The sequence below is a fragment of the Paenibacillus macerans genome (assembly GCF_050565405.1).
GTDB classification, from domain to species: Bacteria; Bacillota; Bacilli; order Paenibacillales; family Paenibacillaceae; genus Fontibacillus; species Fontibacillus macerans_B.
The window spans coordinates 57,672-106,731 of the sequence record NZ_JBNYYG010000015.1; the positions used below are offsets into that span (position 1 = coordinate 57,672).

General features: G+C 56.0%; 37 protein-coding genes, 1 tRNA gene and 1 pseudogene (1 of these 39 running past the window's edge). 27 read left to right on the top strand and 12 right to left on the bottom strand.

Annotation, left to right across the window (positions count from 1 at the left end):
• From ACQ4N8_RS11765 to ACQ4N8_RS11795, 7 genes are all read left to right on the top strand, one after another.
• Window positions 1–188, top strand: partial view of a carbohydrate ABC transporter permease gene (locus ACQ4N8_RS11765; protein WP_430704549.1) — the 3' portion only. The gene continues 637 nt to the left of window position 1, outside the view; the window shows 188 of its 825 coding nt (coding positions 638–825); the start codon falls outside the window, past its left edge; the stop codon is at window positions 186–188.
• Between the two features lie 148 nt (window positions 189–336).
• Window positions 337–421 (top strand) — tRNA-Leu (locus ACQ4N8_RS11770).
• A gap of 238 nt (window positions 422–659) precedes the next feature.
• A complete protein-coding gene (gene rpmG, locus ACQ4N8_RS11775; RefSeq protein WP_082672940.1) occupies window positions 660–809 on the top strand; it encodes a 50S ribosomal protein L33 in 150 nt (49 codons plus the stop codon).
• Window positions 810–1,005: 196 nt separating this feature from the next.
• Window positions 1,006–1,713 carry a metal ABC transporter ATP-binding protein gene (locus ACQ4N8_RS11780; protein ID WP_430704550.1) on the top strand — a complete coding sequence of 236 codons (708 nt, stop codon included), beginning with the start codon at window positions 1,006–1,008 and terminating at the stop codon, window positions 1,711–1,713.
• A complete protein-coding gene (locus ACQ4N8_RS11785) occupies window positions 1,659–2,531 on the top strand; it encodes a metal ABC transporter permease (protein WP_430704551.1) in 873 nt (290 codons plus the stop codon). Before ACQ4N8_RS11780 ends, ACQ4N8_RS11785 begins: the two co-directional genes overlap by 55 nt.
• Window positions 2,512–3,645: a metal ABC transporter substrate-binding protein gene (locus ACQ4N8_RS11790; protein WP_430704552.1), complete on the top strand. Its 1,134-nt coding sequence runs from the start codon at window positions 2,512–2,514 to the stop codon at window positions 3,643–3,645. The genes ACQ4N8_RS11785 and ACQ4N8_RS11790 overlap by 20 nt, the downstream gene beginning before the upstream one ends.
• Before the next feature lie 51 nt (window positions 3,646–3,696).
• The gene (locus ACQ4N8_RS11795; protein WP_430704553.1) at window positions 3,697–4,017 is read left to right on the top strand and encodes a Fur family transcriptional regulator; all 321 of its coding nucleotides are present in this window, start codon (window positions 3,697–3,699) and stop codon (window positions 4,015–4,017) included.
• A 78-nt stretch (window positions 4,018–4,095) separates the two neighbouring features.
• On the opposite strand, the gene ACQ4N8_RS11800 is transcribed toward ACQ4N8_RS11795, so the two are convergent.
• From ACQ4N8_RS11800 to ACQ4N8_RS11810, 3 genes are all read right to left on the bottom strand, one after another.
• A complete protein-coding gene (locus ACQ4N8_RS11800) occupies window positions 4,096–4,179 on the bottom strand; it encodes a GTP-binding protein (protein WP_430704586.1) in 84 nt (27 codons plus the stop codon).
• Window positions 4,180–4,380: 201 nt separating this feature from the next.
• The gene (locus tag ACQ4N8_RS11805; RefSeq protein WP_430704554.1) at window positions 4,381–5,631 is read right to left on the bottom strand and encodes an anaerobic sulfatase maturase; all 1,251 of its coding nucleotides are present in this window, start codon (window positions 5,629–5,631) and stop codon (window positions 4,381–4,383) included.
• Between the two features lie 263 nt (window positions 5,632–5,894).
• Window positions 5,895–7,085: an ROK family protein gene (locus ACQ4N8_RS11810; protein WP_430704555.1), complete on the bottom strand. Its 1,191-nt coding sequence runs from the start codon at window positions 7,083–7,085 to the stop codon at window positions 5,895–5,897.
• Window positions 7,086–7,352: 267 nt separating this feature from the next.
• Between ACQ4N8_RS11810 and ACQ4N8_RS11815 the strand changes: the two genes are divergently transcribed.
• Window positions 7,353–7,988: a chromate transporter gene (locus tag ACQ4N8_RS11815; RefSeq protein ID WP_430704556.1), complete on the top strand. Its 636-nt coding sequence runs from the start codon at window positions 7,353–7,355 to the stop codon at window positions 7,986–7,988.
• A gap of 13 nt (window positions 7,989–8,001) precedes the next feature.
• Window positions 8,002–8,535, top strand: coding sequence for a chromate transporter (locus ACQ4N8_RS11820; protein WP_430704557.1), 534 nt, complete (start codon window positions 8,002–8,004; stop codon window positions 8,533–8,535).
• Window positions 8,536–8,916: 381 nt separating this feature from the next.
• Here the strand turns inward: ACQ4N8_RS11820 and ACQ4N8_RS11825 are convergent, their stop codons facing one another.
• Window positions 8,917–10,455: a sulfatase family protein gene (locus ACQ4N8_RS11825; RefSeq protein ID WP_430704558.1), complete on the bottom strand. Its 1,539-nt coding sequence runs from the start codon at window positions 10,453–10,455 to the stop codon at window positions 8,917–8,919.
• 135 nt (window positions 10,456–10,590) lie between these two features.
• Here ACQ4N8_RS11825 and ACQ4N8_RS11830 point away from each other — a divergent pair, with 135 nt between their 5' ends.
• The 8 genes from ACQ4N8_RS11830 (at window position 10,591) to ACQ4N8_RS11865 (ending at window position 22,888) form a co-directional block, all read left to right on the top strand.
• Window positions 10,591–11,448: an AraC family transcriptional regulator gene (locus ACQ4N8_RS11830; protein WP_430704587.1), complete on the top strand. Its 858-nt coding sequence runs from the start codon at window positions 10,591–10,593 to the stop codon at window positions 11,446–11,448.
• Between the two features lie 83 nt (window positions 11,449–11,531).
• A complete protein-coding gene (locus ACQ4N8_RS11835; RefSeq protein ID WP_430704559.1) occupies window positions 11,532–13,301 on the top strand; it encodes a sensor histidine kinase in 1,770 nt (589 codons plus the stop codon).
• 289 nt (window positions 13,302–13,590) lie between these two features.
• Complete coding sequence (locus tag ACQ4N8_RS11840) at window positions 13,591–15,180, top strand: helix-turn-helix domain-containing protein (protein ID WP_430704560.1); 1,590 nt, start codon at window positions 13,591–13,593, stop codon at window positions 15,178–15,180.
• A 121-nt stretch (window positions 15,181–15,301) separates the two neighbouring features.
• A complete protein-coding gene (locus ACQ4N8_RS11845) occupies window positions 15,302–16,882 on the top strand; it encodes an extracellular solute-binding protein (protein WP_430704561.1) in 1,581 nt (526 codons plus the stop codon).
• Between the two features lie 33 nt (window positions 16,883–16,915).
• On the top strand, window positions 16,916–17,875 hold the full coding sequence (locus tag ACQ4N8_RS11850; protein ID WP_430704562.1) for an ABC transporter permease: 960 nt from the start codon (window positions 16,916–16,918) through the stop codon (window positions 17,873–17,875).
• Window positions 17,876–17,890: 15 nt separating this feature from the next.
• On the top strand, window positions 17,891–18,796 hold the full coding sequence (locus ACQ4N8_RS11855) for a carbohydrate ABC transporter permease (RefSeq protein ID WP_430704563.1): 906 nt from the start codon (window positions 17,891–17,893) through the stop codon (window positions 18,794–18,796).
• Between the two features lie 19 nt (window positions 18,797–18,815).
• Window positions 18,816–20,834: an alpha-L-arabinofuranosidase C-terminal domain-containing protein gene (locus ACQ4N8_RS11860; protein ID WP_430704564.1), complete on the top strand. Its 2,019-nt coding sequence runs from the start codon at window positions 18,816–18,818 to the stop codon at window positions 20,832–20,834.
• A gap of 290 nt (window positions 20,835–21,124) precedes the next feature.
• The gene (locus ACQ4N8_RS11865) at window positions 21,125–22,888 is read left to right on the top strand and encodes a glycoside hydrolase family 2 protein (protein WP_430704565.1); all 1,764 of its coding nucleotides are present in this window, start codon (window positions 21,125–21,127) and stop codon (window positions 22,886–22,888) included.
• A 156-nt stretch (window positions 22,889–23,044) separates the two neighbouring features.
• On the opposite strand, the gene ACQ4N8_RS11870 is transcribed toward ACQ4N8_RS11865, so the two are convergent.
• Window positions 23,045–23,938: a helix-turn-helix domain-containing protein gene (locus tag ACQ4N8_RS11870; RefSeq protein ID WP_430704566.1), complete on the bottom strand. Its 894-nt coding sequence runs from the start codon at window positions 23,936–23,938 to the stop codon at window positions 23,045–23,047.
• A gap of 188 nt (window positions 23,939–24,126) precedes the next feature.
• On the opposite strand from ACQ4N8_RS11870, the gene ACQ4N8_RS11875 reads away from it, so the two are divergent.
• The gene (locus ACQ4N8_RS11875) at window positions 24,127–26,793 is read left to right on the top strand and encodes a family 78 glycoside hydrolase catalytic domain (RefSeq protein ID WP_430704567.1); all 2,667 of its coding nucleotides are present in this window, start codon (window positions 24,127–24,129) and stop codon (window positions 26,791–26,793) included.
• Window positions 26,794–26,876: 83 nt separating this feature from the next.
• Here ACQ4N8_RS11875 and ACQ4N8_RS11880 read toward each other — a convergent pair whose 3' ends face one another.
• Together ACQ4N8_RS11880 and ACQ4N8_RS11885 are read right to left on the bottom strand one after the other, a co-directional pair.
• Window positions 26,877–27,809 carry a VOC family protein gene (locus tag ACQ4N8_RS11880; RefSeq protein ID WP_430704568.1) on the bottom strand — a complete coding sequence of 311 codons (933 nt, stop codon included), beginning with the start codon at window positions 27,807–27,809 and terminating at the stop codon, window positions 26,877–26,879.
• A 262-nt stretch (window positions 27,810–28,071) separates the two neighbouring features.
• The gene (locus ACQ4N8_RS11885) at window positions 28,072–30,261 is read right to left on the bottom strand and encodes a discoidin domain-containing protein (protein ID WP_430704569.1); all 2,190 of its coding nucleotides are present in this window, start codon (window positions 30,259–30,261) and stop codon (window positions 28,072–28,074) included.
• A 293-nt stretch (window positions 30,262–30,554) separates the two neighbouring features.
• Here ACQ4N8_RS11885 and ACQ4N8_RS11890 point away from each other — a divergent pair, with 293 nt between their 5' ends.
• The 3 genes from ACQ4N8_RS11890 to ACQ4N8_RS11900 all read left to right on the top strand — a co-directional run bounded on the left by ACQ4N8_RS11890 (window position 30,555) and on the right by ACQ4N8_RS11900 (window position 38,776).
• Window positions 30,555–32,114, top strand: coding sequence for a histidine kinase N-terminal 7TM domain-containing protein (locus ACQ4N8_RS11890; protein WP_430704570.1), 1,560 nt, complete (start codon window positions 30,555–30,557; stop codon window positions 32,112–32,114).
• 219 nt (window positions 32,115–32,333) lie between these two features.
• A complete protein-coding gene (locus ACQ4N8_RS11895) occupies window positions 32,334–36,302 on the top strand; it encodes a hypothetical protein (RefSeq protein ID WP_430704571.1) in 3,969 nt (1,322 codons plus the stop codon).
• A 2-nt stretch (window positions 36,303–36,304) separates the two neighbouring features.
• Window positions 36,305–38,776, top strand: a complete 2,472-nt coding sequence (locus tag ACQ4N8_RS11900; protein ID WP_430704572.1) for a hypothetical protein — start codon at window positions 36,305–36,307, stop codon at window positions 38,774–38,776.
• A 64-nt stretch (window positions 38,777–38,840) separates the two neighbouring features.
• Here ACQ4N8_RS11900 and ACQ4N8_RS11905 read toward each other — a convergent pair whose 3' ends face one another.
• Both ACQ4N8_RS11905 and ACQ4N8_RS11910 read right to left on the bottom strand, forming a co-directional pair.
• On the bottom strand, window positions 38,841–39,740 hold the full coding sequence (locus ACQ4N8_RS11905; protein ID WP_430704573.1) for an NAD(P)-dependent oxidoreductase: 900 nt from the start codon (window positions 39,738–39,740) through the stop codon (window positions 38,841–38,843).
• A 207-nt stretch (window positions 39,741–39,947) separates the two neighbouring features.
• Window positions 39,948–40,541, bottom strand: coding sequence for a hypothetical protein (locus ACQ4N8_RS11910; protein ID WP_430704574.1), 594 nt, complete (start codon window positions 40,539–40,541; stop codon window positions 39,948–39,950).
• Window positions 40,542–40,701: 160 nt separating this feature from the next.
• Here ACQ4N8_RS11910 and ACQ4N8_RS11915 point away from each other — a divergent pair, with 160 nt between their 5' ends.
• A complete protein-coding gene (locus tag ACQ4N8_RS11915; RefSeq protein WP_430704575.1) occupies window positions 40,702–41,661 on the top strand; it encodes a LacI family DNA-binding transcriptional regulator in 960 nt (319 codons plus the stop codon).
• A 19-nt stretch (window positions 41,662–41,680) separates the two neighbouring features.
• On the opposite strand, the gene ACQ4N8_RS11920 is transcribed toward ACQ4N8_RS11915, so the two are convergent.
• The gene (locus ACQ4N8_RS11920) at window positions 41,681–42,319 is read right to left on the bottom strand and encodes an HD domain-containing protein (protein WP_430704576.1); all 639 of its coding nucleotides are present in this window, start codon (window positions 42,317–42,319) and stop codon (window positions 41,681–41,683) included.
• Between the two features lie 132 nt (window positions 42,320–42,451).
• On the opposite strand from ACQ4N8_RS11920, the gene ACQ4N8_RS11925 reads away from it, so the two are divergent.
• The 3 genes from ACQ4N8_RS11925 to ACQ4N8_RS11935 all read left to right on the top strand — a co-directional run bounded on the left by ACQ4N8_RS11925 (window position 42,452) and on the right by ACQ4N8_RS11935 (window position 44,955).
• A complete protein-coding gene (locus tag ACQ4N8_RS11925) occupies window positions 42,452–43,342 on the top strand; it encodes a LysR family transcriptional regulator (RefSeq protein WP_430704577.1) in 891 nt (296 codons plus the stop codon).
• Window positions 43,343–43,505: 163 nt separating this feature from the next.
• Window positions 43,506–44,024, top strand: a complete 519-nt coding sequence (locus ACQ4N8_RS11930) for a putative ABC transporter permease (RefSeq protein WP_430704578.1) — start codon at window positions 43,506–43,508, stop codon at window positions 44,022–44,024.
• A gap of 25 nt (window positions 44,025–44,049) precedes the next feature.
• Window positions 44,050–44,955, top strand: a complete 906-nt coding sequence (locus ACQ4N8_RS11935) for a divergent polysaccharide deacetylase family protein (RefSeq protein WP_430704579.1) — start codon at window positions 44,050–44,052, stop codon at window positions 44,953–44,955.
• Here the strand turns inward: ACQ4N8_RS11935 and ACQ4N8_RS11940 are convergent.
• The gene (locus ACQ4N8_RS11940; protein WP_430704580.1) at window positions 44,942–45,643 is read right to left on the bottom strand and encodes an N-acetylmuramoyl-L-alanine amidase family protein; all 702 of its coding nucleotides are present in this window, start codon (window positions 45,641–45,643) and stop codon (window positions 44,942–44,944) included. The genes ACQ4N8_RS11935 and ACQ4N8_RS11940 overlap by 14 nt on opposite strands.
• Window positions 45,644–45,807: 164 nt before the next feature.
• Between ACQ4N8_RS11940 and ACQ4N8_RS11945 the strand changes: the two genes are divergently transcribed.
• Window positions 45,808–46,035, top strand: a complete 228-nt coding sequence (locus tag ACQ4N8_RS11945; protein WP_430704581.1) for a YqzE family protein — start codon at window positions 45,808–45,810, stop codon at window positions 46,033–46,035.
• A gap of 81 nt (window positions 46,036–46,116) precedes the next feature.
• On the opposite strand, the pseudogene ACQ4N8_RS11950 reads toward ACQ4N8_RS11945, so the two are convergent.
• Window positions 46,117–47,606: pseudogene (locus ACQ4N8_RS11950) on the bottom strand (PLP-dependent aminotransferase family protein).
• A gap of 140 nt (window positions 47,607–47,746) precedes the next feature.
• On the opposite strand from ACQ4N8_RS11950, the gene ACQ4N8_RS11955 reads away from it, so the two are divergent.
• Complete coding sequence (locus ACQ4N8_RS11955; protein ID WP_430704583.1) at window positions 47,747–48,712, top strand: DMT family transporter; 966 nt, start codon at window positions 47,747–47,749, stop codon at window positions 48,710–48,712.
• Window positions 48,713–49,060 lie beyond the last annotated feature (348 nt).

Below are 49,060 nucleotides of genomic sequence, written 5' to 3' on the forward strand. Positions count from 1 at the left end.
CGTTGATCGTGCTGCAGACGCCGCAGAAGCAAACGGTACCGCTGCTGATTTCGACGCTCGGCTCCAGCTATTCGCCGGATTACGGATTGATCATGCTGGCGATCGTCATCTCGACGATTCCGACGGCGATCGTGTTTTTCGTGATGCAAAAGCATTTCGTGGCCGGGATGGTCGGCTCGGTCAAATAACGGGCAGGGGAGTGGACACCTCCCTAACTGCCGCAATCAGCGGCTGGTAGGGGGGGGCCTCCCCACCCCAATATTTGGTGTTGACTTGCTTGGAAGTACGTGATATTATAAATTTCGTTGCTGCAAAACATTGCATCGACACTCAAACGCGGTCGTGGCGGAATTGGCAGACGCGCACGGTTCAGGTCCGTGTGGGCTAACCCCCCGTGGAGGTTCGAGTCCTCTCGACCGCATTTTCATAACGATCAATAAAGCTCTTGAATTTCCTTCGATGGAGATTCAGGAGCTTTTTGCATATTTACATAGCGAATATGCATGTGGAAATGGCTCCGGCAAAAGCTTGCTCACACACTCCGTGTTGTGAAAGGAAATGCGATCTGCAGCTCGAATGCGTAGGAATTGACATGCGGGAGAAGAGCAAGTAAAATGATTAAATCGTAATTATTACGAATAAAAAGGAGATGTTTTGAAATGAGAGTTGTGATTACCTTGGCGTGCACCGAAACGGGAGACCGCAATTACACGACCACCAAAAATAAGAAGACACACCCCGAACGCATGGAGTTGCGCAAATATTGTCCGCGGCTAAGAAAATATACGTTGCACCGCGAGACGCGTTAATGAATGGGAGGCAGCGAACCCGAAGTACAGGAACGCCGGTATAAGACCTGGGGGATCGAATGACCGAACTGGTCTTCATCGGGATGGATATGAATTTAAATGATATTGAGACAACCGGGGTTTACATATCGTAATATTTACGATATTATGTTTTCCGTAATGCGTAATGATTACGATTTAGAAAAGAGAGATGGATATGATTTTATCGTCCATGCGCGAGGTTGTGTTTGGGTATGGGAATGAGCCGGTCATCGAAAACTTGTCCCTGGACATCCATGCCGGACAATTTATCGGGATTGCCGGACCGAACGGCGCGGCCAAAACCACTTTGCTAAAGCTCATGTTGGGACTTATAAAACCTTGGAGCGGTACGATCCGGTTTAATCGCGTCCGGGAAGACGGTTCAAAGGTGGCAGTGGGGTATGTGCCGCAGCAGGTGTCTTCTTTCAATTCCGGCTTTCCCAGCAAGGTTATTGAACTGGTCCGTTCGGGGTGTTATTCCCGTTTGGGATTATTCGGCCGGTTCAAGGAGGAACAGCGGCAGGTTGTAGAACGAAGCTTGAAACAGGTTGGTATGTGGGAGTTCCGCGATCGAAAAGTCGGAGAGTTGTCGGGTGGTCAGAAGCAACGTGTTTGCATCGCTAGGGCGCTGGCCCAGGAACCCCAAGTGCTCGTATTGGATGAGCCCGCTACGGGAATCGATGCGGCAAGCCGGACACGGCTTTACGAGTTGTTGAGGGATATCGTAACGCAGCAAGGCCGAACGGTCATTATGGTCACTCACGGTCTTGAGGAAACGGCGCTGTATCTCGATACATTGATTCAACTGGAGCGGAAGGAGGAAGAGGGATGGCGATGTTCGGTTACGAATTCATGCAGCGCGCCTTTTGGGCAGGGGGCTTAATAGGCATTATCGCGCCATTGCTCGGCGTTTACCTCATGCTTCGCCGTCAGGCGCTAATGGCGGATACGTTGTCCCATGTGTCCCTGGCCGGGGTAGCTTTGGGCTCGGTGATGCATCTAAATCCTTCCCTCAGCGGTTTTGCGGTGGCCGTTGCCGGAGGCATTGTAATCGAGCAGCTTCGCCGTTCCTATCGTACATACAGCGAACTGCCGGTAGCGATCATTATGACTTCGGGGCTGGCGCTTGCTGTCGTGCTGATGAGCCTAAAGCAAAATTGGAGCAAAAGCTTCAGTTCCTATCTATTCGGTTCCATTGTGGCGGTGAGCGATACCCAGTTGCTGCTGATCGCTGCCGTGGCGCTGGCTGGTTTGCTTTATTTTATCATCTTGCGGCGTCCCCTCTACAATCTGACCTTCGATGAGGAAAATGCCGCGGTATCCGGCGTCCGGGTAAAACTGTTGTCGTTTTCCTTTGCCGTGCTGACCGGGATGACCGTCGCCGCCGCCATACCCGTCGTGGGGGTACTTCTAGTTTCGGCATTGATCGTGCTGCCGGCTTCGCTGGCTTTGCGCGTCGCTTCCGGTTTTTCGGCGGCGATTCTGATTTCCGTCGGTACCGGATTGGCCGGCGTTTTTTCCGGCCTGGGTCTGTCTTATTATATCGATACGCCTCCGGGAGGGACGATTTCACTGATTCTGCTGGCTTTCCTGCTGACGACGCTGCTGCTGCAAAAGCTGCTGCGGCTTCGCGGGCGGCGCAGCGTGAAGAGACAATATAAAAAGAAGGAGTTTGTGAAACATGAAATTTTGGAAACATAGTTTAACCGTTTTATCCTTATCGGTGATGCTCGTTGCGGTCGGTTGCGGCTCCAACGCCAATACGGCGGGGAATGCCGCGGGAAACAACGGCTCGTCCGCAGCGCCTGAAGCATCCGCAAATACGCATGAAGCGGAAAAGTTGGAAATCAAGACGAGTTTTTATCCAATGTATGAATTTACACGCCATGTGGCGGGGGATTTGGCGAATGTGGAGAATCTGGTCCCCGCCGGGATGGAACCGCATGATTGGGAACCGACGGCGCAGGATATGGCCGCCATTTCCGAGGCCGATGTGATCGTGTACAACGGAGCGGGCATGGAAGGCTGGGTGGTACAGGTGCTGGACAGCGCCATGGGCAACGGGCTTAAGGCGATTGAAGCAAGCCACGGAATCGAGATGATGGAAGGCTCCGAAGATCATGAGCATGAACATGAACATGGCGAAGAGGCACATGACGAGGGCGAACACGCTCATGAAGAAGGTGAGCACGCTCATGAAGAAGGCGAGCATGCTCATGAAGAAGGCGAGCATGCTCATGAAGAAGGCGAACAGGGGCATGAAGAAAGCGGGCACGACCACGATCACGGGGGCCTGGATCCGCATGTATGGCTGTCGCCGGCACTGGCGATTCAGGAAGTTCGCAACATTGAAAAAGGCTTGTCCGAAGCGGCACCGCAATACGCAGACCATTTTAAGGCCAACGCCGATGCTTATGTAGCCGAGCTGGAAGCACTCGACAAGGAATTTACCGAATCCTTGAAAGACAGCAAGCGCAAGGATTTCATTACGCAACATGCGGCTTTTGGTTATCTGGCCAAACAATATGGTCTGACTCAAGTACCGATCGCCGGGCTCTCGCCCGAGCAGGAGCCATCGGCTTCCCAAATGACGGACATCGTCAAGTTTGCGAAGGAGCATAACGTGAAGACGATCTTTTTTGAGACACTGGTGTCTTCCAAGGTATCCGATACGATAGCTGGTGAAATCGGAGCCCAATCGGCGGTTCTGAACCCAATTGAAGGCCTGACGGAAGAAGAGATGGCCGGTGGCCTCGACTATATTGCGGTGATGAGGCAAAATCTGGAGGCGCTGAAGGCGGCGTTGAACGAATAACGCCATACCCATAGATGGAATGAAGTGATATGAAAACCGGGGGGATGAAAGATGGAGAACAAGCCGAATCGGATGATTCAAGCTATGGAGTCCAAAGGTTTGCGTATTACCTCGCAGCGCAGATGGATCGCGGAGCTGTTCTCCGTTTCCACCGGATTCGTGTTGCCGCGCCAGGTTCACGCTTATATATCGGAGTTTCTTCCGGGGGTCAGTTACGACACGGTGTACCGCAATCTGCGATTGCTGACGGAAATCAATCTGATTGAACAGTTCGATTTTCCGGAGGGCATCCGCTTCAAGCTGAGATGCGGCCCGGACCGCCATCATCACCATCTGATCTGCATCAAGTGCCAGAAAAAGGCCAGCTGGTAATCCGGACTGGTGGTGCCGACCCATTCGGGCCGCTCATGGCTTCGCTCACCCCGATCGAGATCCTGGCGATGATGACGGTCATTTCAACAGCGTCGTTTTTCCTGCGCCGAGAAACCCGGTCAAGACAGTAACGGGAATGCGGGGATCTTGTAAAGATGTCATCTAAATTCACTCCTTCACATAGGGTAGGTTGTTTAATCGTAATTATTACTATTAAATTATAAAAGTTGATGAATGGATTATCAAATTCTATAACCTAACAATGAACAAGCTCCTAAATTTGCTCTTGCGGCAATTTTAGGAGCTTTGTTCTGCAAAATATGAGGATGAGGTCCGGCATTCATGTTTCTTTCCGGTCGAAGGTTACACGGCGGCGCAGCAGAATTTATGCTTCTTGCCGCTGCCGCAAGGGCAAGGTTCGTTGCGGCCCGGAGCTTTCCCGTCGAAATAGCGCTGCAAATTGCTGGAATAAAGCTCCTGACGCATCCGCCCACCCAATTCCTGCATCCGTTCATGGGCATAAGCGTAAATCTGCATGTAGCTTTGACAGAAGAAATCCGGATCGGCCTGGTTTTCTTCCGGATTCCATTTACGGTTCCGCGGGCAGCCGCCGTAGCAGAGCCTCTGCCATTCGCAGGAACGGCATTTGTCCGGCAGAGCCGGCTTCATCCGGTGGAAGCGTTCGTAGTTCGGATGAGCCAGCATGTCCGCGATGGAGGCGGTGGCCACATTGCCAACGGTCCACTGCTCGTTGATGAAGAAGTCGCAGGGAAAGGCGTCCCCGTTTTGCTCCAGCACCAGGCTCGTCGGGCACGCCGCCTTGTGGACGCACAGCTCCGCTTCCCGGTTCAGGTAAACGCTCAGCATGTTGTCGAAGAAACGGGTGGACATCTCCGGATTCCCGTCCATGTACCATTCATCGAATACTTCGCACAGGAAATCGCCGTATTCCTGCGGGGTAATTTCATAAACGCCGGGCTGATCCACTTGCTGGGAGCGGAAATCCATGCAGGGGATGAATTGGACATAATTGAAATCGTTCTCACGATAAAACGCCATCAATTCCTTGGCTTTGCCTACGTTACCCTTATGGATCACCGTCAAAATATTAAAATCCACCTGATGCTTCCGCAAATGCTCGATGCCGGCCATCACCCGGTCAAAGCTGCCTTTGCCGGCGGCATTTACCCGGCGCGCATCGTGGATCTCTTTGGGCCCGTCCAGGCTGACGCCGATCAAAAAATTATAGGTTTTGAAAAAAGAGGCCCAGCGGTCATTAATGAGCGTGGCGTTCGTTTGCAACGAGTTGCTGATGATCGTATGCGGCGGGGCATGCAGCGCCTGCCGGTAAACGACTTCTTCGAAGAACTCGAGCCCGGCCAGCAGCGGCTCTCCGCCCTGCCAGGCAAAGGTGGCTGCGCCTTGGCTGTGCTGCATGTAGTCCTTGATGAATTTGTCCAAAATGGCGGAATCGATCCGGTTGATCTTGGGTCCCGGCTTGCCGCCGCAGGTGCTATAATAGCAGTAATCGCAAGCCAAATTGCAGTCTTCCGACACCGTCTTCCACATGACGCCGAGGTTGGAATGACGGCTAGTGACACATCCTCCCGACATAGCGATCCCTCCTTGTCCCAATTTATTTCTAAAGATAGCACCCGGTTAAGATTATGTCAAAATAATAATAAGTTTAAAAGAAATCGGTTTTTAGCTAGTCTAGGAAAGAGTGGAAGCACCAATCTTTAAATCAGTATGGATTTAACTCTGTTGAAGTTTGACCGATTATGGCGGGAATAATCATCTCGGCCAAAGCGGCGGCATGGCGGTTGCGGCCATAGGCGAGGCGCGAAGCTGCAAGGAACTGGATTAATCGCTGACCGCTAGTTCCCTTCCCACTCCTGCAGCATCATGACGGCCGCTCCGGTGGCCACGGCCTCTTCGAGAAGCAGCCCCTGCGTGAAGACCGGGCTGTATTCGGGATAATGGTAGGTGTTCTTCTTGGCGATCTCCAGCGCGGCATCGAAGACCAGCGGATGCGCGCCGACGAGCGGGCCGCCCAGAATGACGTATTCGGGATGAAGCGCATTGATCAGGTTGGCGAGCCCGATCCCCAAATAAGCGGCCGTTTCCGAAAATTGCTCTTTAACCAGCGGATCGTCTTGCTCCAGGGCGCCAACCAGCGTAGCAAAGTTAACCTGATCCGGCGAAATCCCGGACAGCAGGCTGCTGCGCCCGATTTTCAGTTGGGTGCGCACGCGTTCCTCCAGCGCCGGTACCGATACGAAAGCTTCCAATGCCCCGTAATTGCCTTTGTCCCGCAGTCTTGGTCCATTGGCCTGGATGATCATTTGGCCGATCGCCCCTTCGGTATCCACGGCTCCGCGGAGAATCTGGCCGCCGGACATCGCGGCCGACCGAATGTTAACGCCGGCGTGAACGTAAAGGGCATGCTGGATGTTTTCGGTCCGCAGCGCCCAATGCTCGCCGATTAACGCGGTATTTGCCCCGTTGTCGAGTTTGGCCGGAAATCCCAGCCGCTCCGTCAGCATTTCGCAAATCGGCACGTTCTTCCAGGAGGAAGCGGGGAAAAATTCCGGTTCAAGAATGATCCCTTTCCGCTGATCCAGCGGACCGACCGCTCCAATCCCCATGCCCAAGACGTCGCCTGGCGAGATGCCGTGCTTGGCCAGGAACTCCCGGGCGTTGTTCGCAACATGATCGACAAACAGGCCGGGCGTCATCTGTTCGTCCATTTTCCAGCGGGTCAGGGACAACGTGTTAAAGTGCATATCGTACAGTCCCAGCTTGGAATAAATGCGGGAAATTTCCAGTCCGAACAGGTAGCGGTAGGTTGGATTGGTCCGGAACAATATCGGCTTCCTTCCGCCCGTGGAGCTGCCGAGTCCGGAGACGACGATCAGCCCCTGGGAGGTCATTTCTTCAAGCAAGCGCGTCATGCTGCTGCTGGTGAGCGGAAAGTGATTTAACAAATCGGCCTTGGAGACGGTCCCGAGATAGGAAATTCGATCATAGACCTGTTTTTTTATCGATGGATTGGAATGAGTCATCATAGGTACGGTTCTCCATTTCCAAGTTAATTAGTCGGGATATCACAAGTATAGCGGCAACTTCACTTTATTTCCAGTTAATTTCATCAGAATAATCAACATAATATCAAATGGAAATTATGTTTGGCGATAATCATGATTTCTGAGTTTAACGGCAAGCGATAAACGCCCTTTTTTATATATTTATCACAACTTTAATCCAAAATGAAATTAATGTGTTATAATACTTGTAGACTAGTAGTATAACGAGACAGAAAAGGGTGTGTTCGGATGAACCGCACGCTGACAGGGCGAATGAAACTTCTATGGGATATCTTTTGCGCTTTTGCAAAAATCGGACCCTCCACGTTTGGGGGAGGTTACGCGATGATCGCGACGATCGAAGAGGAGATCGTTCATAGAAAAGGCTGGATGAACCAGGAAGAGATGGGGGACATGGTGTCCATTTCGGGGTCCGCCCCCGGCGGCGTGGCCGTCAACTCCGCGGCTTTCATCGGCTTCCGCCTGGGTGGTATCCCCGGCGCCGTGACGGCCGTGACCGCAATTACATTGCCCACGTTCATCATCGTTTTTCTTCTGAGCATGCTTAGCGCGGTTTTTAAAGATAATGTGAAAGTGGAGGCCGCATTGAAAGGCATTCACGCCGCGGTCGTGTCCCTAATCATCTTAGCCGCCTTAAAGATGTGGAAATCCTCCGTTCTGGACGGGGCCACACTGGCGATTACGGCCGTTGCGGTCGCACTCCTGTTATTTACCGGCATTCATTCGTTTTATCTTATTTTGGGGGGACCGATCGCCGGGATCGCGGTTGTTTTGTTTAAACGAAAATTCGGGATGACCGTGCGGACGGAAAAGGAACGAAACATGGACAAACAGGAGCTCCATTTTCCGGAATATTACATCTGAAGGGTGATCATCTATGCTTTGGCAGCTGTTTTTGGTTTTCATCAAGGTGGGGCTTATTTCCTTTGGCGGCGGCTACGCGGTCATGACGCTGATTCAGCGGGAGGTGGCCGCCAAGGGATGGGTGGATGCCGGGGAGTTCCAGGAGATCGTCGCATTGGCCGGAATGGCCCCGGGTTCCATCGCCACGAATGCCGCCACGTTGATCGGATATTCACAGGCAGGCATTTTGGGAGCGATTATGGCCACGGTTGGCATCATTTTGCCGTCGCTCATCATCGTTATTCTGATTACCGCCTTTTTCTTAAGGCTGCAGGGCAACGATTGGGTCAAGTCTTCGTTTTACGGTTTGCGTCCGATCGTTACGGGGCTGATTATTTACGCCGCCATTCACTTTGGATTGAGCGGACGCAGCGAACCGCTGCTGAGCTGGTCGATGGCCGGTACGCTGTTGATCAGCGCCGGATGCCTCCTCTTGGTGTCCAAATACAAAATCCATCCCTTTGCGGTGATTTTGCTGTCCGCCGTCGCGGGCATTGTGATATTCTGACATCTGCCCGAAGGCGTGAGTGACAGGGACATGTCATATGAACGTGTTTTGCGATGTTGGCAGACCATAACCTGAATCGTCCAGTTGGAGCGATGCGAAATTCTGTAACGGACACCAGCGCCGCCGTTATTACGGCGAAATGGACCGTTTTCAAAAACAAACGGACACCGAAGACCTTGTTTGGCGTTTTTGGCTTTTTATTGAGCCAGTTTCAAGCCAATAAGGTCTCTCCTGTCCGTCAGAATGGGAAATGTCCGGGAAATAAGCAAATAGGGTCATCTCAGTCCGTTAGGCATGACGGACCTTCTCAAATATCATAAACACAGGGCTATGTCTTGATAAGTCGGTCCTGTGCTTTTGCGGTTATAAAGCAGGCGCTGCTTACGCGTGATGGATCCTCGGCATCGGCATCGGCTCCTTGCCGAGCTCGGCCCAGGCGTACTTGAGCAGCAACTCCGTCTTTAGCCCTTCGTAACCCGGTTCGTCCCACAGATTGCACAGTTCGCCCGGGTCCTCCCGAAGATCGAAAATCTCCCCATACGTGTGATTGTAATATACCGTGATTTTATAGCGTTCATCGACATACGTTTTTTGATGGATCGTGGTCGGCTCATGGCGGAACTCGCAGATGGCGTGATCCCGCGCCCGTTCCCGGTTACCGAGCCAAACATTCCTTTGATCAACGCCGGCCATGGCCGGCGGGATCGGCAATCCGCAGAAGGAGAGGAACGTCGGGGCCAGATCGACCAACGATTGGATCGCATCCGAACGCCGACCGGCGAGAACCTGGCCGGGATACCTTACGATAAACGGAAGCTTGATCAAATCCTCGTAATGAAACCCTCCTTTAGCCTGTAGGCCGTGTTGGCCGAAGAAGTGGCCGTGATCCGTCGTAAACACGACAACGGTGTTTTCGGCCAAGCCCAGTTCGTCCAGCTTGTCGAGAATGCGGCCGATATATTTGTCCATCAGGCTGATCATGCCGTAATAAACGGCGACCAGCTTCTTTTTGTCATATTCGGTCAATCGCCGCTTGTCTCCGTATTCATAATAATGATGGGAACAGTAGCCGTGGATGCCGAAGCCCGTTTCCATCAGATGGGAGAAGTCGGGATTTTCCTCCTGCGTCAAGCCGAAATGCGGCGGGTTGCGGTCATGCTCTCCCGGCGTAAGCGACGGGATCGTCAGCTTGTCCGGATCGTACATCGTATCCCAGGGCTCCGGCACCAAATATTCCGGATGCGGGTCGAAGAAGCTGGCCCACAATAAGAAAGGATCCCCGTCTTTCTTGTGCTTCTCCAACCGGGCGTTCGTTCGCTCCGCAATCCACGTGTTGTAATGATATTTTTCCGGGATGGGCCACTTATAGGTTTGCGCGGGATCCATCGTTCCGGTCGGAGGGAGGAAATAATCCCGCCAATTGGCACAACCTTGCTCCTCCAGCCACAGTGCGTAGTGTTGGCCGACATGGGCTTCGTTCGCATGATTCCGCGCCAACTCGACGTGGTCGAAACCGTAGAACGGGCCATGGAAATTGCGCCAGTATTCCAAAGCCTGCAGTGTCGGGTAAGCTTCCTTCGATTCGTATACCGGAGTCGATTTCAAGGGTTGGAAATGCGCTTTGCCGATCAGCGAGGTCTTGTAACCGGCTTGCCGGAAATCTTCCCCGACCGTATGGCGGTCCTCCAACAATTTCGTGCCCAGGGTCCAGGCGCCGTGTTGGCTTGGATACATGCCCGTGATGATGGAGGATCGGCTTGGCGTGCAGGTCGGATTCGGACAATAAGCCCGGCCGAACGTCGTCCCTTCCCGGACTAGCCGGTCCAAATTCGGCGTGAAGATTTCGGGTTGGAAGGCGCCGATCGTATTCCAATGCTGTTGATCGCTTGTGATTAGTAAAATGTTAGGTTGACTAGACAAAATTCATCCCCTCCTATTATGATAATATTGAATTATCAATGTTAAATAAATATCCTTATGTTACTCATGAGTTGTCATTTTGTTATCTGCTATCTTCGCGAATGACCCAAAAAGCTAAGGAAGTGGTAGGGAATGTTGCAGGAATACGATCACGAGTTTGCCGAGTTTATTTACTACACGCCGGGGTATTTGGATAAAGAGGCGCAGCTATGGCCCGTTCGGGGCGGCCGCAGCATCGCCAAAGCCCATTACAAGGTCGGGCCGAAACGAATCGAGTGCTACAGCCTGCATTTCGTGCTGGAAGGAAGCGTGTGCCTCGAATTCGGCGACAAACGGGTGGAACTGCGGAAGGACGATCTGTTTTGCCTGTTTCCGGGCCGAACCTATGATTATTACGGACTCCCGTCGGAGGCGCCGCTGCAAATGAACTGGTTGGCCCTGGACGGCGGCCGGGTCAAAACGCTGCTTGAGCTTGCCGGTATCACGCCGGAAAGACCGTACGGGAAAGCGTTGCTCACTCTTCCGGCCAGGGAAACGGTAGCAGACACGCTAGATAAGCTGGCAGGCGTCGAACGCTGGAATCCCCCCTTGTCCCTGGAACTGCAGGGGATGATCTGCGGGCTGATGGCGCTGCTCATCCCCGATACGGCGCCGGTCCTGCCGAGCGAGCCTTCGGGTTGGATCCGCGAGTGCATGGATTTTATGGACCTGCACGCGACGGAAGGGATATCGGTACAGCAAGTGGCCGCGTTTGCGGGCGTGCACCGCTCGTATTTTTCAAACGCGTTTGCCGGGCAAGTGGGCGTGTCTCCGCAAAAATATTTGCAAAACATCCGCATGGAGAAAGCGAGGCGCCTGCTTACCGAAACGGACGCTTCCGTCACGGAGATCGCCTTGTCTTTGGGTTATCCGAACCTGTACACGTTTACGCGGGCCTTCAAAATCTATTACAAAATGCCTCCGCTGGCCATGCGGACCGGCGGGACCTCCTAGCCAAGACCTGGTCGGGACGCCCCATTTTCGAAAGCGCTTACCTCTGCTATTGCCATGAATCCGGATGAAAAGGAGAACCACCAATGATGCTGGCAACGCTGCGCAAGTGGATTTCGCCGAAGTTGGGCATTCAAGGGAAGATATTTATCGCGTTTGGGCTGCTGACGCTCCTTGCGATCGTCTCCGTGACCAGTATCGTTTACGTGAACATGCGCGATACGATCAAGCGCAACGCCATCACCTCGGTTTCGGACAGCATCCGTCAGGCGGACGAATCGCTTAACGTCATGCTCCAGGAGATCGACCGGCTAAATACGGTGGTCGTCACCAACAAAAATACGGTGATCGATACGATTTTGAGCCCGAATGAAGAAATCAGCTACGAATGGTTCCAGGAGCAGAAGCGGATTACCGAGTTTCTGTCCGGATTGATCGATTACAAGCCTTACATCTCCCGAATTGCCGTCATCGGCCTGAACAGCAAGGTATTCTTCTCGGGGGGGCCCTGGATTGATCGGACGTTCCTCGAAACGGAAACGATGGATTTCATGCTGGAAAACGGGGAGCGCCACGCGTATCTCAAGCGTTCGGACACGATGGAGGCCATCTCCGTTGGCCGCGTTCTCCGCTATAACCGGGAGACGATTGGCGTGGTCATGGTCGACATGAATTATGATTTCATCCGTAAAACGTACGGCGTGAAGCCGACCGCAGACAGCATCTTGTATGTGCTGGACGGGCAGAAGCAGCTCGTTTACCAGTCCGATTCGGCGCCGGCCGCCGTGTCCGCCGAAATGGCGAAAGCGGTGTACGACGCCGCGGAACCGTCCGGCGCAGGAGAAACCGCCGAGCGGGTCATCGACGGGAAGTCTTATATCGTCGTCAGCCGGAAATCCGAATATACGGGCTGGACGACGCGGGCGCTGATTCCGCTCGATTCGCTGCTGAGCGAATCCGCGAGAATCCGCAACCTCATGGTGGAGGTGTCGGTCGCCGTTTTTATCGTCGTGTTGATCGGTTCGCTTCAGATGTCATTCCGGACCACCCTCCATCTTCGCCGCTTGAAGACGATGATGATGCGGGTCAAAGACGGAAACCTGGACTTTCCGCGAACGGAAATCGAGACGAAGGACGAGATCGGCGAATTGTACCGGGTATTCATCAGCATGGTAGATGAACTGAAACGCTTGATGGAAGGGATCCGAACGAGCGAACAGGCCAAGCGGGAAGCGGAGCTCACCGCGCTGCAGGCGCAAATCCGGCCGCATTTCCTGTACAATTCACTGAACACGATCAAATATTTGGCCAAGCTGAACGGGGTGCCCAATATCGAGGAGGTATCCGGGGCGCTGGTCGAGTTGATGCGGGGCGTGCTGGGGAATTCCGGGGAATTCCTGACGTTGCGGGAGGAGCTCGGCTATGTTTCCAGTTACGTGGCGATCGTCAAATACAAGTTCATGGAACCGATTCCGGTGCAGTTTCAAATCGAGGACGAAAATTTGCTGGAATGGCGGGTTCCGAAGCTGACGCTGCAGCCGATCGTGGAAAACGCGCTCATGCACGGTTTCGGTCCGTCGGCGCATGGGGGATTCGTGCTGATCCGCGTTTTCGGCGAGGGCGGAGACCTGAAGATCGAAGTGATGGATAACGGCAGGGGCATGAGCAAGGAGAACATGGACGCTTTGATGGCGGATAACGGGGGCAATCCTTCGCGTTTCAGCGGCATCGGCGTACGCAACGTGCACGAGCGGATCCGCCGGATGTTCGGCGAACCCTACGGCATCAAGCTCTATAGCGAGGAGGGATTGTATACCAACGTGGAGATCCGGTTTCCCCGGCGTAACGGACCATAAAGATCTTATTGGCCCATTTCCCGGCTATTTCCCGCTGTAACGGACTCCAGAGACCTTATTGGACGCTCATGGTGACCATTTAGCCGTTTTTGACCGAAATAAGGTCTCCTCGGTCCGTTAGAATCGGAAACTGCCCCAAAGCGGTCCAATAGCGTTTCTGGTGTCCGTTAGCTTGCTGAAAGCTACGTGAGCAACTGAAATGCTTCCGCAGGAGGAACTTGCTTCGTCTGTCCATTTTTAATCTTCAAAAGACGACTTTTTGAACTCTTTTAAAAAAGGGGTTGGGATTATGTATCAAGTGTTGCTGGTCGACGACGAACCTTTGGTGCACCACCATCTTAGAACGGTGTCGGATTGGCAAGCCCACGGTTTCGAGCTGTGCGGCGAGGCGTATGAGGGCGAATCGGCGCTCCGGATGATCGATCGGATTCGGCCCCAAATCGTCATCCTGGACGTGAATATGCAAGGCATGAACGGCGTGGAGCTGAACCGGACGATTCGGGAGCGGTATCCCTTCGCCAAAACGATCATGCTCAGCAGCTATGACGATTACGACTATGTTCGCGAATGCTTGAAGAACGGGGCGGTCGATTACTTGCTCAAGCATCGGCTGGACGGCGACGGGCTCATGGGCGTTCTGAAGAAAGCGGTCCGGGAGATGGAGCGCCAAGAAGAACGCGGGCCGGAAACCGGCAGCCTTTTGGCGACCCGGGAACTGATCGCCCAAATGCTGCGGGGAAAGCCGGAGGCGGCTGGGGATCTGGAAGCCTATGTCCGGCAACGCGGCCTGTTTACAAATTCGGTATGTTATGCAGCCGGGGCGCTGCAAATTTCCTCTTTCATGCTGCTCACGGAGTCGCGCAGCGACGTGCAGACGAACCGGTTGGTACAGCAGGCCGTCGACATGATGCAGCAAAGCCTGGGCGATCAGCCGGAACGGACCGCGGTCTACGTGGAAAACGGCCGCTTCGCCGCCCTGTTTGCGTTCAAGGAACGCAGCGAGCAGGCGGCCGCGAGCGAGGCGGAACGGCTGATGAGCCAGCTTCGCCACTCGTTGGAATTGTTCATGAATTTGAAATGCACGTATGCGGTCGGCCACGTATGCTCCAGCCTGCCCCGGCTCGAAGCGAGCTACCGCAACGCCGAGCGGGCCCTTGACGTTTCCTCGCTCCCGCGGCCGGCAGGCACGTACGCCGAACGCGTGTCCTTGACCATCGAGGAGCAGAAGCAGCTTCTTCTCTCCGTGGAGAATTTGGACGGGGAAGGCGTCAGGAAAGTAATCGTTTCCGCCTTTGACGGCCTTCGCAAGCAGCCGATCCATTCCCAGGCGGTGCAGCTGATCGTCCGCGAACTGCTGTCCATCGGAGAGAAGGCGATCCGAAAATGGATTCCTATGGCCGGCGGGGACGAGGCGGATCACGGTCTTCCTCCGCGGGACGATTTGGGGCGAATCGGCAGCATGGACGAATTGGAGCGATGGCTCCGGTCCTATTACGAGGATTTGCTGAGCCGATTAATGCGGCAGCGTGCGGCCGGTCATCATTCGCGGCACGTATCGCAGGCGATCCTGTTGATCCTGGAAAAATATCCGAGCTATATTACTTTGGAGCTTGCGGCGGGGGCGATCGGTTTAAATCCTTCCTATCTCAGCCGGATCTTCAAAGAGGAGACGGGGACGACTTTTTCGGAATACCTGAACCGGGTCCGCATCGACGCCAGCCGCAAGCTGCTGGAAAGCGGCCGGTATTCGGTCAAGCAAGTCAGCGTCCAGGTCGGCTTTGCCACTTACAACTATTTTTTTAAAGTGTTCAAGGAATGGACCGGCATGACGCCCCAAGCATACGTGCAGAAGATCAGGCCGGACGGTTCCGTAAAATAAGTGGAGTATGTGGTCATATTTGTGGAATTTGCCCCCGTTATGGATGGACTATAATGAATGCACACCACAGTAAACGCTTACATTTATCGTTTTGCCATTCACAAAAGGAGGTCATGAAAAGATGCGCAGACATTGGGGAAAAACCGCGATCGGCACGATGCTGATTGCCGCGTTGATACTGGGAGGGTGCGGCTCCGGCTCCGGCGCGAACGACAAAGCATCCGAGGGAGGGGCGAATACCGAAGTCAGCAAGGACGGCTTCCCGATCGTGCAGGAGCCGATCACGCTAAAGATGTTCACCCGGATCGCTCCGGTCAACGGACCGTTCAAGGACATGCCGGTATTCCAGGATTACGAGAAAATGAGCAACGTGAAGGTGGAGTTCATCGAAGCGCCGACGGACGGCTTCCAGGAGAAGAAAAACCTGCTGTTCGCCTCCAACGAACTTCCCGACGTCTTTTTCCGTTCCGGACTGACGCCTTTGGAAGCGGTTCGCTACGGATCGGGAGGCCAATTGATCCCGTTGGAAGACCTGATTGCGGACTACGCGCCCAATTTGACCAAGCTGATGGAGGAATATCCGGAAATCCGCGCGGGGATCACGACGCCGGAGGGCCATATTTACGCGATTCCGGGGATCGTGACGCTCGGTTCGGCACGAACGGACAAGAAGTGGATCAATAAAGCCTGGTTGGAGAAGCTGGGCCTGAAGGTGCCCGAGACGACGGACGAACTGTACGACGTGCTGGTTGCTTTCCGCGATCAGGATCCGAACGGAAACGGCCAGAAGGACGAACTTCCGATGACCGTCCGCGTCGGGTTGGGCGGCGGGCTGCCGATCGTAAACATGATGAGCGGGTCGTTTGGACTGGATCAGCAGTTCGGCTACAACATCAATATCATCGATGACAAGGTAGAAATCTGGATGGGCAGCGAACGCAACAAGGAGATGCTCATGTATTTGAACAAGCTCTATAAGGAGAAGTTGCTGGACCCTGAAATTTTCTCGCATACGGAAGCACAATATTTGGCCAAGCAAGGTTCGGGCAAAACGGGCGTGTTCTTCGACCAGACGAACAATAACTTCCTGCCGATCATGGATCAATATGAAGGGATGGCGCCGCCTGCAGGGCCGCACGGGGACCGGATGCAAGCCCAAGCCTCGCCGGTGCCGCGGGATTTCGGAGCTTTCGCCATCACATCCGTGAATAAATACCCGGAAGTCACGATGCGCTGGATCGATTATTTCTACAGCGACGAAGGTTCTACGCTGCTGCGGTTCGGCCGGGAAGGCGAGCATTATGAACTCAGGGACGGCATTCCTTACTACAAGGAAGAATACTCGACCGCGGAGACGCAGCCGAAAATCACGCCTTACGCCGGGGGTGGAGCGCCGCATTTGATCAGCGAACAGGTTGCTTCCTATATCAACCCGCCTCAAGTGCAGGAAGCGCAGAAGAAACTGGATCCGTTCATGCCGCAGATCCGTTACGCGGCGCCGATGTTTGATGAGCAGACGGCACAGGAGGTTAATGTCCTGCGGAACGACATCGACAAGTATTATGAGGAGCAAAGTACGAAATTCATTGCTGGAGCGCTCAGCTTCGATAAATGGGAAGAATTCCAGTCTACTTTGAAGAAGATGAATATCGAGAAACTGCAGCAGATCTACCAGGACGCATACGACAAAATGAAGAAATAAGGCCATTTTCCGTTGGCTAAGGAGTGGATGTTCATGATAAACAAGGCGGCCCCTTCGGGGGCCGGGATATCCCGAAACCGTACGAATCGCGGCAGCCGCTTGATTAAGCAAATGGCCAAAAGGTATGACCTGTACTTGATGCTGCTGCTGCCGATCGCTTGGTACCTGATTTTTCACTACGGCCCGCTGTACGGGCTGCAAATCGCTTTTAAAAATTTCAACCCGGCCAAAGGGATCGTCGGCAGCGAGTGGGTTGGGTTCGAGCACTTTACGCGGTTTTTCGACTCGTATTATTTCTGGAGATTGCTGCGGAATACGCTCACCATCAATTTGCTTTCCTTGTTGATCGCGTTTCCGATCCCCATCCTGCTGGCGCTGCTTATCAACGAAATTCGCAGCAAGTCGTTCAGCAAATGGCTGCAGAACGTGACTTACATCCCGCATTTCATCTCCGTGGTCGTCATCGTGGGGATCTTGACGGTGATGCTGTCGGTCAATGGACCGATCAACATGCTGATCCAGGCTGTCGGCGGAGATCCGGTCCGGTTTATGGAGTCGGCCGGCTGGTTCAAGACGATCTTTATCAGTTCGAACATCTGGCAGAACATGGGCTGGCAGTCGATCATCTACATTGCGGCGCTCAGCGGGATCAACCCGCAACTGTACGAAGCGGCCAAGATGGACGGCGCCTCCCGTCTGCGGCGCATCTGGCACGTCTCCTTGCCGGGGATCGTGCCCGTCATCGTCATTTTGCTGATCCTGGACGTCGGGCAATTCATGAACATCGGGTTCGAGAAAATCCTGCTGATGCAAAACAATTTGAATCTCGAGGCCAGCGACGTGATTTCCACGTTCGTGTACACGACCGGGATCTTGAAGGGCGAATACAGCTATACCGCGGCAATCGGACTTTTTAACTCGGTGATCAATCTGCTGCTGCTGCTGCTGGTGAACCGTTTTGCCCGCAAAACGTCGGAGACGAGTCTATGGTAAAGGAGGAGGAGCACCATGTCCCAGCGAACTGAAGTAAAAAAGCTGCGAACCGCGTCAGCGGACGAACGGTGGTTTGATGCCGCAATCTATCTGATCGCCGCGGTTATCATGGTTCTCGTGCTATATCCGCTGTTGTTCGTGGTCAGCGCCTCGTTCAGCGACCCGGCGAAGGTGCTGGGCGGGGAGGTGTGGCTGCTGCCGAAGGGCGTGACGCTGGATGCGTACGCGAATATTTTGCAAAACGATAAAATTTGGACCGGGTACGGTAATTCGATTCTGTACACCACGGTGGGCACGACGATCAATATCGTCATGACGCTGCTTGCGGCGTATCCGCTGTCGCGGCCGGACCTGCCTTTGCGCAAAGGGCTGATGCTGATCGTGACGCTGACGATGTTTTTCAGCGGAGGGTTGATTCCGACCTACTTGCTCGTCAAAGACTTCGGGATGGTCGATACGATGTGGGCCTTGATCATTCCGGGCGCGATCTCGACGTACAATCTCATCGTCATGCGAACGTATTTCCAGTCGAGCATCCCGTGGGAATTGCAGGAAGCGGCCCATATCGACGGATGCTCGAACTGGCGGCTGTTAATCAGCATTATTTTACCGTTGTCGAAGCCGATTTTGGCGGTGATGGTTCTGTTCTACGCGGTGGGTCACTGGAATTCGTTTTTCAACGCGCTCATCTATATCCGGCGCGAAGAGCTGTATCCGCTGCAGCTGGTGCTGCGCGAGATTTTGCTGATCAGCCAATCGGACGCCGTAGACGGCCTGGTGGGGCTGGAGGATAAGGTATTGCTGGCCGAGAGCATCAAGTATGCGGTCATTATCGTGTCCAGCTTGCCGGTGCTCATCATGTATCCGTTCGTACAGCGGCATTTCGTGAAAGGCGTCATGATCGGATCGATCAAAGGATAAATGGCTGGGAGGGCTCAGGTTGAAATCAAACGCAAAGATTACCATCGACGGCGGACGGGCAAGCGGGCATACGGTAAACCCTTATCTGTTCGGGCATTTCGTGGAGGATATCCGCGACCACATGGAGGCGATGTTGGCCTATCCGCTCAAGGACATGGACTTCGAAAGCGAAGCGGAGGGAAAAACGGCGGTATCCGGGCGCTGGAGCGCCTACACGAACGGGCGGAATACCCGGTACGCGCTGGAGGCTCCGGCGCCGAAGCATTCGGGCCGGGCGCAGCGCATTCGCATCCTGAGCGACGACGAGGCATATGCCGGGATCGCGCAGGAGGCCGCATTGAAGGGACCGATGGAATACAAGGTCCGGGTGGTGGCGCGGGCGTCCGTCGAGCTGCAGTATTTGATCGTCGAGGCGGCGGATCGGCGAACGGACGAACGGCTTGGCCGGGCGCACATCGATTTGAGCAGCCATAACTGGCGGGAATACGAGGCCAAGCTGCAGGTTTCGCGAGCCTGCGCCGATGCCGAAATTCGGGTGTACGTGCCGTCCGACCACCCAAGATGGAACGATCACGTATCCACCGGGATGCTGTGGTTAGACCACGTGTCTCTGCTGCCTGCGGACAACGTCGGCGGGGTGAAGCGCGAAGTCATGGACATGACGCGGGAGCTGAACGCGGGCATGATGCGGCTGGCCGGCAATTACATCAGCGCCTACCATTTCGAGCACGGGCTTGGTCCCGAACTGGAGCGGCCCGTTATGTACAACGAAGCGTGGGGCGGGTGGACGAGCAAATATTTCGGCACGGACGAATTTATCCGGTTCTGCCGGGAGCTCGGGGTGGAGCCGCTCATCTGCGTCAACGACGGTTCCGGCACGCCGGAGGAAGCGGCGCGGTGGATAGAGTACTGCAACGGCGGCATCGATACCCCGATGGGCGCATTGCGGGCCGAGAACGGGCACCCTGAACCGTACAACGTCCGGTATTGGGAAATCGGCAACGAAGTTTGGGGCGGGTGGCAGGTGGGCACCTGTTCCGCGGAACGCTTTGCCGAGCGGAGCGTGGCCTTTGCCGAAGCGATGAAGGCGGCGGACCCGTCCATCGTCATTTTGGCCTGCGGGCATACCGACCAGGAATGGAACCGGGCGGTGCTCGATATCGCGGGCGAGCATATCGATTATTTGACGCTGCATCTGTACCACGGCCTTGGCCGGTTCGGCATGAACGGGGACACGCCGGCGGAAGAGCGCTACAAAGCGATCGCCGCCTTCCCGGAATGGACGCGGGACGACATCCGCCGGACGGCGGAACAGATCGGGGCGAATGAGAAGCATCGTCACATCAAGCTGGCCGTCACCGAATACAACACGATGTATTATCCCAACACCGTGCGCAAAGGGCTGCCGGAAGAACACACGCTGGGGGCCGCGGTCGCCAATGCCGCCAATCTCAATGAAATGCTGCGCGCCAGCGACCTGGTGCACATCGGCAGCTTTTCCGACCTCGTGAACGGCTGGCTCGGAGGTTGCATCCGCGTGGGCGATTATTATGCCGATCAGTATTGCGGCAAAACGCCGGGCTGGAGCGGACATCCCTTAACCGTTTACGGAACGCCTACCTATGAAGTGATGAAACTGTACGCGAATCGGGACATCCGGCGGATGTTGCCGTCCGAAGTGGAGTGCGGCACCTTCTCCGTCCGGGCGAACAAGCCGGTGCCTTTCTCGCTTGACGCGCTGCCGGATTTGGATGTCGCCGCATGCGCGAATGAAGCCGGGAGCATCGTCACCGTCTTTATCGTGAACCGCAGCCTGGAAGAGGTGACCGTCGAGCTGAAGTTCCATGGATGCGACCCGTCCGGGGAAACCGTGTTGCACGAAATTACGGGGGATAGCATTGACGAGATCAATTCCGTTTTTACCCCGGACCGTATCGGCTGCAAGGCGAATGTCGTTCCGGCCGACGTATGGCGGCAAGGCTACCCGCTCCGCCCGGCATCGGTGTACGCGCTGGAGATGAAGACGAAGCGGGCTTAGCAGACAGATCCATGGTGGATCTGTGAACGTTGGGGACGGATGGCAGAACCGGCGGCACGGAGGTAAATGTAGTCTAACGGACCTGAGCGACCTTATTCGCTCGTAAAGCGGCCATTTTCATTTCTAACGGACAGCAGAGCCGCTATTTGCTCGAAAAAGCCCGGATACGTGCGCATCAAGGTCGAATAAGGTCCGTGGTGTCCGTTACATTTTGAAAACGGCCGTTTTCGCCGAAATAACGGCGCTGGTGTCCGTTAGGATTGCAGCGAACAGGAAACAGGAGGACAAGCATGACAACCAAAGCATATATGAAGAATTATCCCAGACCGCAATTCGTCCGGGGAGATTGGCTGAATCTGAACGGAGAATGGGATTTCCGTTTTGACGACAAAAATGTCGGCGAACGGGAGGACTGGCCGGAGCGGTTATTGGGAACGCATACGATTACCGTCCCCTTTACGTACGAAACGCAGGCGAGCGGCATCGGCATCGAGGAGTTCCATCCGCAGGTCTGGTACGGCAAAACGGTGCATATCCCGAAGGAAGCCGAAGGCAAACGGGCGATCCTGCACTTCCAGGCGGTGGACTATATCGCCAAAGTATGGATCAACGGCAAGATGGCGGGCAGCCACCAAGGTGGGTATGCGGCTTTTAGCTTCGACATCACGCCGCATTTGGTCTTCGGGGAGGACAATCGGATTACGGTCAAAGCGGAGGACAGCGATGACTGCACGCAGCCGCGGGGCAAGCAGCGCTGGACCAAGGACAGCTTCGAATGCTTTTATGCCCAGACGACCGGCATTTGGCAGACCGTTTGGCTGGAATTCGTGGAGGAGCAGCGGCTGAACGCGGTCAAGATCACTCCGGACGTCGACCGCTCCACGGTCCGTTTCGACTACCGGATTCACGGGGTGGAACAGGCCGGAGATTTGCGGTTGGAAGCGATCGTGACGCTGAAGGGCAAGCCGGTGAAGCGGGTCGCCTTGCTGGCCGATCGCCCGAACCTGACCTTGGAAGTAGACTTGATGCATGAGGCGAACGGGCCGTGGAAGAAATGCCTCTGGTCGCCGCAGCAGCCGAATTTGTATGACGTGGAATTTGTGCTGTACGCGGGAGATAAGGTGGTCGATCGGGTCTTTTCCTATTTCGGCATGAGAAAAATATCGATTAAAAACGGTCAAGTGCTGCTGAACAATGCGCCGATTTATCAAAGGCTGATTCTGGATCAAGGTTATTGGACGGACAGCCACTTAACGCCGCCCAGCGAAGAGGCCCTCATCGACGACATCGACCGTATGCTGGAGATGGGTTACAATGGCGTCCGCAAGCATATGAAAATCGAGGATGCCGGGTTTCTTTATTGGTGCGACGTCAAAGGGCTGCTGGTCTGGTCCGAAATGGCCGCGACCTTCGAGTTCCAAGACCGGGCGGTCGAGGCGTTCACAAAGGAATGGCTGGAAATCGTCGATCAGCAGTATAATCATCCCAGCATTATCACCTGGGTGCCGTTCAACGAATCGTGGGGCATTTCGAACATCCTGCGCGACGCGAGACAGCAGAAATTCACCGAAGGCATCTACCATCTCACCAAAGCGATCGATCCTTATCGTCCGGTCATTACGAACGACGGCTGGGAGCATACCGTTTCCGATATTTTGACGCTGCATGATTACGTCGAAACCGGCGAGGGATTTTTGCGGCGGTACCAGGGCAACAAGGATGCCATTGTAAAGAAGGAAATGACCTGCAATCATTGGAAATACGCTCTGGCTGAGGGGTATGAGTACAAGGGACAGCCGATCATGATTACCGAGTTCGGCGGGATCGCCTTCCGGTCGGACAAAGGCTGGGGCTACGGCCGCCAGGTCGCAACGGAAGCGGAATTCCTGGAACGGCTCGAAGGCCTGACCCGGGCGATCAAAAGCGTGGATTATATTTGCGGATATTGCTACACCCAGCTTGCCGATGTGCAGCAGGAAATCAACGGGCTTTTGACGGAGGACCGCAAGCCGAAATTCCCGCTGGGCAAAATCAAAGAGATCAATCTAGCCTGATATCACTTTAAAACAGGGAAGAGGTCAGCCCGGAGGATGGGTCGGCCTTTTCTAGTTATAGGCTAATAGGAGTGTTGACTCATCTTACGATGCGTGAACGGAGAATTGATTAAAAAGACCGGGAAGCTCCATGAGGGAGCAAGAGGTCCGTGGCGGCTACCCTCCCGTACAGGTTCGAGTCCTCTCGACCGCATCGCGATACTGCCGGGGGGGCATTCCGATCTTTTTCTTAAACAAGCGGTGGAAAAATTTCAAATCGGCGTATCCGACCGCGGCGGCAATCTCCCCCACGCTGCAGCGGCTCTCGGCAAGCAGGCGGCAGGCGGCGTCCATGCGGATGCCCTGCACGTAGCCGGTGAAGTTCATGCCGGTCTGGCGCTGGAACAGGCGGCTGAATTGCCGCTCGCTAAGATTCGCTTTGGCGGCGAGTTCGCCGAGCTTAAGCCCGGTGGCGTAATTGCGGTCAATATAGGCGACGGCTTCGTCGACGGTCAGCCATGGCGGCCGGTCCCCGGTAGGCCTGCCGAGCTGCAGCCGGTACCTGTACAAACCCGCCATAATCCGCAGGACGAGAGAAGCGAGTACGGCCAAATATCCCGGCGGCTTTGCCGAGAATTCGCGATACATCTCACGGAACAGGGCATGGTATTCTCCAGTGGCATCTTTCATCGAGAACCAGGGCAAGCGTTCGTCGGCAAACCATTCGCAAATGTCCGAAGCTTGGGGGAAGCCGGCCCGAAGCTCCGTTAAGTACAAAACCGGAAATAAACAGTTATATACGATAAGAGGACGGTCCTTCTTCAGCGTCTTCGGCCGGAACACATGGCTGCGCCCAACCGGAATGAAAAACAGCGTTCCATGTTCGACAGGAACGGCTTCCCCGGCGATATAGTGGACGCCGGCTCCTTCGCTGACGTACGTCATCTCGACAAATTCATGGGAATGCTCGGCTAATTCAAACGATTCGGAAGCCCGGTTCACAAAGATCGGCACCCCCGGTTCGAAAAAGCTCTCTCCCGACATGACATAAGTGTTGCGTCTGATGCTCATGCTTCTTGCCGCCCCTTTCTCATGGTTTGCCCGGTCTGGCTCCATCATACGAAACCGGCCGTCAAATGTCCAAATCGACCTATATAAATGTCGGAAACCTCCCCTTCTTGTGATTCCCCGGCCTCGTAAAATAAGACGTAATGATACCCTTGGCAAGGCAGGGATCAATAAACGAGAGGAGCGATATTATGATAACTATTGCAGTTTCCGACCTTAGCGTCAATTATCGAAAAAATCCCGTAGGCATCGACGATTTCCATCCCCGGCTCGGCTGGCGAATCGGCGCGGAAACCCGAGGTTTCGTCCAATCCGCCTATCAGGTGCAAGTGGCCAATGATCCCGATTTCGGATCGGAAATCGTCTGGGACTCCGAGAAGGTGAGATCGGATCGCAGTGTTCATATTGAATATCAAGGTCCTGCCTTAAAGTCTCGGACGAGATACTATTTCAGAGTTCGCGTGTGGGACCGCCAAGGAAATGGATCGGCATGGAGCCAACCAGGTTACTGGGAAACCGCCTTCTTGTCGGCCGGGGAATGGCAGGCAAGCTGGATCGCGGTGCCGCCCCGCCGCGACGAATCGAACGATGAACCTTGCGATTATATGCGCAGGGACTTCACCTTGCCGAAAAATGTGGTTTCAGCACGAATCTACGCGACGGCGCTCGGCTTGTATCGGCTGTATGTCAACGGCGTTCCGGCGGACGACACGCTGTTTGGCCCCGGTTGGACCAGCTATAACAAACGGCTGCAATATCAAACCTATGACGTTACGTCACTCCTCTCCGCAGGCGAAAACGCGCTTGGCTGCATGGTGGGGAACGGCTGGTATAAAGGATATTTGGCCTGGGATAGAAAGAAAGAGCTTTTCGGCAAAACGCGCGCCGCACTGATCCAGTTGCATGTGACGTTGTCCGACGGCTCCGAGCAAGTCATCGTTTCGGACGGGAACTGGCGCGTTTCATCAGGACCGCTCCTGATGTCGGAATTGTATCACGGCGAGACGTACGATGCGCGGCTTGAACTGGACGGGTGGTCTTCTCCCGGTTTCGCGGATCAGGATTGGGCAATGGCGGGGATGGCGAATCCTCCCGAATCCGTACGGGTTGCCCAGGAAAACGAGCCGGTAAGGATTATCGAGACCATCAAGCCGATCGCTGTCATAACAACGCCCAAAGGCGAGACGGTGCTGGATATGGGACAGAACATGGTCGGATGGGTGAGGTTCACGGTATGCGCCGAAGCCGGAACGGTCATTACTTTGCAGCACGCGGAGGTTTTGGATCGCGACGGGAATTTCTACACCGGAAATCTGCGTTTGGCGAAACAAACGATCACTTATATATGCCGGGGCGGTAGGGAGGAGACGTTCGAACCGTACTTATCCTTCCAAGGCTTTCGCTATGTGAAAGTGACCGGCGTACCGCAAGAACGGTTGCTGGAGCGATTCATCGGCTGCGTCATTCATACGGACTTGGAGCAAACCGGCCGCTTCCGCTGTTCGGATGAACTGGTGAATCAGCTTCAGCACAATATTTTATGGGGACAGAAGGGGAATTTCCTTGATATCCCGACAGACTGTCCGCAACGAGACGAAAGATTGGGATGGACGGGAGACGCCCAAGTCTTTATTCGCACCGCTGCTTATAATATGAATGTCGTTCCGTTTTTTGAAAAATGGTTAAAGGATTTGGCCGCGGATCAAGAAGCGGACGGAAGGGTTCCGCACGTTATTCCCGATATACCGGCGGCAGGTTACGGTTCCGCGGCTTGGGGAGACGCTTCCGTCATTTGTCCCTGGACGCTTTATCAGTGTTACGGGGACTATCGTGTCCTGGAAACGCAATATCCCAGCATGAAAGCCTGGGTCGAGTATATTCGGGCGCAAGGCGAAAGCGAGTTTCTGTGGAATACGGGATTTCATTACGGGGATTGGCTTGGCTTGGATGCCAAAGAGAACAGCTGCGTCGGGGCCACGCCGAAGGATTTGATCGCGACCGCGTTCTACGCTTATTCGGCCGAACTGCTGGCCCAATCTGCGGCCGTACTAGGCAAAAATGAAGACGCGGAAGCATATGAAGCGCTGCACGGCAATATTGTCCGGGCATTCCGTCAGGAGTTCGTCACGCCGAACGGCCGGGTGGCCTCTACGACGCAAACCGCCTACGTGCTGGCCCTCATGTTCGATTTATTGGAGGAAAAGGATCGCCCTCGAACGGTCGGGATGTTAGCCGAGCATATCGAAGAAAATGGGGTACATCCGACGACCGGATTCGTTGGCACGCCTTACTTGTGTCTGGTCCTTTCGCGGTTCGGTTATACGGATTTGGCGTACCGGCTGGTGTTGCAGAAGGAATATCCCTCCTGGCTGTACACCGTTATCCAAGGGGCGACCACCATCTGGGAGCATTGGGACGGGATCAAGCAGGACGGCTCGTTCTGGAGCGACGACATGAACTCTTTCAACCATTACGCTTACGGCGCCATCGGAGACTGGCTCTACCGCTTTGCCGGAGGCATCGATTTGCTCGAACCGGGTTACAAAAAATTGCGGATTCAGCCGCAGATCGGCGGGCCGTTCTCATGGGCGGAAGCTTCGCTCGACTCCGTTTACGGAACCATAAAGGTAGCCTGGAGAAAACGGAAGGATGGTTCGAGGAATGGGGGGGCATGGGAATTGGATGTGACGATCCCGGCGAATACGACGGCGGAAGTGGTCATTCCTGCGAGCGGTCGCGACGAGATTCGGGAGGACGGGAAACCGTTGAACGAAATGGACGGACTGCTTGGAACGGAGCAAACCGCGCAAGGCTGTAAGCTTCTGGTGGGTTCCGGCAGCTATAGCTTTACGTTTTAACCGCAACGCATGTTCCGCGTACTGTGAATATGCTCAAAAAACGGGAGGATGGCGGCCGCGGGGCCGGGTCATCCTCCCGCTGTTTATATCCCTTGAAATGCTTGGTGCAATTCCGCCAGGTTGAACTTTTTCATCTTCAAAAACGCTTGCGTGACACGGACGCGTTGTTCCGGCGTGCCATTGGCCATCATTTCGTCCAGTACGGCGGGTGAGATTTGCCACGAGACGCCGTATCGATCTTTGAGCCAGCCGCACTGTTCGGCCGCGGGGCCGGCGGAAAGCTTGTCCCAGTAGTAGTCGATGTCCTCCTGTGTCTCGCAATTGACCAGGAGGGAAACCGCCTCGTTGAAGTTGAACCGGTGCTCCTGCGCGCTGTCCATGGCCGCAAACCAGGTGTTCTCCAGCATAAAATCGGTGAACATTACCGTTCCCTCCTTGTCCGGTTCTAGGCCGGGGCCATACCGAAAGAGAGAGCCCGGTTTGGCGTTACGGAAGACCGAAAGGTAGAACTCGCGCGCTTCTTCGGCTTTGCCGCAATTTTCGCCCACGAACATCAGGGAGGGGACGATCGTCGGCCGCTGCTCACCCTCCGGATTCGTCAACATGAGCTGCCACGTCACGCCGTACTTGTCCTGAATCCAGCCATACCGTTCGCTGAATGGGTACTTATCGATCGGCATCAGCGCGGTGCCGTTTTCGGACAGCTTGCTCCACACCTGGTCGATCATCGCTCTCGCGTTCTCCTCCCGGGACGGGTCGAAGTTCACGATAAAGGAGATGGAGGGGTTGATCTTAAAATACGGTCCGGCAGAAATGGCCATAAAAGACTGGCCCCAAACGGTAAACGAAACCAGATCGGAATCTCCCGAGGGCGTATCGCGCAACGTCGTCGCGCTTGTGATTCGGGAATCCGGGAAGACGGTGCAGTAGAACTCGGCGGCTTCTTTCGCCTCTTTGTCGAACCACAGGTGGGGGATGATGGAGTGGGTCAGCGAACCGGTTTTGGCGTCACTCATGTATTTTCCTCCTAAACTAGTAATGTGGAATACCGTTTATATTTTACCCTGAAAATCTATGAGTGACTCTTGACCAAAGATGGCGTTTGAAATGGGCGAAGCGCCTATCGGACTCGGTACGGTCGGGGAGGCAGGTTAGAACGAACCGGTTAGAAATTCGCGAATTCGGCAAAACCCCTGACCGATTAGGCCAGGGGTTTTGATATGCGAGGCGGCCCGCCAGGATGGCCGGGCGCGTCATGTCTTGATGGTCTGGCTGCAATTAATGATAGACATTTACTTCGCGAATGGACCACCAATTCGATGCGCTGCCCGTCTGCACGACTTTCAAGTAGCGGGCTTGTTGTGAACCGAAGGAAGCCGTCACGACGGGACCGTTGCCTATGCCGCCGGCCACGGCGTCGCCCCAGTTCGTTCCGTCGCTCGATACGAAGATTTCATAGCCGCGGGCGTAGTCGTCATTGCTGCCGGTCGAATCCATCACGATTTTGTTGAAATCGTTGGACGTTTTCATGTCAATGACGAAATATTGGCCGGAAGCCATGGGTACGCCCGTGGTCCAGCGGCTAGCCATGTTGCCGTCCAGCAGATTGGCCGGCGCTTCGCCGCTGGAAGGCGTGGACGCAGCGGTCCAGCCGTTTCGGTCCAACGGGACCCCTGCGGATCCGCCTCCGGGATAATCCGTGAGGGTCTGCCTCATCGCCGAGCTTGGACTATTGGCGTAGACTTTGCCCCCGGCGTTGTTGATGATGTGGGTGATTTCGCTGCCGGGCGTGCCGTTCAGCCACACCGTGGTAGCATGGTGGATCTTGACGCCGGGGACGTTCGGCACCTCGATCGCGCTGTTCAGCTTGACGGCCGCATCCCGGAAATAAGAGTAAATGCCTAGCCCCCAGGCTTCATGGCTCGTTACGGAGTCGGCTACTTTATAGGAAGCATATCCGTTAACGGTGCCTCCCTTCGACATCCAGGCCGATTGGTTCGGCACATCGTAAGGGATTTCGGATTGGTAGAAGTATACCCTGCCCCCGTTGCCGTTCCAAACCGTTTGATACTCGTTGTGATGCTCGTTAAACAAACCGTAGATCGTGACGTCGTCGCCGTTGACGACGAGGCCGTTCTTGGAGACGTTGCCGTTCCAGGCGGCGCCTTCTCCGTGGTCGGCGCGCCAGATCCAGAAGTGGTCGGCGATCACATCATCGCTGTTGATTCGGATGGCCACGTCCGTTCGGCCAGCGGCAAATCCGCCGATCCTGAAGGTCAGGTCATGCAGGGAGGCGGGGTTGGAGGCATGTCCCGCGCTGCTTCCGGAAGGCCCGACCTCCAGCAGGACGGGGGTATTCACCGGCCCGGCATCAAAGGTTAGTCCGGCGATCTTGACCCCGTCAACGTCGGCCACCGACATGGCCGGCAGGCCGCTGTCGGGCACCAGGGTAGGAATGCCGAGCCCCAGCACGACCGTATCGGGATTCGTGATGCGGATCGTGTCGTTCAAGTGGAAGAAGCCCGGCGTGAACAGCAGGTGTTTGCCTTGGCTCAGCGCAGCGTTGATGCTGGAGGCCGTGGCCGTATCCGGTTTGGCGACGTAGAACCGATCAAGCGGAATGGCTGTGCCCGGCGTGCTGCCTCCCGCCCAGCTTACCCCTTGCGTGTCCCTTTGGAGGGTTGGCACGAATACCTGATATTGTCCGGCGTTGTCGACGAACAGATACGGTTTCTCGCGAATGACGGGCGTCTTGGGTACGACCGTATAAGGGGGATCGGGGAACTGGCCGGACGGCGCGTTGTTCGAGCCGACGAACACCATGTTCCAAACCCCGTTATTCCAGGCTCCCCATTGGCTGTTTCGGGACAGCCATTGCTGTTGGGAGGCGGGGACGACCGCTCCGTCGACGATGGAATCGGCCAGGAAGCCGCCGCTGGCCCAGCCCGCGTTCCAGTTGGAATCAAAGTCGAACAGATCAAGCTGGCCCTTGATATGCAGGCGTCTTAACGGCGCTGCTTGGGAGACGGCGATTTGGGTTGTGCCGCTTGATGGCGCAATCGTCAAATTTTCGATCGTGCGCCAAAAATTCCGGGTGGCGTTACCGTTATCCCAATCCGCGTTGACGTTCAGGCCGCCGTTGATCGTGACGTCGCCCGGATTTCGCCCGAGGCCGGCTACATGCGTATTAAAGCCTACATTAAAGTTGAGATTGTAGGAGCCCGGCTTAAATAGAAGCGCTTTGCGCTGGCTACCGAATTCATTGTCCTCCTGCACGGCGAACACGGAATCGACGACTTGCTGAATATCGGAAACGGGCATCGTGGAATCAAACACGTAGACGTCGGGACCGAAGAGGGTGGAATTGGCGTCTCCGATGGGCGCCGCGCCCGTAAAGCCGGGACCGATGGCAAACAGGCCGACGGCCATCATCATGCTGGAAAGGATGGATATCGCTTTTTTTGACATGTGCATTACCTCCCATTTATTGTTCCAATGAACAGAATGGATAAAAAATCAATAATTTACTATGATTGCGCTTGCATATTCGAAGCCATTAACCTCCTTTCCGTTTAGAGTGAGCGTCCCTACGAAAACCTGGTTGTATTGATATTATATCTAATTATAGTAAAGTCTGGTATTTATTTTTTTCTCCCGGAACTAGGACTTTTAGCATAATAAGGTTTCTATGCGGGTGGACATCTTGTACAATCAGAGATAACGAGTTGCGACTAAACATTGGATATGGGGAAATCAACGAAATGGGATCGGAAATCAACGTTTACATTACGCTTGTCGCCACTTCCGGCGTACTCAACTTTTTCCTGGGCATTTATGCCTTCGTCAATCGCAAAAACATACCGTATTCACGTACTTTCCTTGTATATAACGCGGCCTTGGCCATCTACATTTTCGGTTTTGCCTTCGAGCTGTCGAGCGATTCACTGGAGGAGATCAAGCGGTGGATCGTCGTGGAGTATATCGGCATGCCCGCTTCCGCCGTATTGAGCCTGCTGCTCGTATTTCGTTACCTTGGCAAAAATGTTTCGCGCAAGACGACTGCGTCTATGTTCGTCATTCCCGCAATCACGCTGTTTATGGTGACGACGAACGATTTGCACCATTTGTTCTACAAAGCCGTGTATATCCGGGAATCCTCCTCGATGCCGCTTGTGGACATCGACATCGGGCAATGGTATATCGTGCACGGCGCCTATACCTTCGGCTGCTTGCTCGGCGGTTTCGTTCTGCTGCTGCGCCGGTGGCCGCGGACGAAAAAGTTGTATCGCTTCCAGCATGCCACCTTGATCATTTCGCAAATGATCCCGATGTTGGCCGCCTTTCTTTATCTGCTGGGTCTCACCCCGGGAGGGATGGATCCCGTGCCGATGGTGCTGTGCCTGACCTCCGCCATGTACATTTGGGCGATCGTGTCTTCGCGGATGCTGACGATCGTGCCGATCGCCAAGGAGAGCTTGTTCGAGAGCATGAGGGAAGGGGTTATCGTGCTCGACGGCGCGCGCCGAATCGTCGATTATAATCGGGCGCTGGCCGGGCTGCTGCCGTTGATCGGATCGCGGGTGGTCGGCAAGCCGTTGTCCGAGGCTTGGCCGGAGCTGACGGGCGTTGAATTCCCTCGCGTCGAGAACATCGACGGGATGGAGGAGGAGCTTCGCTGGGAATTACGCGGCCGCCCGCTTACGTGCCTGGTCCGTTCTTCGCCCGTGACCAGCAAGGGCGGCGAAACGTTGGGTACGCTGCTGCTGCTGATCGACGTCACGGAGCAGAAGCGGCTTGAGGACCAGCTGAAGCAAATGGCCTTCCAGGACGGGCTGACCGGGATCCCCAACCGGAGGCATTTCCTCAGTCAAGGCAAGGCGATGCTGGAGGAGGCCTTAGCAGCCGGGGCTCCGTGCGCCATCATTTTGTTCGATATCGACTATTTCAAGCGGATCAATGATAAATACGGCCATGAGACCGGAGACCGGGCGCTTGTGCACGTTGCCGAGGTTTGCGGTCGGGAGCTGCCGCCGGGGGCGTTATTCGCCCGCTACGGCGGGGAGGAATTCGCACTTGGCTTAACGGGCACCGCTATCGGGGAAGCGGTCGAATTGGCCGAACGGCTGCGGAAGGCTTTAAGCGACGAGCCGCTGCAAACGGGGACGGAAGCGATTAGCATCACGGCGAGCTTCGGCGTCGCCTATTCTCTTGGAACCGGCGATACGTTGGAGGCGATGCTGCAGGACGCGGACGCCGCATTGTACGACTCGAAACGAAACGGCCGGAACGCGGTCAGCTTGGTTGCCGCTGCCATGGAATAAAGACATCAGGCTAAATCAATACGTAAAAAACAGGGTGATATTCCCCGCAGAGCTCTTCTGCGGCGTGAACGTCACCCTGGTTTCGTTTCGTGGCAGCCGCGTATTGGCGAGTGAAAATATTTAAAATTTGAAGGAAGGAATTTTCAATAAATTGAAGAAATAAACAATTGAGTTATTTAATAGGATGGCATTTCCGTATCTTTAAAAGGAGGCATATTGATGTCCATTGAAATGAAATCGACGCCTGAGATTTCCACGCTAGTGAAACCAACCCCCGAAATGCTAGCTTCGCGCAGGGCTCAAGTCAAGCAGATGTATCCCCATGCCCGCGTATTTACGCTGGATCACCTGGAACCGGTGCTTCAGATCAATTCGCACGTCGCCCTGTTGCAGTCCGCGCCCCAAACGATTACGCTAATCACGCCCGATCATGACGATCATTCCCGGGACCAACTGTTCATCGGACATGTGCCGATCGCTCGCGCCAACTGGAACTATGACCCGGACACCTGTATCCTTACGTTTCGCCAAGGCCACGGGGACGACCGCTTAAGCGGGGAGTTCCGGATGGTCCGAGACCGCACCTCCGGCTTCGGGGCGCTGCAAATCGGCAAGGCCGCGTTCGCCGCCGAGCTTCATGCCAAGCCCGTCACTTATACGATGAAGTCGGGACTGGATGCCGCCTATGTGGCCGGGGACAATATTGCCCCGCAATTGAAGTGGGACGAGCAATCGGCCCGTTGGACCGGGGCCGCCTGGAGCGGCACGACGATGACTTTTACGTACGGAATCGTCAAGGAGGGCAGCATAGCCGGGCAAGACGTCTACTATGTCTCCTGCGTATTTACGGATGCCGACACCCAAGAGACCTGGGATCCGGGATACGGCAATTATTCCGCTTACATCACCTCCGATTTCGTGCTGAACTTTGCGCTGAATAACGGCGTCACGCCGCAGCCTGATCCTTCCAATCCCTTCTCCCGTTTCCAAAGCACGCGTTTCCCTTATATCCTTACCGCCAAGCTGGATGCCTTCGCGCAGCATTTTACCGGCTCTATGCTATGCGGACAGCGCAATCTGGAAGGCGCGGTCTATGGCGTACAGGGCGTTTACGACCAATCCGCGCAGAACGGTATGTATGAACTCCGTCACGATGGCATGCCGGAAGGAGCGGACAGCCATTTGATCGGCCTCCACGGCGGAACCTTGGTTATTGACCAGCAACCGGTAGAACAATCCGTCCAGACCGGCAATTTGCTGCAATGGACGGGATTGCCGCCGGAGCTCATGGCCAAAACCGGGCTGCCGGAATCCGGTTATCTCAAGCTCAGCGCCGACGGAACCACGATTCTGGAAGGGGTAGGCGGCGCTCACGGCCGCCGCGTGTCTCCCGAGGAAGCCGCAAGCCTGGCCGAGGGTATCGGCCATCTTCCGGTGCTGCAGGCGGTGCTTCATCGCATGGCTGCCCCCTATGCGGCGACTGCGGATGCCGGCCTGAATTTCATGGACCTGGTGAACATGGACCAGTTCGTGCGCGATGAGAAGGGCGGCTGGTACGATGCCGTACAACAGGACTCGATGGAGGACTTCTACTCCGTCCTCCTGTACAACATGGATGAAGGGATGCGCAAGCAATTCATTACGCCCAATCCCCCCGACCTGGACCCGACGGTCAAAGGCATCGCGGGTATGAAGGGGAGCAAGGGAACTTCCCCTTCCACTTGGTACAATACGCTCAGTACGGCGTATCTGACGACCCTGCTGTCCAAAACGCAAAACGATCCGGCCACGAAATACCTGAACGCGAGAAGAGCGGACAAATGGCTGCGAAAGCAAACGGGCCTTAGCGACGTATTTTCCGTGCAAGGGCCGGCGCTTTACAATAACCGCTGGCTGCAGAAGTTCACCGGGACGACGGCGTTCAAGAACGACCAGCTCGCGAACAAGGCGAAATACGCGCCGCTGATCGACCAGGACCTCGCCGCTTGGAAGGAGCAGATGAAGCAGTCCGTCGAAGCGACCGACCAGCAGATGACCGACCTGATGAAGACGCTGGACGACATCGGGGCCAAAGCGAAGGAAGGGAACTATTGGACTTACGTTGTGTTCAAATATGCCACCAATCCCGCGTTTTTGAACATGCTCCAGACGATCTCGTTCAACCCGGACGGCGTGGACGGCTCCGAGTTCATGCGCCGCATCCAGCGTACGTCCGCGGTGTTGAACGTATTGGACGAAAGCTCGTTTTTCACCAAGGAATTCGTTTACGTCATTCAAATGTTCCAAACGGCGAACATCCTTCCCCAATTGATCGATTATTCGGGCAACCTGGAGGATTACAGCTACGCCGTCAATGCGATCATCACGAAATTTATCGAAACCTATTTAAACGGAACGGACCCGGATATGCAAAAAGCGGCGCAGGAATTCTCCAAAATGCAGGAACAGAAGCTGGTCGCGGACCTGATGCTCCTGTTCCAGCAGACTTCCGTCAATTCGGGCGGCTTGTACAACTGGGGTCAGCTAATGTCCAATTTCGAGAGCAAGGTGGTTCAGTTCTTCGGCAATACCATTCCGAAGCTGGCCGTGCTCGGCGTAGGGATGGCCGCGGCAGCTTACGGGATCGTCGGTTTCGCGACCGGCCAGATCAAATGGAAGGACTTGCCGTGGACGCAGCAGAGCGGCATCGTCATGGTCGGCGTCGGCGTGCTCGCCCAGCTCGTGGTGCTGGTGGTGCGCCGTGCCGTGGCGGTGAGCGTGTTGTTCAGCGCTAACAGCGGCTTTACCCAAGCGCTTCGGTTGTTTTTCTCGCCGAAACTGCTCGGCGACGCACAAATGCAAGCGACCTCCGGTTTCCGCAGATGGCTGCTCAGCGACGGCGGCGTCCCGCAAGTCAGCCAAGGCTTCGATGAATTCGGGATCGCCGCGATGGTGGCCAGGGTAGAGACCGAGGCCGATATCGCCGCGTCCTCCGGGGCAGTCCGCTGGATCTTCGGGCGCAACATGAACGAATTCATCGCCACGCGCGTCGGAGCGATCATGGCGGTCGCAGGGTTGGTGTACAGCGCCATTTCGCTGCATGACGCAATCAACTCGATGCATCCGAACGATTTGGAGATCGCGGCGAACGCGTTGTTCGTTGCGGCTTCAGCACTGGAGGTCATCGCGGTCGGCGGAGCCTGGATCGCCGGGGGCCTGGGCGTGGCCTCGTCCGTGATCGCCGGAGGCCTGACCGTCGGCGCGTTCTTCTCGATTCTCAGCGGTATCGCCATCTTGGCGATGATCGCGGGGGCGATCCTGCTGATCGTTTACCTGTCCAAACCGCAGCCGTCGCCGATCGAAGAATTCGCCAAAAAACAAGCCAAAGACGCCGGCTACTACATGCCGCACGGGACCGACATCGATTATTTCGCGATCTTCCAGCCGGATAGCGGACCGCAGCTTGCAGGCCTCTCGTTGTTGGTCGGCAATGGCCCCGCTTGCCTGCAAATGAAAACGGACGGCACTGTCAATATCGGAGTGATGGATCACACCGCGGCCACCGCTTTCTACCTCGAAGTGGACGAGTTCGGCCGGGCCACGTTCGTCGCTCCGCTTGCCGACGAGAATGGACAATCCGCAGCCCGGGTCCTGACGCTGAACGAACAGGGGCAGGTGGTTGCCGCCGAATCGATCACCGATGCGGCCAAACTCCAGCAGCAGCAATGGTACGCCGAGGTGCAATCCGATCCGGTGCTGGACGGAGACGGACGGCTTCTTTCCGCCAAATTCGCGTTATATGCCAACGTAACGAACAGTGACAATACGGTGACGAAGCATTACTTGGCCATAGAGGACGGCGCGGATGTCGTCGGTTCCTCCGAGCCTTATGCCTGGTCGCTGCAGATGGTCTCCACGGGACCGCAGGGTTTGCACATGTCGGACATCGAATTGAAAACGTACAATAAGGATACGGCTAAAAACCCGGCGTTGATCATGCCGGGCAGCTCGCCGCGAAACTGGAGCATCATGCCTAGCTTGCCCGAATTCATGACGTTTGAGCCGGCGACCGGCACGATCGCCCAGAAAGTGGGCGTGGCGCCTCCCTTGTTCCCGCCGACAGTCTTTACGCTTAGCGTCAGCAATGCAGTCGGAAACGCAAGTACGAAGTTCAGCTTATCGGTGGTGAATCCGCCGCAAGGAGAATGATGATGTCGGGTTATTCCGTGATGGAGCCTGCCCGTTTGTTCGGGGAGTCCGAGCTGGACCAAGCGGTTGAACGGTTGTTTGCCGCCCTCCCGAACGTGGGAACGAACGAGGCGGGAGAGGCGGCCCGGAGCGTTCTGGTGAACCGCATGAAGGGGGCGACCCCGGGACGGGCCACAACGCCATACATCGGGGTTCAGGGGAAAAAGTTCATCGAGATCTTTTTTCCTCATTACTCGGTGCAGAACTATCAGGGAGACGTTAGCGCCGTGACCGGGCTGCCGGACGACTTCTGGTCGGGATTCAGCGTGGCGGTGCTCTGCGAAGCGATGTGGAATATCACCTCCGATCTCCGTCCCCAGTTGATGATCGACCGGATTCGTCAAGCCGTCGCATCCTCCATGGGCAGGGTTCACGTTTCCGCAACGGCCTGGTATACGCATATGCTCTCCCGGATCGGCGTCCAACGCGAGTTGTCGGCGATTCCGGAGAACCGTTACCCCGAAGCGGCAGCCATTTACATAGGGGCGCTGCGGAATCCGGCCTGGATTCAAGCCAAAATCGTGCAATACGAAAGCGGGACCTGGACGAACCGGGATTGGGAGCTGTACCACCACTGGGTGAAGCTGGCCGCCTTAGGGGCCGGCGACGCCGCCATCAACGAGACGATCCAATATCTCGTCTCGCGGCAGTTGCCCGTCCCGGACGAAGTTCGTGCGGGCGTTTGGAGGGCGTACCGCCGCTGGCTGAGCGGCGACATCGGTTGGGGGGACGTGCGGGGGGACGCAACGGGAGGGATTTTGCGGGAAGAATGTTATGTTTACAACGGGATTCCTTCTTGCATGAAAGAAAGCAACTCATTCGAATTTACCGCCCATTCCCAGCCCGGCAACGGCTACAGGCAGACACCAAGCAGCAGTTGCTTCGAACGCGGGACGCTGGTCCTGATGTCTGACGGCACCAAGCAGCCGATCGAGAACGTGAAGGCTGGCCAATCGGTGCTGACGCCGGCCGGGCCCAAAACGGTTTTGATGGTGTCAACGCCGCTGCGTGCGCGCCGGCCGTTGTATCGTTTTCAGGATAGCGGATTCCGGTTTGCGGCCACGCATCCGTTCGTGAATTACCGCTCCCTGCATGACGCGGCTGCCCAGCCGGCATACCTTTGCGTCGATCCGCTGGCCTTGATCAACATGGTGCCCACGCTGTCGACCTTCGGGGTTGCGCCGCTTCAAGAAGCCGTGGGCCAGTTGTGCCGTTATGGCGATAACGGCATTTCCGGGATGTCCGTGCCGCCGATCGTCGGCAGCACGGACGAACAGGAGGGGGACGTGCTGTACGACTTAATCGTGGATTTCAGCCATACCGGGCGCTCGGAATATTATGTCGGGGACGAACATTTTATGGTGTTGGCCAGCTCGGAAATTCCCAGATTCCATCGTTCGCCGGAAGGCGCTCATGCGATTCTGGCGCTGCTCCAGGGCTCTCGCGATACCGTCCTGAAAGCGATGGAGCCTGTGTCTGACGGAGATTTTGCCGATGTGCTGCAGGTAGCCTTGACGGCGGTATCGCAAGCGCTGCTGAAGGAGGTGCTGGCCCAATGGCAAAACGAATCCGGACATGGCGCAGCTCTCGCGGAGGCGGGGTTCCCGGGTGACTCAAGCCGGAACATTCGGGGGATGCAGGCGCTGGAGGTAAACGTCAGCGATGCGCTGACCCTGTTTACCGCGGTGGATAACGGCTGCGCAGTTGCCTTATACCAGGGGAGGATGGGGACGCTGTACGATCAATTGGCTGCGCAGTTCGGTATGCCGTTCATTGCGGCGATCGATTTGGGCTGGCGGAATATGGCCCGGGTAGACGAAACCATGGCTACGTTGTTGTCGGTATCGGTATATGCGCTTGAGCTCGATGGGGGATATCGTTTGCCGGAGGAGGCGACGCTGGAACTCCATTGCTCGCTGCTTTACGAGGGGGCACGGTTCGATGGCACGCTGCCGGTTTTTTCGGCGGACGATGCGTTTTGCCACACCTTCGATCAGTCCCTTTATTTCGACATGTGGAGGCCGCAGGCGGAAGGCTGTTACTGGAGCCTGCAGTTTCAACTGGTGGACCGGTCCACGGGCGAGGCGGCCTGCGCTACTTCCCCGCAGCCGCTGCCAAACTCGTTTGGCCGAGGGCTGCGGATCATGAAAACGTTGGTTCAAGCGAAGGACGGCAGCCAATGCGGCCAGATCACGTTTGACGCGCGTCCGCTCAACGATCTGATCTATGCGCAGGAAACCGCCGCCCGAGGGCAATGGACGGCGGACAAAAAGCATCTCCTTGCCGAAGCCATCGGCCTCAAAGCGGCGGATTACCTGAACCGGAGCATCCTGCCCGCGCTGCGTTTGTTCGGCAATACCGCGAATGCCCAGACCGGAAGCATTTTTCCGCCGCTGCCGCTGCCGCCGTCGCCGCAAACGGCGGACCGGACCTAACCGGGCGTTCGCGGGGGAAATAAAAAAGGGCGTCATCCATCGTGATCCGGATGGCGCCCTTTTGTCATTCGCCGATATAGTTTTTCAGGTTGTGCAGTACTTTCCGGGATAAGCGTTCCCGTGCTTCACGGGTCCATCCCGACACTTTATCGGTGAAGATGATATTGGGATACCGATGAAGTTCGGCTTTTAATGCTCCGGCGCCGTCCGCATCAAAGATGGCATAGTTCCCGTCGCCCTGGATCCATTCCCGGAATGCGGCGGAATCGAAAGGGGCGCCCAGTGAGGTGTTGATCAGGATCCTGCCGTGCCCCCATGCGGCGAACTCTTCTTGTCCGAGGATCATGGTGTTTCTGGGCAAATGCATCGATACGATTTCCGAGGTTTGCAGCAGTTCGCCGAGGGGAAGGTAAGCATACCCTGCTTGTTCGCTTTCCCGTTTGCGGCTTCGGCTGTAATAATTTACGTTCATGCCGAAAGCGGCGGCTCTATGCGCCAGCATGTTGCCCGTCGTCCCCATGCCGATGATGCCGAGCTTGCGCTGCGTCAACTCCACGGGTTCGCTCCGCCATTGGTTCGGGCCCAGCCCTTTCAGCAAGCGGATGAGCTCGCTCATGATGAATTCGGCAACCCCTTCGTCGCCGTAGTCGCGAATTCCCCGGACCTCGATGCCGCCCGCTTTGGCCGCTGCGATATCGACATTGGCCGAACGCTCGTCATAAAGACTGCAGCACATGCCGATATATTTGATCGAAGGGTTGCTTTCGATGACCTCGTCGTCGATTTTTGTTCTCCAGGAGACGAGCACGCAATCCGCCCCCCGGATTCTTTCCATAATCTCGCCTTTGCCATGCGGATCGCTATCGAACATGATGATCGGTTGCTTCGAGTGCTTCTTTAATTCTTCCAGGGCCCATCCTTCGAGTCCGATCTTGTCCACGCATACGATTTGGTTGAACTTCATGAAGACCTCCTTGTTCGGGAATATCGCGACTTACGATGCAGGATCTTCCTTGAATCCTTGCTTTATACTATACCACGATGGACGGTGCTTGCGCGTTTCCCTCCATCCCCGGCATTTGTGAACTGTGATAAAATGGAATTAGATCTGGAGGGAGGGGATGGAGGTGGAATTAGGTCAGCCGGTGGGCCAGGGAAACACGGCGCAGATTTACTTGCGCGATGGAACGGAAAATGTTGCGTCCTCCAGCATAACCGCAGCCAAACGGTAGCCTTTCGATAACAAGTCGGAGGCATCAAACGGGGCGGGGCCGATCGGCGGGAACCAGTCCTCGGAATCGCCGGCCGTTGGCGTGAAGGATGAATCCCCTTCGGAGCCGTTCGGCGGAGCTGCCTCGTACCACTCCCGCATGCCCGCTTCTTCCGCCATCTTCCCCATGTCCGGGACGGCCCCGCATGACGATCCCGCCGGCGTCGGCCGGATGAATCCGGTCTCATCCACAAACAGGAGGACCCGCTCCCCCGCACCTCTGGCTATATATTTCAACATCACGGCATGTTCCACCATCCGGCGCCATGCGCCATAGGCCTCTTCTTCAAAACCGGCTACGGCCAGCAGTCGCAAGGCCAGCATCGATTTATGGAACCGGGTTAACCCATGCATGTAAGCATAAGCCGGCATATTTTGCGGCACAGGCTGCTCCAGCAAACAGGTTTCCAGCCTTTCGGCCGATTCGTTTAAAAGCTTGAGCCAGCTGCTATGTCGGCACTCCATTTCCGCCGTCACTTCCTCATCGTAAACCACGGGTCGCTCACCTCGTTTTATCCGCGTTCGATTGCTTGCTTTGATGCCACTGTAAACGATGAAACGCATTTCAGGTCAAGCTTTTCTCTGCTTTTGCATAGCCGGATTTTTGTGTACAGTGGAAAGAGATCAAACACGGCATTTTTAACGGAGGTATCCTATGGCGAATATCAAGGAAATCGCCAAGCTGGCGGGCGTTTCGGTGGCCACCGTTTCGCGGGTCATCAACGATCACCCTTACGTCAGCGAAGAAAAACGCGAAGCGGTCAAACGGGCCATGGAAGCGGCCAATTACGAGCGGAACATCAACGCCGTCCATTTAAGCCGGGGCAAAACGAATCTGATCGGGGTGGTGGTCCCCTCGATCCGTCGCCCTTACTATGGATTGCTGGTGGACGGCATCGCGGACGAGGCGATCAAGGACAATTACAAACTGGTGTTCATCCAGTCGGATTACGAGGTCGAACGGGAACTGGATGCGTTGATGATGCTGAAGCTGAAGCAGATCGACGGGCTGATCATCGGCTCCAGGGCATGCGAGTGGGAAGTTGTCGAGGAGTATGCCAAGTACGGGCCGATCACCGTGCTGGAGGATGCCCGCGGCCGGGGCGTGTCGTCCATCTTTTTCGACCATTATGATAGCTTTACTCGGGCGCTGGCTTATCTTTGGGAAAAAGGCCATCGCAAGATCGGGTACTGCCTGGCCCGAAAATCGAGCCCGAACAGCTTGAGGCGAGCGGCAGCATACCTGGATTTCTACGCAAGCGTCGGTCAGGCTTACGATCCGGCTTATGTTTTCTATGACTGCGCGCTTCTGGAAGACGGGGAATGGATCATGGAGCGGATTTTGGGGATGGAGGACCCGCCGACCGCGCTGCTGGTGACGAGCGATCAGGTCGCCGCCGGCATCTTGGCCTGCTGTCGGGAACGCGGGATCCAAGTGCCGGACGAGCTGGCCATCGTCGGATTCGATAACCAGCCCATCGCGAAAATGCTCAATATCACGACCTTTGAAATTCCGCTGATCGAAATCGGCCGAAAGCTGTTCCAGCAGGCCACCCGGGACCGGCAGGTTCATCTCGAGATTCCCCTTCATTTGATCGAACGCTCTACGGTGTAGCTCCGGCGGCCCCTCTGCCTTACTCCTTCCAAGGGGAATGCAGAATGCAGTCGCAGAAATTCGTCCGTTGGAAGCCGGGAATCATGTGTGCGCACACATCGGCTTTGATGTTCCCGAACGTTGTTTCCGTTTTGTGCTTAAAGCCTTCAAAAAAGGCGGGGATAATACGGTTTTTGAAGTCGTTGCGGGGATAAGCCGCTACGATCTGAGCGCGCTGCTCCTCCGTGATGCGCTCGAAGTTTTCCCCCAAGACGTCATAGCCGACCCCGGAAATCAGCAATGCCACTTCGGGCTCCTTGTATTCGGCGACCCCGATGGTCGTATGCAGCGCGATCGCATCCCACACCAGCCGGATCGATTCCTCCGGTACGCCGCGGCTGCGGAGGAAATCGCGGGCCGCGTTGGCGCCGTCGACTTCGAAGCGTTTATCCGGACTGCTGAATCGGCGGGTCAGGCCCAAGTCGTGAAACAGGGCGCTGATGTACAGCAGATCGGCATCATATTTTACGCCCGCCCGGTTGCCTTGCACGGACGCGAACAGGAACACCCGGTTCGAGTGGTTCCATAACAGTTCGTCCCCGTGATCGCGCAGCAGCTCGGCGGCTTCCTTGGCGATTCGGCTATCGGGAATACGGACATCGGCGATCAAGTTTGACATTGGTTCATGCCTCCTAAGCGTTGTTTTTCTTGCAGGCCCATTGTATCGCCCGGCCCGATCATTGATCAATATGATTGTTTCGATGATAATAATAGAAGAATTAAATCAAAAGAAGGCGATGGGGGGATTCCCGTGGAATTGAGACAATTGGAATGCTTCAAAGCGGTCTGCCAGGAGCTGCATTTCACCCGGGCCGCCGAGATCCTGGGCATCTCGCAGCCTACGCTCAGCTATCAAATCAAGCTGCTGGAGGATGAGCTCGGGGTGCCGCTGTTCAATCGGATCGGGAAAAAGATTACGATGACCCCGGCCGGTGAAATTTTATCCAAGCACAGCGGGCAAATTTTCCGTTCTTTGGCGGCCGTGCGCGAAGAACTCGGGGAATGGCGGAACATGGAGCGGGGCGAGCTTTCCGTAGCGGTGTTGATCGGGGAACTCAATGAGCTCGTGTCGGGGCTGCTTGGCGAATTCCATCAAAGTTATCCCAAGCTGCGGATCAGGTTGCACGGCGCGGAAGACGTGGTGGAACCGCTACTCTCGGAAGAGGCCGACTTCGCGGTCACGATTTTGCCGATCCACGATGAACGGTTCGTCCAGCTTCCATTGTATGAGGAAGACTTCTATTTCGTGGCCCGGCGAGACCATTCCTTGGCCGCCCGGGACCAGATCGAATTTGACCGGATCCGCGAGGAAAACGTGGTCATGTTTCCGCGAACCCACCGCTGCCGCCAACTGGTTGATGCAGCTAGTTCGGCCAAGGGATTTTCGCTGCAGCCCCGCATCGAGACCACCACGATCGATTCCTTGCTGCTGTTGACCCGATCCGGGGCCGGGGTGACGATCCTGTCGAAAACCTTGCTGGAGATGTCCGATACCCGGGATCTATGCATGATCCCCCTGACCCGTCCGGCCTTAACCCGGGAAGTGGGGGTCGTTTACCTCAGGGACAAATACTTGGGGGCGGCGGCAAAAGCGTTTATTGAACTGATCGGAAAGCAGGTTGGAGCCTTAAAAGGCCGTTAGGCCGAAATTGCGAAATCAAGGAAAAATGGGGCTCTCATGAAGGAAGCAGCTAGGGTTGCTTCTTTGCTTGGGGGCCCGCTTTTTGTTGCGCGGAATAAGGGGGGGACTCGCGCATGTTTCCAAGCGGGGACAGTCATAATAGGACAGAGGAGGCGTGATCCCCATGACGGCAGGCGAAATTTGGTTTTACTTCCTGCTTTACTCGCTGCTGGGCTGGCTGCTGGAAAATGTCTACAGCCTGTTTACGCAAGGCGTGTTTTGGAAAGAGGGTTTTCTGAAAGGGCCGTTTAAGCCGATGTATGGCGTAGCGCCGCTGCTTCTGCTGGCATTTTGCCGGGAGGGCGGCTATTCGCTGCTCATCCTGCTGCTTTGCTTGCTCATCCCGACGGCGGTCGAAGGGATCAGCGGTTATTTGCTGCTTGCGCTGTTCGGGCGGCGATGGTGGGATTATTCGGCCCATCGCGTGCAGCTGGGCGGACATGTTTGCTTGCGTTTTTCCCTGTACTGGGGCGTGTTGTCGCTGGCGATGCTGAGGGCTTTGCACCCGCTCGCAGAACTGGTTTACCGCCAACTGGCGCCGCTATGGCATGCGGCCGGGCCGGCGTTTCTGCTGCTGTTCGCGGCCGATCTGCTGTGGACCTGCTTGACCCGGCGAAGAGCTTGGCGGGGCAGCTTGATTTGACTGCAACGAGAAAAGGAGGAGCATGATGCGAGACCATCCCAAGTTCGTCCGGATTCTATCGGCGCTGATCGCCGGCTGCCTGGCGTCGCTGCTGCCAGTTCCCCTTGGCGGGAGCGCGGAAACGTGGGCGTCGCCCGCAGCGGCGGGAACGGAGAGAGCATCGCATCGCCTGCAGGACGGAGCCGCAGCGTCTCCCAAGGCGAAGGGACGCTCCCGCAAGCTGGCGGTCATTATCGACGATTTGGGCAACCACATGGGCGGGACGGACGACATCATCGCGATGCCGGTCAAGCTGACCGTGGCGGTGATGCCGTTCCTGAAAACGTCGCAGGAGGACGCCCGGCGGGCGCATGAGCATGGCCATGACGTGATTGTGCACCTGCCGATGGAGCCGAAACAGGGCCAGCCGGAATGGCTGGGACCCGGGGCAATCCTGTCGGGCATGACCGATGCGGAAATCCGTAAGCGGGTGGATGAGGCGATCGACCAGGTTCCTTATGCCGCAGGCATTAACAACCATATGGGCTCGAAGGTCACGGGAGACGAGCGGGTCATGTCGATTATTTTTGACGTGTGCCGCGAGCGGGGATTGTTTTTCGTCGACAGTAAAACCAACTATTGGTCCGTGATCCCGCGATTAAGCCGGGAGAAAGGACTGCCTCGGCTCGAAAACGATATTTTCCTCGACGATGTGAACAGTGCCGAGCATATTTCGGGGCAGCTGCGGAAGGTACTGGAGCTGTTGAACGAGCGGGAAAGCTGCGTAACGATCGGCCATGTCGGCATACAAGGACAAAAGACGGCCGCCGTGCTGAAAAAATACATTCCGCTGCTGCAGGCCGAGGGCGTGGAATTCATCGGCATCACCGATTTGGCCCGGGAACAAATCAGTCCCGGAGTTCGTCCGGGACCGGGGTTTACATTACCGTAAAATACTCGGCTATGCCGGCATATAACGCTTCGGCGATTTTCTGTTGACCGCGTCCGCTCGTAAGCAGAGCGCGGTCTTCGGTGTTGCTCAGAAACCCTGTTTCCACGATCACGGCCGGGCAGTCGATGTGGTTCAGCAAATAAAAAGGTTTGCCCAGCTCCGGCAGCATGGATTGGTTCGGCTGGTACAGCCCCTCCAATGCCTGCTGAATCGATGCGGCCAGGAGGGCGCTCCCCCCTTCGTTTTGATGGAGGACGAGCGGTCCGCGTTTCGTTTTGTTGCGCCCCCAGTTCACGTGCAGGCTAACGACGATGGAGGCGGGCAGTTGTTCGCTCAGCTCTTTGCGCTGCGCCAGGTCCCTGAGATGCCGGGAGCGGCTGCGCAGCCAACGGTTATCGTCGCTCAAGGCATAATCGCCCGTCCGGTTCAGGATGGCGCGGTACCCGTGGCTGCGAAGTACCATATAAAGCCGGCGTCCGATCTCGAGGTTGATATCTTTTTCAAGAATATCCTCGTAGGAGGTTCCGCCGTCAATTCCGCCATGTCCGACATCGATCAGAATCACCGGCTCGGGAAAGGCATGCCGAAGATCCTTGTCGTTATCCGCCATCGCCGGGGGGCTTCCTATGCCAAGCATGACGGGCGCAATAACAAGGAACGCCAGCAGGTATATGGCAACTTTTTTCATAAGTCTCACCTTCCAAGCTTTATTCCTATATAGATTGAGCTTCCGGCGGGCAATTCATGCATGGGGCGGATCGCTCGGGGCTTGGCAGGCAGGTTTATGCGGGAGCGTTTCGGAACAAACTAGAGATATCGAGACATGAAGAGCACCGAAAGGAGTCTTGCGCCATGGCAAAAGGCGACGAATTGGTCAAATACATTACCGAACGGGTAGTCGACTACGTGGAAACGCCGCGGGAGGTCCGCCGGGAACGTTCCAAAGCTAAGGAACCGTGGACCCGGCGTTGGTTCGGGATGATTCCGTTTTCCCTCTCGTTATGGGCCGACCAGCTTCCGAAAGCGAAGCGAAAAAAAGCCAAGGGGAAGGAGAACGCAGCAGGTTCCCGCCATGTGTAAGCAGGCGATGGAAAGCAGCGCGTTATCCCGGCTACCTCAAGACCGCTATTTCCCGAAAGGGGAAGGCGGTCTTTTTACGTTTCATTTGGCCGATGACTGCGGGGACGAGGCGGCGGTTGGCTTCGGCGCGGGGATCCGGTCGGCGAGTTTCGCCAGCTTTCGGATCCCTTCCCGGATCTGCGCTTCGCTCGAAAAAGAGTAGCTGAGGCGGATCCACGATGCCAGTTCGCCAAGCGGATCGCAGATTTTGCCGGGGACGAAGGTGATCGAATGTCGGATGCTTTCGGCCAGAAGCGCCTCCACATTCAATCTTCCGGGCACCTGCACCCACAGATTCAACCCGCCTTGCGGCTGACGAATCGCCAACCGGTTCCCGCAAGCTCCTGTTCCATCACATCCCGGCGGATTTGCAGCGCGGTACGCAGCTTCTCCAAATGCAGCTGCAGCCGTTCGGATTCGAAGCAATGCTGGAACAGCTTCTGGTTGACCAGCGGGGTACCGTTGTCGGCCAGCGATTTGGCCGTGGTCAGCGGCGCCATCACCGGTTCGCGCGCGACCACGGCGCAGATCCGCAGCCCCGGGGCCACGTATTTGCTGAAGCTGCGCAGGTAAACGACCCAGCCTTCGGTGTCGTAAGCATACAGCGGCGGCGGCGGCGGGGCATCGAAATAAATATCATGGAACGCGTCATCCTCGATGATCAGGCATCCGTAGCGTTCGGCCAGCTCTACCAGCCGCTTGCGTTGGGCGGCGGGAACCGTGTAGCCGGTGGGGTTGTGAAAGGTCGGATTCATATAGAAAACCCGCGGCCTATGCTGCCTCATCAGCGATTCGACGCGTTCCAGGTCATAGCCTTGCGGGTCAATGTCGACGGACAGAAACCGGGCCCCTTGCTGCCGGAAAATATCGAGGGCGGCGCTGTAAGTCGGGCGCTCGATCATGACCTTATCCAGCGGACGGATGAATACGCGGGACAGCAGCTCGATCGCCTGCTGCGCGCCTGTGGTGATCAGCAGTTCGCCGGCGTTCGACTGAATGCGGCTTCGGGCTTGCAAATGCCGGCTAAGCACGGATCGCAGTTCCTCGTCGCCCTGCACGGGGGAATAGGTGCCGAGCAGCTTGGGATAGCTGTCGAACACTTTTTTGACATGCTCGGAGAGGAAGAGGTTCGGCAACAGGTTCGGGTCGATCAGCGCTTGGGAAAATCGGTAAACGGACGGAATTCGGTGAATTTCGTCCAAATGGTTCCTGAGGTGGCCGGAGAGAGGCAGGGTAGGACTGTTCATGCCCGTACCCGGGCTGGGGCCAGGGGCGTCCTCTTCGCTTGTTTCTCCGCCGACAAAGTAGCCGGATTTCTCCTTGACGTAAACGACCCCGTCCTCCTTCAGCAGCTGATACGCCCGGAACACGGTCAACCGATGGATCTGCAGCTCGGCGGCCAACGCGCGCACCGAAGGCAGCCTGTCTTGGGCTTTCCATTCTCCCCGTTCGATCCGGTCCGCGATATAATCGTATACTTGCCGGAACAGCAGCAGCTTGGCGTGATCCGCCGGTTTGGGCATCCGATGCATGCAGGCTTCTCCTCCTTAAGGGCTTTTTCGTTTATTCTACATTCTACATCAAATCGGCTCGGATCTGTTCTGTCGATTTCCATCTGTTCTGTCGTCGTCCGGGTATGATACAGTTCAACAGGCGAAAGGGGAAATCACGGATGATCTTCATCAATTATTTGATTATATGCCTTATTTTCGGCACTACGTTTTTGGCCATCAAGGTGGGAGTGGATCACGCGGCGCCGCCTTTTTTCTCGGCGGGAATCCGGTTTCTGACCGGGGGTCTGGTTCTGTTCCTGTTCATGGCATGGAGAAAAAAAGCCCGCTTTGCCTTGCTGTTACGCAAAGAGATGCTTCTTACAGGCATAGGACTGACTTTCGGGACGTTTGCGTTCCTGTACTGGGCGGAGCAATATGTGCCCTCCGGCATCGCCGCGGTGCTGTCGGCGACCGGTCCGCTGATGATTCTTCTGCTGCAGATGGCCGTGCTGCGGCAAACCGCGTCGCCGCGCTCCGCCATCGGCATCGTCGTCGGGTTCGCCGGGGTGGTTCTGCTCGTGCTGCCAAGTCTGACGGTATCGTCTGCAGGCAAGTGGTGGGGGATCGGCTGTTTGGCGATCCTGACCGGCCAGGTGTTCTATGCTTCGGGGGCGTTGTACTCCAAGCAGGTCATTTTGCGTTTTCCCGAAGCTTCGCCCATTGCCCTCAACGCCGCTCAGATGATGTACGGTGGGGGCTTGCTGCTGCTCCTGTCATTGTTCACCGAACGGGTGGACCTGCGGGAGCTGGCTAGCCCGTCCGTGGCCGTGTCCCTGCTCTATTTGACCGTGGTCGGCTCGATGGTTGGCCACAGCTTGTTCTATTGGCTGGTGGCGAAGACGAATCCCGTGTTCCCGTCCACCTGGCTGTATGTTTCGCCACTTATTGCGCTTGCGATCGGCGTAGGGTTTTACGGCGAAACCGCCGGCTGGGCGACGGTGGCGGGAGCCGTTACGATTATTGCCGGCACGGTGCTGTCGAACCTGGACGGCTTGCGGCAGCTGCTGCGTAAGCCGGCTCTGGCCAAGACTCCGTCTCCGGCTTCGGCCGCCGCGGGCGGGCCGGGGACGGCGGGAAAGCGATAAGCGGGGGGCTAATCGGGTGGGAAGGAAGCAGAACCAGAACCAGAACCAGAAACCAGAGAGCGTTGACCGGTCGGGAACTTGTCAAAAGTACAGTGCCAAGGAGGGGGAAGTGGAAAAAGCCGGCAAATCACGGTACCCCCGCCTAGCAGTGATCTGTGGAGACAAGTGGAGACGCGGAACAAATGGTTTTGTAGATCGATCTGGAAATCGGGGCTTGACGAAAGGTTCAGGGAACGAGTTTCCGCCGTTCGGTAATCTATCATTGGATTCCGAATCGTAACCAGCGATTTAGGTCAACCCTCGCTGTCCGGACACTTTGCACGATTATCCCGTTTGATCAGATAGCCG

What these genes read in the sequence shown, in the direction of transcription:
- ACQ4N8_RS11780 (WP_430704550.1), top strand. Translation starts at nt 1,006, where the DNA reads ATGATTTTATCGTCCATGCGCGAGGTTGTGTTTGGGTATGGGAATGAG.
- ACQ4N8_RS11865 (WP_430704565.1), top strand. Translation starts at nt 21,125, where the DNA reads ATGACAACCAAAGCATATATGAAGAATTATCCCAGACCGCAATTCGTC.
- ACQ4N8_RS11895 (WP_430704571.1), top strand. Translation starts at nt 32,334, where the DNA reads ATGTCCATTGAAATGAAATCGACGCCTGAGATTTCCACGCTAGTGAAA.
- ACQ4N8_RS11915 (WP_430704575.1), top strand. Translation starts at nt 40,702, where the DNA reads ATGGCGAATATCAAGGAAATCGCCAAGCTGGCGGGCGTTTCGGTGGCC.
- ACQ4N8_RS11815 (WP_430704556.1), top strand. Translation starts at nt 7,353, where the DNA reads ATGAACCGCACGCTGACAGGGCGAATGAAACTTCTATGGGATATCTTT.
- ACQ4N8_RS11850 (WP_430704562.1), top strand. Translation starts at nt 16,916, where the DNA reads ATGATAAACAAGGCGGCCCCTTCGGGGGCCGGGATATCCCGAAACCGT.
- ACQ4N8_RS11955 (WP_430704583.1), top strand. Translation starts at nt 47,747, where the DNA reads ATGATCTTCATCAATTATTTGATTATATGCCTTATTTTCGGCACTACG.
- ACQ4N8_RS11835 (WP_430704559.1), top strand. Translation starts at nt 11,532, where the DNA reads ATGATGCTGGCAACGCTGCGCAAGTGGATTTCGCCGAAGTTGGGCATT.
- ACQ4N8_RS11880 (WP_430704568.1), bottom strand. Translation starts at nt 27,809, where the DNA reads ATGAGTGACGCCAAAACCGGTTCGCTGACCCACTCCATCATCCCCCAC.
- ACQ4N8_RS11920 (WP_430704576.1), bottom strand. Translation starts at nt 42,319, where the DNA reads ATGTCAAACTTGATCGCCGATGTCCGTATTCCCGATAGCCGAATCGCC.
- ACQ4N8_RS11790 (WP_430704552.1), top strand. Translation starts at nt 2,512, where the DNA reads ATGAAATTTTGGAAACATAGTTTAACCGTTTTATCCTTATCGGTGATG.
- ACQ4N8_RS11935 (WP_430704579.1), top strand. Translation starts at nt 44,050, where the DNA reads ATGCGAGACCATCCCAAGTTCGTCCGGATTCTATCGGCGCTGATCGCC.
- ACQ4N8_RS11855 (WP_430704563.1), top strand. Translation starts at nt 17,891, where the DNA reads ATGTCCCAGCGAACTGAAGTAAAAAAGCTGCGAACCGCGTCAGCGGAC.
- ACQ4N8_RS11885 (WP_430704569.1), bottom strand. Translation starts at nt 30,261, where the DNA reads ATGTCAAAAAAAGCGATATCCATCCTTTCCAGCATGATGATGGCCGTC.
- ACQ4N8_RS11890 (WP_430704570.1), top strand. Translation starts at nt 30,555, where the DNA reads ATGGGATCGGAAATCAACGTTTACATTACGCTTGTCGCCACTTCCGGC.
- ACQ4N8_RS11840 (WP_430704560.1), top strand. Translation starts at nt 13,591, where the DNA reads ATGTATCAAGTGTTGCTGGTCGACGACGAACCTTTGGTGCACCACCAT.
- ACQ4N8_RS11785 (WP_430704551.1), top strand. Translation starts at nt 1,659, where the DNA reads ATGGCGATGTTCGGTTACGAATTCATGCAGCGCGCCTTTTGGGCAGGG.
- rpmG (WP_082672940.1), top strand. Translation starts at nt 660, where the DNA reads ATGAGAGTTGTGATTACCTTGGCGTGCACCGAAACGGGAGACCGCAAT.
- ACQ4N8_RS11875 (WP_430704567.1), top strand. Translation starts at nt 24,127, where the DNA reads ATGATAACTATTGCAGTTTCCGACCTTAGCGTCAATTATCGAAAAAAT.
- ACQ4N8_RS11870 (WP_430704566.1), bottom strand. Translation starts at nt 23,938, where the DNA reads ATGAGCATCAGACGCAACACTTATGTCATGTCGGGAGAGAGCTTTTTC.
- ACQ4N8_RS11945 (WP_430704581.1), top strand. Translation starts at nt 45,808, where the DNA reads ATGGCAAAAGGCGACGAATTGGTCAAATACATTACCGAACGGGTAGTC.
- ACQ4N8_RS11800 (WP_430704586.1), bottom strand. Translation starts at nt 4,179, where the DNA reads ATGACATCTTTACAAGATCCCCGCATTCCCGTTACTGTCTTGACCGGG.
- ACQ4N8_RS11805 (WP_430704554.1), bottom strand. Translation starts at nt 5,631, where the DNA reads ATGTCGGGAGGATGTGTCACTAGCCGTCATTCCAACCTCGGCGTCATG.
- ACQ4N8_RS11810 (WP_430704555.1), bottom strand. Translation starts at nt 7,085, where the DNA reads ATGATGACTCATTCCAATCCATCGATAAAAAAACAGGTCTATGATCGA.
- ACQ4N8_RS11795 (WP_430704553.1), top strand. Translation starts at nt 3,697, where the DNA reads ATGGAGAACAAGCCGAATCGGATGATTCAAGCTATGGAGTCCAAAGGT.
- ACQ4N8_RS11930 (WP_430704578.1), top strand. Translation starts at nt 43,506, where the DNA reads ATGACGGCAGGCGAAATTTGGTTTTACTTCCTGCTTTACTCGCTGCTG.
- ACQ4N8_RS11940 (WP_430704580.1), bottom strand. Translation starts at nt 45,643, where the DNA reads ATGAAAAAAGTTGCCATATACCTGCTGGCGTTCCTTGTTATTGCGCCC.
- ACQ4N8_RS11900 (WP_430704572.1), top strand. Translation starts at nt 36,305, where the DNA reads ATGTCGGGTTATTCCGTGATGGAGCCTGCCCGTTTGTTCGGGGAGTCC.
- ACQ4N8_RS11905 (WP_430704573.1), bottom strand. Translation starts at nt 39,740, where the DNA reads ATGAAGTTCAACCAAATCGTATGCGTGGACAAGATCGGACTCGAAGGA.
- ACQ4N8_RS11820 (WP_430704557.1), top strand. Translation starts at nt 8,002, where the DNA reads ATGCTTTGGCAGCTGTTTTTGGTTTTCATCAAGGTGGGGCTTATTTCC.
- ACQ4N8_RS11845 (WP_430704561.1), top strand. Translation starts at nt 15,302, where the DNA reads ATGCGCAGACATTGGGGAAAAACCGCGATCGGCACGATGCTGATTGCC.